The 57,671-nt window shown below is 58.1% G+C and carries 49 protein-coding genes and 2 pseudogenes (2 of these 51 only partly in view); 23 read left to right on the top strand and 28 right to left on the bottom strand.

Annotated elements, in window-relative coordinates; all coding sequences use genetic code 11:
- Positions 1-336: the 5' portion of a 23S rRNA pseudouridine(2457) synthase RluE gene (rluE, locus tag ABUK12_RS07680; RefSeq protein ID WP_410016579.1), read on the bottom strand. It extends 267 nt beyond the left edge of the window; the window shows 336 of its 603 coding nt (coding positions 1-336); its start codon is at positions 334-336; the stop codon falls past the left edge of the window.
- Positions 337-420: 84 nt separating this feature from the next.
- Positions 421-1,080 (bottom strand): MgtC/SapB family protein, encoded by a 660-nt coding sequence (locus ABUK12_RS07675; protein ID WP_410015726.1) that lies wholly within the window; start codon positions 1,078-1,080, stop codon positions 421-423.
- 581 nt (positions 1,081-1,661) lie between these two features.
- Between ABUK12_RS07675 and ABUK12_RS07670 the strand changes: the two genes are divergently transcribed.
- Positions 1,662-1,931 carry a DUF1471 domain-containing protein gene (locus tag ABUK12_RS07670; protein WP_410015725.1) on the top strand — a complete coding sequence of 90 codons (270 nt, stop codon included), beginning with the start codon at positions 1,662-1,664 and terminating at the stop codon, positions 1,929-1,931.
- Positions 1,932-2,065: 134 nt separating this feature from the next.
- On the opposite strand, the gene ABUK12_RS07665 is transcribed toward ABUK12_RS07670, so the two are convergent.
- The gene (locus ABUK12_RS07665) at positions 2,066-3,187 is read right to left on the bottom strand and encodes a mechanosensitive ion channel family protein (RefSeq protein ID WP_410015724.1); all 1,122 of its coding nucleotides are present in this window, start codon (positions 3,185-3,187) and stop codon (positions 2,066-2,068) included.
- A 109-nt stretch (positions 3,188-3,296) separates the two neighbouring features.
- Entirely contained in the window at positions 3,297-3,746 is a 450-nt protein-coding gene (locus ABUK12_RS07660; RefSeq protein WP_410015723.1) for a DUF4385 domain-containing protein, read from the bottom strand.
- A gap of 183 nt (positions 3,747-3,929) precedes the next feature.
- Here ABUK12_RS07660 and ABUK12_RS07655 point away from each other — a divergent pair, with 183 nt between their 5' ends.
- The 3 genes from ABUK12_RS07655 (at position 3,930) to ABUK12_RS07645 (ending at position 6,423) form a co-directional block, all read left to right on the top strand.
- Positions 3,930-4,721, top strand: a complete 792-nt coding sequence (locus ABUK12_RS07655) for an SDR family oxidoreductase (protein WP_410015722.1) — start codon at positions 3,930-3,932, stop codon at positions 4,719-4,721.
- Positions 4,722-4,860: 139 nt separating this feature from the next.
- Complete coding sequence (locus ABUK12_RS07650; protein ID WP_410015721.1) at positions 4,861-5,826, top strand: 2-hydroxyacid dehydrogenase; 966 nt, start codon at positions 4,861-4,863, stop codon at positions 5,824-5,826.
- 51 nt (positions 5,827-5,877) lie between these two features.
- A complete protein-coding gene (locus ABUK12_RS07645; protein ID WP_410015720.1) occupies positions 5,878-6,423 on the top strand; it encodes a GNAT family N-acetyltransferase in 546 nt (181 codons plus the stop codon).
- Between the two features lie 9 nt (positions 6,424-6,432).
- On the opposite strand, the gene ABUK12_RS07640 is transcribed toward ABUK12_RS07645, so the two are convergent.
- From ABUK12_RS07640 to ABUK12_RS07615, 6 genes are all read right to left on the bottom strand, one after another.
- Positions 6,433-7,734, bottom strand: coding sequence for an alpha/beta fold hydrolase (locus ABUK12_RS07640; RefSeq protein WP_410015719.1), 1,302 nt, complete (start codon positions 7,732-7,734; stop codon positions 6,433-6,435).
- Positions 7,735-7,792: 58 nt separating this feature from the next.
- Complete coding sequence (locus tag ABUK12_RS07635) at positions 7,793-9,073, bottom strand: FAD-dependent oxidoreductase (RefSeq protein ID WP_410015718.1); 1,281 nt, start codon at positions 9,071-9,073, stop codon at positions 7,793-7,795.
- A gap of 101 nt (positions 9,074-9,174) precedes the next feature.
- On the bottom strand, positions 9,175-10,158 hold the full coding sequence (locus tag ABUK12_RS07630; RefSeq protein WP_410015717.1) for a toxin glutamine deamidase domain-containing protein: 984 nt from the start codon (positions 10,156-10,158) through the stop codon (positions 9,175-9,177).
- Positions 10,159-10,388: 230 nt separating this feature from the next.
- Positions 10,389-11,726, bottom strand: a complete 1,338-nt coding sequence (argG, locus tag ABUK12_RS07625; RefSeq protein ID WP_410015716.1) for an argininosuccinate synthase — start codon at positions 11,724-11,726, stop codon at positions 10,389-10,391.
- Between the two features lie 689 nt (positions 11,727-12,415).
- Positions 12,416-14,197 (bottom strand): sensor histidine kinase, encoded by a 1,782-nt coding sequence (locus ABUK12_RS07620; protein WP_410015715.1) that lies wholly within the window; start codon positions 14,195-14,197, stop codon positions 12,416-12,418.
- Positions 14,197-14,847 (bottom strand): response regulator, encoded by a 651-nt coding sequence (locus tag ABUK12_RS07615; protein WP_410015714.1) that lies wholly within the window; start codon positions 14,845-14,847, stop codon positions 14,197-14,199. Before ABUK12_RS07615 ends, ABUK12_RS07620 begins: the two co-directional genes overlap by 1 nt.
- Before the next feature lie 669 nt (positions 14,848-15,516).
- Between ABUK12_RS07615 and ABUK12_RS07610 the strand changes: the two genes are divergently transcribed.
- The 8 genes and pseudogenes from ABUK12_RS07610 to ABUK12_RS07575 all read left to right on the top strand — a co-directional run bounded on the left by ABUK12_RS07610 (position 15,517) and on the right by ABUK12_RS07575 (position 21,196).
- Entirely contained in the window at positions 15,517-16,065 is a 549-nt protein-coding gene (locus ABUK12_RS07610; protein ID WP_410015713.1) for a PTS glucitol/sorbitol transporter subunit IIC, read from the top strand.
- A gap of 15 nt (positions 16,066-16,080) precedes the next feature.
- A complete protein-coding gene (locus ABUK12_RS07605) occupies positions 16,081-17,106 on the top strand; it encodes a PTS glucitol/sorbitol transporter subunit IIB (RefSeq protein ID WP_410015712.1) in 1,026 nt (341 codons plus the stop codon).
- 23 nt (positions 17,107-17,129) lie between these two features.
- Entirely contained in the window at positions 17,130-17,492 is a 363-nt protein-coding gene (gene srlB / locus ABUK12_RS07600; protein WP_410015711.1) for a PTS glucitol/sorbitol transporter subunit IIA, read from the top strand.
- A gap of 25 nt (positions 17,493-17,517) precedes the next feature.
- Positions 17,518-18,297 (top strand): sorbitol-6-phosphate dehydrogenase, encoded by a 780-nt coding sequence (gene srlD / locus ABUK12_RS07595; protein WP_410015710.1) that lies wholly within the window; start codon positions 17,518-17,520, stop codon positions 18,295-18,297.
- A gap of 60 nt (positions 18,298-18,357) precedes the next feature.
- The gene (gutM, locus tag ABUK12_RS07590) at positions 18,358-18,717 is read left to right on the top strand and encodes a transcriptional regulator GutM (protein ID WP_410015709.1); all 360 of its coding nucleotides are present in this window, start codon (positions 18,358-18,360) and stop codon (positions 18,715-18,717) included.
- A gap of 99 nt (positions 18,718-18,816) precedes the next feature.
- Positions 18,817-19,590 carry a glucitol operon DNA-binding transcriptional repressor SrlR gene (gene srlR, locus ABUK12_RS07585; protein WP_410015708.1) on the top strand — a complete coding sequence of 258 codons (774 nt, stop codon included), beginning with the start codon at positions 18,817-18,819 and terminating at the stop codon, positions 19,588-19,590.
- Positions 19,583-20,549: pseudogene (gene gutQ, locus ABUK12_RS07580) on the top strand (arabinose-5-phosphate isomerase GutQ). Before srlR ends, gutQ begins: the two are co-directional and overlap by 8 nt.
- A gap of 224 nt (positions 20,550-20,773) precedes the next feature.
- On the top strand, positions 20,774-21,196 hold the full coding sequence (locus ABUK12_RS07575; protein WP_410015707.1) for a DoxX family protein: 423 nt from the start codon (positions 20,774-20,776) through the stop codon (positions 21,194-21,196).
- Between the two features lie 43 nt (positions 21,197-21,239).
- Here ABUK12_RS07575 and ABUK12_RS07570 read toward each other — a convergent pair whose 3' ends face one another.
- The 8 genes from ABUK12_RS07570 to ABUK12_RS07535 all read right to left on the bottom strand — a co-directional run bounded on the left by ABUK12_RS07570 (position 21,240) and on the right by ABUK12_RS07535 (position 30,652).
- The gene (locus tag ABUK12_RS07570) at positions 21,240-22,529 is read right to left on the bottom strand and encodes an arsenic transporter (protein WP_410015706.1); all 1,290 of its coding nucleotides are present in this window, start codon (positions 22,527-22,529) and stop codon (positions 21,240-21,242) included.
- 134 nt (positions 22,530-22,663) lie between these two features.
- The gene (locus ABUK12_RS07565; protein ID WP_410015705.1) at positions 22,664-23,890 is read right to left on the bottom strand and encodes an MFS transporter; all 1,227 of its coding nucleotides are present in this window, start codon (positions 23,888-23,890) and stop codon (positions 22,664-22,666) included.
- Between the two features lie 59 nt (positions 23,891-23,949).
- Positions 23,950-24,927: an ABC transporter ATP-binding protein gene (locus tag ABUK12_RS07560; protein ID WP_410015704.1), complete on the bottom strand. Its 978-nt coding sequence runs from the start codon at positions 24,925-24,927 to the stop codon at positions 23,950-23,952.
- Entirely contained in the window at positions 24,924-25,961 is a 1,038-nt protein-coding gene (locus tag ABUK12_RS07555) for an ABC transporter ATP-binding protein (RefSeq protein WP_410015703.1), read from the bottom strand. The genes ABUK12_RS07560 and ABUK12_RS07555 overlap by 4 nt, the downstream gene beginning before the upstream one ends.
- Positions 25,962-25,965: 4 nt before the next feature.
- A complete protein-coding gene (locus ABUK12_RS07550) occupies positions 25,966-26,820 on the bottom strand; it encodes an ABC transporter permease (RefSeq protein WP_410015702.1) in 855 nt (284 codons plus the stop codon).
- Between the two features lie 66 nt (positions 26,821-26,886).
- Positions 26,887-27,834, bottom strand: a complete 948-nt coding sequence (locus ABUK12_RS07545; protein WP_410015701.1) for an ABC transporter permease — start codon at positions 27,832-27,834, stop codon at positions 26,887-26,889.
- Positions 27,835-27,899: 65 nt separating this feature from the next.
- Positions 27,900-29,465, bottom strand: coding sequence for an ABC transporter substrate-binding protein (locus ABUK12_RS07540; RefSeq protein WP_410015700.1), 1,566 nt, complete (start codon positions 29,463-29,465; stop codon positions 27,900-27,902).
- Positions 29,462-30,652 carry a M20 family metallopeptidase gene (locus ABUK12_RS07535; protein WP_410015699.1) on the bottom strand — a complete coding sequence of 397 codons (1,191 nt, stop codon included), beginning with the start codon at positions 30,650-30,652 and terminating at the stop codon, positions 29,462-29,464. The genes ABUK12_RS07540 and ABUK12_RS07535 overlap by 4 nt, the downstream gene beginning before the upstream one ends.
- A 528-nt stretch (positions 30,653-31,180) precedes the next feature.
- Between ABUK12_RS07535 and ABUK12_RS07530 the strand changes: the two genes are divergently transcribed.
- Genes ABUK12_RS07530 through ABUK12_RS07520 form a run of 3 tightly spaced genes read left to right on the top strand, consistent with a single transcriptional unit; the run spans position 31,181 to position 33,707 of the window.
- Positions 31,181-32,149 carry a glycine betaine ABC transporter substrate-binding protein gene (locus tag ABUK12_RS07530; protein WP_410016578.1) on the top strand — a complete coding sequence of 323 codons (969 nt, stop codon included), beginning with the start codon at positions 31,181-31,183 and terminating at the stop codon, positions 32,147-32,149.
- 8 nt (positions 32,150-32,157) lie between these two features.
- Positions 32,158-32,931, top strand: a complete 774-nt coding sequence (locus ABUK12_RS07525) for an ABC transporter permease (RefSeq protein ID WP_410015698.1) — start codon at positions 32,158-32,160, stop codon at positions 32,929-32,931.
- Entirely contained in the window at positions 32,928-33,707 is a 780-nt protein-coding gene (locus tag ABUK12_RS07520; protein ID WP_410015697.1) for an ABC transporter ATP-binding protein, read from the top strand. Before ABUK12_RS07525 ends, ABUK12_RS07520 begins: the two co-directional genes overlap by 4 nt.
- An 86-nt stretch (positions 33,708-33,793) precedes the next feature.
- Here the strand turns inward: ABUK12_RS07520 and ABUK12_RS07515 are convergent, their stop codons facing one another.
- From ABUK12_RS07515 to ABUK12_RS07490, 6 genes are all read right to left on the bottom strand, one after another.
- Positions 33,794-34,483, bottom strand: coding sequence for an amino acid ABC transporter permease (locus ABUK12_RS07515; protein WP_410015696.1), 690 nt, complete (start codon positions 34,481-34,483; stop codon positions 33,794-33,796).
- Positions 34,473-35,282, bottom strand: a complete 810-nt coding sequence (locus tag ABUK12_RS07510; protein WP_410015695.1) for an amino acid ABC transporter permease — start codon at positions 35,280-35,282, stop codon at positions 34,473-34,475. The genes ABUK12_RS07515 and ABUK12_RS07510 overlap by 11 nt, the downstream gene beginning before the upstream one ends.
- Complete coding sequence (locus tag ABUK12_RS07505) at positions 35,282-36,112, bottom strand: amino acid ABC transporter ATP-binding protein (protein WP_410015694.1); 831 nt, start codon at positions 36,110-36,112, stop codon at positions 35,282-35,284. Before ABUK12_RS07505 ends, ABUK12_RS07510 begins: the two co-directional genes overlap by 1 nt.
- A 13-nt stretch (positions 36,113-36,125) precedes the next feature.
- Complete coding sequence (locus ABUK12_RS07500) at positions 36,126-36,956, bottom strand: ABC transporter substrate-binding protein (RefSeq protein WP_410015693.1); 831 nt, start codon at positions 36,954-36,956, stop codon at positions 36,126-36,128.
- Positions 36,957-37,384: 428 nt separating this feature from the next.
- Complete coding sequence (opgB, locus tag ABUK12_RS07495) at positions 37,385-39,262, bottom strand: phosphatidylglycerol--membrane-oligosaccharide glycerophosphotransferase (protein WP_410015692.1); 1,878 nt, start codon at positions 39,260-39,262, stop codon at positions 37,385-37,387.
- Positions 39,263-39,639: 377 nt separating this feature from the next.
- A complete protein-coding gene (locus tag ABUK12_RS07490) occupies positions 39,640-40,077 on the bottom strand; it encodes a nuclear transport factor 2 family protein (protein WP_410015691.1) in 438 nt (145 codons plus the stop codon).
- Positions 40,078-40,603: 526 nt separating this feature from the next.
- Here ABUK12_RS07490 and ABUK12_RS07485 point away from each other — a divergent pair.
- Both ABUK12_RS07485 and ABUK12_RS07480 read left to right on the top strand, forming a co-directional pair.
- Positions 40,604-40,849: pseudogene (locus ABUK12_RS07485) on the top strand (helix-turn-helix transcriptional regulator); the annotation flags it as partial.
- Between the two features lie 300 nt (positions 40,850-41,149).
- Positions 41,150-43,294, top strand: coding sequence for a TonB-dependent siderophore receptor (locus tag ABUK12_RS07480; protein WP_410015690.1), 2,145 nt, complete (start codon positions 41,150-41,152; stop codon positions 43,292-43,294).
- 115 nt (positions 43,295-43,409) lie between these two features.
- Here ABUK12_RS07480 and ABUK12_RS07475 read toward each other — a convergent pair whose 3' ends face one another.
- Both ABUK12_RS07475 and ABUK12_RS07470 read right to left on the bottom strand, forming a co-directional pair.
- Positions 43,410-44,744 carry an MFS transporter gene (locus tag ABUK12_RS07475; protein ID WP_410015689.1) on the bottom strand — a complete coding sequence of 445 codons (1,335 nt, stop codon included), beginning with the start codon at positions 44,742-44,744 and terminating at the stop codon, positions 43,410-43,412.
- Positions 44,745-45,451: 707 nt separating this feature from the next.
- Entirely contained in the window at positions 45,452-46,858 is a 1,407-nt protein-coding gene (locus ABUK12_RS07470) for an NAD-dependent succinate-semialdehyde dehydrogenase (protein WP_410015688.1), read from the bottom strand.
- A gap of 277 nt (positions 46,859-47,135) precedes the next feature.
- Here ABUK12_RS07470 and ABUK12_RS07465 point away from each other — a divergent pair, with 277 nt between their 5' ends.
- From ABUK12_RS07465 to ABUK12_RS07440, 6 genes are all read left to right on the top strand, one after another.
- Positions 47,136-47,411: a metal/formaldehyde-sensitive transcriptional repressor gene (locus tag ABUK12_RS07465; RefSeq protein ID WP_410015687.1), complete on the top strand. Its 276-nt coding sequence runs from the start codon at positions 47,136-47,138 to the stop codon at positions 47,409-47,411.
- 55 nt (positions 47,412-47,466) lie between these two features.
- Positions 47,467-48,576: an S-(hydroxymethyl)glutathione dehydrogenase/class III alcohol dehydrogenase gene (locus tag ABUK12_RS07460; protein ID WP_410015686.1), complete on the top strand. Its 1,110-nt coding sequence runs from the start codon at positions 47,467-47,469 to the stop codon at positions 48,574-48,576.
- A gap of 1,935 nt (positions 48,577-50,511) precedes the next feature.
- Complete coding sequence (gene scpA, locus ABUK12_RS07455) at positions 50,512-52,656, top strand: methylmalonyl-CoA mutase (RefSeq protein ID WP_410015685.1); 2,145 nt, start codon at positions 50,512-50,514, stop codon at positions 52,654-52,656.
- Complete coding sequence (meaB, locus tag ABUK12_RS07450; RefSeq protein ID WP_410016577.1) at positions 52,649-53,644, top strand: methylmalonyl Co-A mutase-associated GTPase MeaB; 996 nt, start codon at positions 52,649-52,651, stop codon at positions 53,642-53,644. The genes scpA and meaB overlap by 8 nt, the downstream gene beginning before the upstream one ends.
- 12 nt (positions 53,645-53,656) lie before the next feature.
- Positions 53,657-54,442 (top strand): methylmalonyl-CoA decarboxylase, encoded by a 786-nt coding sequence (gene scpB / locus ABUK12_RS07445; protein WP_410015684.1) that lies wholly within the window; start codon positions 53,657-53,659, stop codon positions 54,440-54,442.
- A 34-nt stretch (positions 54,443-54,476) separates the two neighbouring features.
- Positions 54,477-55,955 (top strand): succinate CoA transferase, encoded by a 1,479-nt coding sequence (locus ABUK12_RS07440; RefSeq protein WP_410015683.1) that lies wholly within the window; start codon positions 54,477-54,479, stop codon positions 55,953-55,955.
- Here ABUK12_RS07440 and srsR read toward each other — a convergent pair.
- Positions 55,947-56,867: a LysR family transcriptional regulator SrsR gene (srsR, locus tag ABUK12_RS07435; RefSeq protein WP_410015682.1), complete on the bottom strand. Its 921-nt coding sequence runs from the start codon at positions 56,865-56,867 to the stop codon at positions 55,947-55,949. The genes ABUK12_RS07440 and srsR overlap by 9 nt on opposite strands.
- 208 nt (positions 56,868-57,075) lie before the next feature.
- Positions 57,076-57,671, bottom strand: the 3' portion of a protein-coding gene (locus ABUK12_RS07430; RefSeq protein ID WP_410015681.1) for a sugar transporter. Its footprint extends 589 nt past the window's final position; 596 of the gene's 1,185 nt are visible here — the last part of the coding sequence; its start codon lies off the right edge, out of view — the gene reads right to left on this strand; it ends in the stop codon at positions 57,076-57,078.

The raw sequence follows: 57,671 nt of genomic DNA, 5'->3' as shown, positions 1-57,671 counted from the left end.
GACGCCGGTACGCAAAAGTTTTAACGCGGCGTCTTCCGGCTCGCCCTCCACCTGCACGTAATAAATCTTAGCCGTTTTTTCCGCCGGCTGCGTCAGCCGGGTCTTTAATTTGGCGTCGTTGGTCAGGATCATCAGTCCTTCGCTGTCGCGATCCAGGCGCCCGGCGGCGTAGATATCCGGTACCGGGATATAGTGTTTCAGCGTCAGGCGTCCGGCGTCGTCGGTAAACTGCGGCAGGACGTCGTAAGGTTTGTTGAATAAAATGACGCGCCTTGGCCCCCGCATCGGGGCGGGAGGACGGCGCGGACTGAATCGGGAAAGGCTATTATTTTTGATAAAAAGCTCGCCATAAGTGTGCGGTGGAGGGGATTGGCGGCATTATACTGCAAAACGGCCAGAATGCGGTTAGCTTTGGCGGGGCTAGCGAATGTCAATCTTATGCATCCCCTCAACGCCCAGCAACTGGCGATAGACTTCCACCGGTTTATAGCGGGTGCGCATCATGACTTCCAGCGTCATTTTGCAGTCTTTGGCGTCGTTCTCGTTACGTACTACCGACGACCGCACCACACGGATATGCAGTTTTCTCAAGGCCTGCATGGCGAGTTCAATGCTGGCGGGGGACAGCGACAGCATGATCATATAGCGCCGCCCGATAAGTCGGTTGCTTAATTGGCGAATGCCCTCGAGCACCAACAGCGTCATCAGGGTGCCGAAAATGCCGATGGCGTACATGCCGCTGCCGACAATCAGTCCGATGGCGGCGGTGACCCATAGCCCGGCCGCCGTGGTCAGGCCGCGGACGAACTGCTTATTGAGCATAATGGTGCCGGCGCCGAGAAATCCGATGCCGCTCACCACCTGGGCGGAGATCCGGCTAGGGTCGAGGGTGATATTATGGCTGTCCGCCAGAAGGTCGGCAAAACCGTATTTGGAGACAATCATAAACATCGCGCTGCCGATACATACCAAGATATGGGTACGCAACCCCGCCTCCTTGGCCCGAAGCTGGCGTTCCACCCCGATCAATGCGCCTAACCCGCCGGCCAGGGCGATACGCAGCAATAATTCGGTATCCATGTTATCTCCTTAAACATTGATATTGCACACCCGTCAATTTTATGCGGATACAGGCTAAGTATCGGATTTACCGGCGGGTTCATCAATAAAGGAATATGTTGAAATTTGTTACCAAACCGCTTGCGGCGGTCAGGGGCGTTCTCGGCGGGAAATGGGACACGGCCTTGTCATTAATATAATGCCGATTATAAATACCATTGTAATATTCAAACCATCTGTGAGCCAATGTATCTTATTAAGGTAAATATTTGTCAACGCTGTATAACGCTGACATGAACCCTTCTCGGTGAGAATGGGCATAGATTTAAAATATGATGATTTTCAATAGTAAAAAAAGGAGAGGCCCGCTTGGCTGTAAATTCAAGGGGAAAAGGAGACGTATAAACTTTGTTAATATATGGCCACCGTTAAATTAAGTTACATTCACCCGATATCAGTGGACGCCGTCCTCGCCTACTCTTATTTTTACCGCTATACCGTTCTGGTGTAACGCTGTTATTACCAAGCCTCGATGATCGCACCGCGCCGGCACCAGAAAACGGCGCGGGGGCCGATGATCCCGTCTCACTGAGGACCTGATTATGAAACTATTACCCTATCTATTTACCGCCATCGTCGCCGGTATCTCTTTTTCCAGTCAGGCTGCGCAGGAAATCAACCAGCAGCAGGCGGCCGGGCATCAAAGCATCGGCACGGTGTCAGTGTCCGGGCTGGCCGGTTCCACCGACGACGCGGTGCACGCGCTGCGGCAAAAGGCCAGGGAGGAAAATGCCCCTTACTACCGTATTATCGGCGTGGATAACCCGGGTGATTCCAGCACGTGGTCGGGCGATGCCGAATTGTATCGCTGAATATTTCGTGACGACGCGCCCCGCGCCTGCGCGGGGATACGCGCCGGTGATCCCGGCCGGTAGACCCGCGGCAGCGTGGCTGTCCCCGGCCGGCATTATCAACACGCTTCCTGTCTTTTATATCCCGGCGTGATTTACTGCGGCGCCGCCGTCTTTTCCTGCAATCCTGGCTCCAGTACCTTTATCTGCGGGAATTCCCTTTCGGTAAATAAAATATTTTGCGTGGGTATCGCCAGCTTGATATCCATTTTTGCCAGTTCCTCCATCAGGCGAATATTGATTTCCTGCTGGATATCCATGTATTTATTATAATCGGCGCTGGCGACGATATGCACCACTTCATAGGTCAGGCGGAAATTATCGAATGACAGGAAATGCGCGCGGTCAAAACGGGTTTCCTCAATCTCTTCGATAATGCGTTTAATCATCGGCCCCACCAGGCGCAGCTTATCCGGGGGCGTGGAATAGGCCAGGCCGAAGGTGAACACGATGCGGCGTGTCTGCATGCGCTTATAGTTATGGATGGTCTGCTGCAGCAGTATGGCGTTGGCGCAGACAATCTGTTCGCCGCTCAGGCTGCGGATACGGGTGGTTTTCAGCCCGATATGCTCGATGGTGCCGGCGATATCATTGAACACCACGAAGTCGCCGATAACAAAGGGCTTGTCAAAACCGATGGCCAGCGAGGCGAACACATCGCTCAGCACGGTCTGGATCGCCAGCGCAATGGCGATGCCGCCGACGCCGAGGCTTGCCACCAGCGCGGTGATATTGACGCCCACATTGCCGAGGATGGACAGCAGCATCAGCGCCCATATCAACAAACGAATCATTACCCCCAGGATCACCATGGTCACGGTATTGCGCACCGCGCCGGGCTGATTGACCACCTTTTGCGACCAGACATGGGCGGCGCTGTCCAGCCACAGGGCAATCTGGATGGCGAATACCAGGAACCAGCCGTGCGCCAGGGCGCTGTGCCATGTGCCGGGCAGCTCGATAAAACGCATGCTGATCAAAAACGCGGTGCACAGAATCAGCAACCGCTTGGTGTTGTCCAGCATCTCAACCGCAATTTGGTACAAGGCGCTGTGCCGCCCGGTGCTCCACTGCTTCACCCGGCGACCCACCAGTTGGATCGTGCGCGAGATAATCCAGTGGATGATCAGGGTGGCGGCGATAATAATGGCGATGTTCAGCCAAAAATCGCCGGAGGTGATAAGGCGGAAAAAATTCAGGTTCCTCAACATCTCCATTCGGTGTCTCCCAAGTTGACCATCAAAAATACAAACCCATTATAAAAATTATAGTGATGACAAAGTGGCACATCATCAGCGAGGCGGCAAATGGGGGCTGTGCACGCGGTCAGCCGTACAACCGCTGATGATGTTTTTTGCGTTGCTGGTAATCCTCATCCGCGCGCAGCAGATCCCAATAGTGTTTAAATACCGCGGCGGCATCGGCTTTTTGCCTGTCAACGATGTAAGGCAGCACGGTACCGTCGGCGGCGTATTTTTTGCCGCCCTGATGATTGGCGTAACGCCGGGCGCGGGTATAGCCCATCTGGATAAATTTGCGCGCCATATCCATGCCGACAAAATCATCCTGGCGGCGGTATTGCTCGAAAAGAGCATGGATTTTTTCCGCCGATGTTCTGGCGATAGCGGCGTTTTTAAAACGCCAGTGCGGCAGAATCTCGCTTTTATAAGGCTCGACCAGCAGTACGCCCTGCTCGCCGCGGCCTACCTGATACCGTTCGGGATGGCGGCGGAAATCCGTATTGGCAAAATCCTGTTGGTAATTAAAGGGGCACATAACGTAGTACGATTTCTGAGGTTTTTCTAAGGATAGCCAAAGGGTAAAAAAATGTCTCTCCAGCCGCCGCCCAGACGTCCCGCCGCGTTCCGGAAGATTCCGGCTGAAAGGCTATACTTTTGAAACCGACAATTGTCCTGAAACGATAAAGATATTCGCGTCGGTTTATCAGAGGAGAGCACCATGACTCAGTCTGCAAGCAACGTCGCCGTGGTCACGGCATCGGACTCGGGGATCGGCAAAGCCTGTGCCATCGCCTTGGCAAAACAGGGTTTTGATATCGGCATTACCTGGCATTCAGACCAGCGTGGGGCTGAGGATACCGCCGGTGAAGTGTTAAAACTTGGCCGCAAGGCCCAGGTATTGCAGCTGGATCTGACCCAGTTGCCCGCCGCGGCGGAGGTTATTGACCAGTTCAGCCGGTCTTTCGGCCGTCTTGATATGCTGGTAAATAATGCCGGGGCCAGCGCCGGTGCGCCGTTTCTGGATTTGTCCTACGAAGATTGGCGCTCGACGTTCTCCATTGTGCTGGACGGCGCTTTTCTTTGCGCGCAGCGCGCCGCAAGACACATGGTCAAACAAGGGCAGGGCGGGCGGATAGTCAATATCACGTCGGTTCATGAACATACCCCATTGCCCGCGGCCGTCGCCTATACGGCGGCAAAGCACGGGCTTGGCGGCCTGGCCAAATCCATGGCGCTGGAATTATCTCCCTACGGCATACTGGTCAACTCGGTGGCGCCCGGCATGATAGCCACGCCAATCAATGATATGCGCGAAGAGGATGCCTGGACCGCCAAAGAGCCCGGCATCCCTTTGGGACGCCCGGGCCATGTCGATGAAATAGCCTCGATGGTTGCCTGGCTGGGGTCCGAGGGCGCCGCCTATACCACCGGACAATCGTTTATTATCGATGGCGGCTTTATGCTGGTGAATCCCCAGTTCAAGGCGCAAAAAGCGCAGGCAGGGAAATAAGCGCCGGTACACCCTAAAGGTGCGTTCAGGAAACGGCATCGGCCTGAAGAAGTCAGGCGCTATTTAAGAGCATGGCTACTTTTATGCGTCATCTATCTCATGTATGGTTATAAATATGCTTCGTTTTCTCCTGTGACCTATGCCTATTTCGTTATTGCTGCATGTCGATATCCCCGCCGCGTTCCGTCCCGCCTTCGAGCGGGCCGGTTTCCGCCTGTGTCCCGCGTTGCGCGAGAACGAGCATAGTCCGATCCTGCCGGCTGAGGGCAGCATAGACCCCGCCAGGGTGGAGGCCGTGCTGACTATCGGCTCCATCGGCCTGAGTGCGGCGCATATCGCCGCGTTGCCTAACCTGCGGCTGATTTGCTGTCAGGGGGTGGGATTTGAAAAGATCGATCTGGACGCCGCGCGGGCGCGCGGCATTATGGTCACCAACGGCGCCGGCACCAACGACACCGCCGTCGCCGACCACGCGGTGGCGCTGCTGGCGGCGATAGTGCGCAATATCCCCGACCTTGATCGCGCGGTCCATCGCGGGGAATGGCAGCAGGCGCGGCGAACCCGGCCGCAGTTGACCGGGCGGCGCGTGGGGATCTTGGGTCTGGGCAATATCGGCCTTAAAATCGCCCAACGCTGCGCCATGGGGTTTGATATGGACGTGGCCTACCATAGCCGCACACCGCGCGCCGACAGCGATTACCGCTATTGCGACAGTCTGGACGCGCTGGCGCGCTGGGCGGATTTCCTGGTGGTATGCACGCCGGGAGGCGCGGCGACCCGGCATTTGATCAATGCCCAGGCGCTTACGGCGCTGGGTGCGGACGGTTTTTTGGTCAATGTGTCCCGCGGCAGCGTGGTGGATACCGGGGCGCTGATCGCGTGCCTGCGCCGCCGCGCCATCGCCGGCGCCGCGCTGGATGTGCTGGAGGGTGAGCCGGAGGTGCCCGCCGCGCTGCTGGCATTGGACAATATTATCCTGACGCCCCATGTGGCCGCGCGCTCGCCGGAGGCGCTGGACGCCATGTTTGAACGGGCGTTGGAGAATTTAACCCGCTTTTTCGCCGGCCGGCCGGTGTTGACGCCGGTGCCGGGCATGGCGATATAATCTTTCAGGCTCAAGACGCTCAACGTCTTTTTGTCATAATAAGGAACCGGCATGCTGGATTACCGTGAACTTATCAGTCCTCCCTCGCTCATGCTCGCGTTACAACAGGAAAGCGACGCGCAGGCCCTTTTTGACCTGGTGCATGCCGAGCGTCAACGGCTGGGCCGCCATTTGTCCTGGCCGCCGCTGATTAATAACGTCGGCGATACCCTGGCCAATATCCGCCATAACCGCGCCGATTTCGCCGCCGGCCGTTCGGCTGTGTATGTGGTGCGCTGGGACGGGGATATCGCCGGCATCCTCTCCTTTAACACTATTAATGATAAACAGGCGGAAATCGGGTATTGGCTGGCCGCGCGCTTTGAAGGCAGGGGCGTGATGTCGCGGGCCGTTAAGGCATTGATGTCCTGGTATGGCGAAACGGGCAAGCTGGACACTTTTATCATCCGCTGCGGGGTGGCAAACCGCCCCAGCAACCGGCTGGCCCAGCGGCTGGGGTTTGAATTCGATTATTGCCAGGTGCGGGCGGAAAAAATCGGCGATCGCTATGTCGATCATAATGTCTATTGCCTGCAGTATCGACCAGGCCAGGACTAGCGGTCCGCTTTAGCGGATGGCCCCGCCGCGCAGGCGGATATCCTCCATGAGCCGGGTTAGCACCGACGCCGACTGGCGCAGGCCGTCGTGCTGGTATTCATTGGTCACCCAGGCCTGCAGGTTGCCGACCCTGGCGGCGGTATCCAGCGATAGCCCGGCATCGACAAACATATCGTCGTGATAGATAGCCGCGGCCACCGGCACCTCGTTGGCCGCCAGCCGCAGCGGGTCGTAAAGGGGCGGATAGCCGCCGCGTTCGGCCAGTATCCCGGCCACCTCGCGGAAGGGGCGCAGCGATCGGATCTCTTCGAACATCCAGGGATACATCATTTCACCGGTGAACAGCAGCGGGCGGCGCTGCGGGGAAAATTCGGGAAACGACGCCCGGATGCGCTCCGCGCTCCAGCGGCTGGCCTGTTCGCCTTGGCCGTAGATAATTTCCTGCAGCACGGCGTAGAGCGGGTTACCGTCATAGGAGGTCAGCGCCATGACCGCGGCGAGGAAATGGTCGGATAAGCGCGTTTCCTCCACGTCGCTGAAGGCCTCCTCCACCAGCCAATGAATATTTTCAAACCCCGGCGCCAGGCCGAAATCGTTGCCCAGGGTTTGCAGGCGGCGCACGCTCAGGCGATCGCCGTCCGGCAGGTGGATATCCTGCGCCGCGATAGCGTCCGCCAGCCGGGCGATGCGCGCACCATCATCCGGGTAGCGCCGGTAGTACTTCTCATTTTTTGCGGCGACCCGGGGATAGGTGCGGCGATAGACTTCATCCGCATCGGCGTCCAGCCCGGCCAGGCCGCCGGTAATATAGCAGGCCGCCAGGCCTTGCGGCGCCATGGAGAGGTAGCTTAAGGCGATAAAACCGCCATAGCTTTGTCCGAGGATTTCCCAGCGGCCGCCGCCGAATACGTGGTCGCGCAGGTATTCGTAGTCGCGCACGATACTGTCGGCGCGAAACAGCCAGAGATAATCCGCGGCGGCGCCGGCATGCGCAAACGCGGCCAGGGTGGCGGTTTCCACCCGCGTGCTGCGGCCGGTGCCGCGCTGGTCGACCAGGATCACGCGGTGGGTTTTCAGCGCCTGCGCAAGCCATACCGGCCCGCCGGCGGACGGGCGCGGCCCTTTGCCGCCGGGGCCGCCCTGGATATAGGCCAGCCTGGGTAAATCAGCGTCGCGCTGCATCGGATCAACCACTTCACGGGCGAACACCTTGATGGTGCGGCCGTCGTCGGGATGCGCCCAGTCCAGCGGCACCGTGACCAGGCGATCGCGGATCAGCATGCCGGGAATAATGAATTCGGACAAAATCAATGTCGTCTCCTTGTGGAATAAATGACCGGATAACGGCCGGGCGGGTGCCTGCCGGTGTCTACCGGGGGGATCCGGGCGTCGCCGACGGCAAGGGCCGGGGGAGCTCGCGGCGAAAACCCAGGCCGATAATGCGCCCGGCGATCGCCGGCACCCAGGGCTGACGCCGCATCCAGCCGCCGATGGCGGATGGTTTGCGCGCGGGATCCCGCGGCCGGCTGTTTTTGCCGGTGAGCATAATCTGCAGCGATTGTAACGCCCAGGTGGGAAAACGCCTGCGCCGCTGCACCTTATTTAACTGACGCAGGGTGACCCGGCCCCGCGACAGCGGAAAGCTGAGAAGGTTGGCCGTCGCCACGGCATCCTGGATGGCCAGATTGACGCCGACGCCGCCGATGGGCGACATGGCATGGGCGGCATCGCCGATGCACAAGACCCCCGGCGCGGCCCAGCGCTGCAGACGATCGATGCGTATCACCAGCAGTTTAAGCTGCGACCAGTCGGCGACGGCGCCGGCCAGGCGGTCATAACCGAACGGCGCGACCTCCGCCACCCGCCGCAGCAGGGCCGCCAGTCCTTCCCCGCGCAGGGTGTCAAAACTGCCTTTGGCGATGCTATAGCCGCACTGCCAGTAGTCGCCGCGATCGAGCATGATAAAATTATTTTTCGGGCCGCCGTGGCCGCTGGCCTGTTGCGTGTCGTCGGCCTGCTTGGGCAGTCGCAGCCATATCACGTCGCGCGGCGCGCCGAATTCACGTACCGGCAGGCCGGCGGCGGCGCGCACCATGGATTGCCGTCCGTCGCCGCCCACCACCAGGGCGGCATGGATACGCAGCGTGATACCGTCCGGCCCGGTCGCCAGCACGCCGCGCACTTGCCCGCCGGCATTAAGCAGTTCCCGCGCCGTGGTGGCGCGCAGCAGCGTAAAGCACGGCAGAGTCTCGGCGCGCTGCGCCAGGAAATTAAGAAATTCCCACTGCGGCATAAACGCCATAAATTTACACGGGGTCGGCAGGCGGGAAAAGTCCGCCAGGGTCACGGTCTCGCCGTGGAATTCGCCGCGCAGTTTCTCCACCCGCTGGTGCGGCAGCGCCAGGAAGTCCGTCAGCAGACCGAGATGATGCAATATCTCAAGCGTCGAAGGATGAATGGTGTCGCCGCGGAAATCGCGCAGGAAATCAACATGTTTTTCCAGCACCGTGACGGCGACGCCGGCCCTGGCCAGCAGGTAGCCCAGCATCAGGCCGGCCGGCCCGCCGCCGACGATACAGCAGCCGGTATGGATATCCGGCCGGGGCGTGTCGCCGGTGGACAGGTCGGGACGGGAAGGATTCACAGCCATAATAGGTGCCGCGGCAATAAAATGATGATAATTGATAATACGTATCAATTATCATCTTGCAAGTGAATCAGCGCCAGAACGGGCCGGCGCCAGGATGCGGCTTACCGTTTTGCGGATAGGGGGAAGCCGATATCGGCCAGGGTAATAGCGCCCTCGTCGGCCGACATCGGGCCGATAAACCGCAGCAGCTTCTGATATTTGGTGCCCTGATCAAGGGTGCCATCGAGGAGGATGTGAATTTTTTTCTGCGCGTCAATCAGATGGAGGGTATCGCCGGCTTTGACAATATTGACGGCGTGCCCGTCCACCGAGCTGAACAGCTTGTACCAGGACGGTCTCCTCAAGGCCACTACCGCATTAATATCGCCGCAATTCTTGAGTTTATCGGCTAACTGCGCGACCGAGTCGTATCGCGTCATGGCGACGTCCTGGCAGGTTTCAAACGTATTGAGGCTACCGCCGCGCATATCGGGTATGGCACCGTGTAATGTGCCCGTTTTAAACGTGTCGGCCACCGCGGTGGCGCATGACACGCAATTGGTTTGACCCACGCCATGAAACCCCAGCCAGGAGGCGACGGTGGCCAGCGGCCTTAACCAAAACGGCGGTCTGCCGCGATGGTTAACCTCCGTGAGCAGCGTATCTTGGATATAGGTTTCGAGACGGATGTTATAAATGGCATTTTTCCCCGAAGATTGTCGAAACTCTGGCGGTTGAAGGCCACCCGGCAGCTCGGTATTGCGGCAGAGTGCTTTAACGGGAGACGTGTCGCCCGCGCCTGGCGCCGGAACGTCAAAAATGCAAAATTCATCCTCTTCGTTGCTCGTGTCAGGGCCGGGGAGGGGCGCCGCTTCATTCAGCCCTTGCTGCACGATGGCCTTTGACCAAACCGCGGCGTGCTTCGACCCCGGATTATCCACAGAATGTGATGTGCTATCGAGAATTTCTTTATTAAGTGAAGTGGTGCCGCCGTTATTGATAGCGGTGATTTTGTTGGTTAAGGAAGTCCCATTATTACCATTGATGGAAGAAAGGGCATTATCCGTTGGCAGGTAATTTGTAGCGTTCTCGTTTTCAATAAGCATGGTAACTATTTCTGCAAAGTAATAAACCATGCCTTTAATACGCTAAAAATAACGCGGAGTAAAATAAATCGGGTTTTATGGAAATTGAATTTACTGTAGCTATATTGTTAGGGTAAATAAATTAAATACAAAATGAACGATATTTGACGTGGATTATTAACGGTGGCAGGCGGTGCGGCTGATAACCCACGCTGATAATACAGCGCCGGTTATCAGAAAATATCATACTATTATTTGCCGGTCTTATCCTGCAGCTGCGGCAGGCCGCTGTTGTCGCTGGCGGACAGCAGGCCGGTGCTCATATAGTTGATCAGCTTTTCGCGGGTATCGGCGATATCCAGGTTGCGCATGGTCAACTGGCCGATACGGTCTTCCGGCGAGAAGACGGAATCGCCTTTTTCCATGGTCAGGCGCTCCGGCATATAAGTCAGGTTATCCGATACGGTATTAAGAATGGAATAATCGTTGCCGCGGCGCAGTTCCAGCGTGACTTCGCCGGTGATCTCGCTGGCGATCCAGCGCTGCGACGAGTCGCGCAGCATCAGCGCCTGGGAATCGAACCAGCGGCCCTGGTAAAGCAGGCGGCCGAGCTGGCGTCCGTTGGCGTGATATTGCGCGATGGTATCCTCATTATGGATGCCGGTCACCAGGCGTTCGTAGGCGATATGCAGCAGCGCCATGCCGGGGGCCTCATAGATGCCGCGGCTCTTGGCTTCGATAATGCGGTTTTCAATTTGGTCGCTCATGCCCAGACCGTGGCGGCCGCCCACCCGATTGGCCTCCAGCATCAGCTCAACCTGATCGCTGAAGACGACGCCGTTAATCGCCACCGGCAGGCCGCGCTCAAAGCGCAGCGTCACTTCTTCCGCCGTGACCCGCACGCTTTCGTCCCAGAATTTGACGCCCATGATCGGATTGACGATTTTTACGCTGGAATTAAGAAACTCCAGTTCCTTGGCTTCATGGGTGGCGCCAAGGATGTTGGAATCGGTGGAGTAGGCTTTTTCCGCCGACATTTTATAATCGAACCCGGCCTGGGCCATAAATTCCGACATTTCATGGCGCCCGCCCAGCTCATCGATAAAGTCGGTGTCCAGCCAGGGTTTATAGATTTTCAGCTCGGCATTGGTCAGTAAACCATAACGATAGAAGCGCTCGATATCGTTGCCTTTGTAGGTGCTGCCGTCGCCCCAGATATTGACCCCGTCTTCCTTCATGGCGGCCACCAGCATGGTGCCGGTGACGGCGCGGCCCAGCGGCGTGGTGTTAAAGTAGGTGACGCCGGCGGTGCTGTTATGAAAGGCGCCGCACTGCAGCGCGGCGATGCCCTCCGCCACCAGTTGCCGGCGGCAATCGATAAGGCGGGCCTTTTCCGCGCCGTAGGCCAGCGCCTTGCGCGGGATGGCGTCGTAATCGTCCTCGTCCGGCTGGCCCAGATTGGCGGTGTAGGCATAAGGGACCGCCCCTTTCTGGCGCATCCACAGCAGCGCGGCGCTGGTATCCAGGCCCCCGGAGAAGGCGATACCTACGCGTTGGTTGACCGGAAGGTGCCTGAGAATCGTTTCCATTAATTAAGCCCTATAAGAAAAGTACAGCAAAATGTGCCATCGCCCGTCATCGCGTCACCCCTGGGATCCTCAATGCGAGCCAATCCTTTTTGCCATCAGATGATACCTTCATCTTAAGGAAACTGAAGCGTAAACGCTACCCTGCAATGCATTGCCCGCGCGCCGGCGGCGATGCGCCGGTTTTTATCCCGACGGCCCGCTGCCGGTAGGGGGCGCTTGGCAATAGAACCTTGGGGGAGGAAGCCATGAAAGAATAAGGGGTGGGAAATAATAAAGAAAATATTCCACCCCGTGTCGCCACCGGGTGGAATAGCTTTTGCCTTTGTAAGGATAATCCTATTCTTAATGAAATAGGCGCAACCGTTTTCTGGCTTTGATTTCGGTATATCTGTTGGGTAATCTTGTTTTGCTTTTATTTTTTTGATGCATTAATAATGAAAATACCATTAAAACCATTAACAAGATTAAACCTATTACAGGTAAAATGATTTGCATTTTATCACCTAGTGCAATATTAACGTAATCTAACTATGCTGTGTATCTAATGATATAACCTGCAGTAAACGCAGCATGCCCACAACCTGCCGCGCAATGTGCGGCAACCAGCATCCTACTGATGCAAAGTGTACGTAATCAAGGGTGGGGGCGCATACCCTGTTTACGGTATTCTCCTGATTATAATAAAGACGCTAGCCCAAAAACGGCAGATATAACGCCACTTCGGTACCCCCCGCTCCACCCTGTACCGTCAGGCGCACGCCAAGCTTACTGGCGCGCGCATGCATGCCCGCCAGTCCGCGCGAACCCGGCCGGATAAGATCGGGCAGCATGCCGTGGCCGTCGTCGGCGACCCGCACCATGACCTCATCGCCTATCGGTTTGACCTCGATGCGGATCCGGGAAGGCTGCGCATGTTGCAGCGCGTTATTAATAGCTTCCTGCACAATTCGCAGTATGGATAGCGCCGACGCCGGCGTCAGGTAGTTTAGGGCGGGAATGGGCGCCACATCCCATTCCAGGGCAATGCCCAGCGCCCTCAGGCGCGGCTGCAGCCGAAAGCGCAGGTTGCCCAACAGCGGCAGCAGATCATGCTCGGCCAGGTCCAGCGAGTCGATAATCAAACGCAGGTCCTGTAACGACTCCTCGATATGGCGGGCCAGTTCCTCCGGGTCGGTGTCGCGGCGGCGCGCCAGGCGCAGCGCGGTTATCAGCTGCGCTCCCATACCGTCGTGCATGTCCTGCAGGATGCGCGCGCGTTCGGCGATAATTGCCGCGCGCTTTTCGATCTGGCTGCCTTCACGATCGATGATAAACCGCTCGGCAAAAAAATAGATCATGACAAAACAAAACGGCAGCGCGCCGACAAAACTCCAGCGAAAACTGTCCCAAGGCAACCATTCCATAATAATCAAATAAGACTGGGCGACGCTGAGCGTCCATATCAGCGCGGTCAGCGACAGGGCGATAAGCTTTACCGAACGGGTTGACCAGCCCCGCGCCAGCAGCAGGGCGATGGGCACCAGGCGCAGCAGTACGTGGGGCCAGGTTATCAGCCAGGCGCGATCCGTCGCCTTGCCCAGCAGCATCAGCGCCATGACGCTGATAACCGTCAGCAGGGTGAGGCCATGCAGCAATGGGGGGAACCAGCGCAGCCGCGCGCCGCAGAGGCGATAACCCGCCACGCACAGCGCCCAATACATAATGGTGGTGATTATCACCCGCAACCCTTCCTGGGCCCCGAGGGGAATAGCCAGGTCGGCGAGATAGGCGAGCAGCGTGGCCAGCGAGGCCAGCAGGGCGAATTGGATGATGAACACGCGCTTTTGCCGCCAGGTGTAGGCCACCAGGAAACACAGGGAACCGGCAATCAGCACCAGAAGTACATAGGGGACGATGACCTGCAAAAGATACCGCTCAAACCACAGGTCACGCAGCGCCTGCGCGGGCCCCAGGCGGATGGCGGAAAGCCCGCTGCGCAGCGCGCTGTCCCCTTCCAGCCTGACGGCCAGCTGATTGTCGCCGCTGCGGAACAACCCGGCCGGCAGCACGATATATAATGGCGATTCCTTCATGGGTTCAACGTGGCGGCCAGCGGCATCGTTGAAACGCACGCCCGGGTTAAGCAGCGAACCGTTAAGCCAGACTTCCCCGGCCACGGAGAGATGCGGCAGGTATAAGGCCAGCGGCTGCGCCGGCGGCGCGTCAAGATGGAAATCCAGCCGATACCAGACAATGCCGCTAAACGCCGGGATGCGCTGACGCCAGTTATCCGGTAATGCTACCGTCTCGCCATGCCGTGCGGGCGGCGTGGCATCGCGGCTGTAGATAAACTCCGCGCGATCCAACAGCCGCGTTGCCAGCGCCGCGTCGGCGCCGCCGGCCGGGGAAGAAGACGCACCCGCAGGCGGGGTCAGGCTTAGCAGCAGCGCCAGCCCGGCCCACAGCCCGCGCCGCCGAAGAAACGGGCGCATTAGATCAGGCCCTGGTTCCGCGCCTGGATAATGGCCTCCACGCGATTATGAACGGCCAGTTTGCTATAGATATTCTTGATATGGGTGGCGACCGTATGCGTCGAGATATTCAGCATGCGTGCGGATTCCGCCACGGTAAAACCCTGGGAAATATGCCGCAGGATATCGATTTCCCGCGTCGTCAGGCCATCCGGGCGCACCGCGGCGCTGGATTTTTCCGCCGGTTCGAACCGTTTAAGCAAATGGCGGGCGATCTGCGGCGATAGCGGGGCGCCGCCGGCGTGCACCAGCTCCACCGCCCGGGCGAATTCATCAATGGCGGTATCTTTGAGCAGATATCCGCGCGCGCCGGCCTCGATGGCGCGGATAACATGGGCCTCGTCGCCGAAGATGGTGGCGACCAGTACCGCGGTGCGCGCCGCCTGCTGCTGCAGCGACTTGATCAATTCAATACCGTCGCCGTCATGCAGGCCCAGATCGATGATGGCGACATCGGGAACGGTATGCCGTAGCAACGCCCACGCCTCGCCCAGGGTGGCGACGCTTCCCGCCAGGGTCAGGCGGGGATGGCTTAACACCATGGACTCGAACTCCATGCGCATGGGTTCGTCGTCTTCAACCAGTAAAACCTTAATGCTGGAAGTATTCATGATTACGCCAAGGGGTAGCAATTAAATTAATAAGCCCAAAGAGGATGGGGAATGGTCTGCTCCTGGAGTGACCCTCCTGACACCAGGCCGGTTTATTTATTTTTTGTGATGAAATCGGCGGATTCAGTTTTACATGGAATGGCGGTATTGTGAAGAACCCGGTAACGGCGGGTTAACATTCTTATCGCTATCTTTACTTCATCAGGACGGCGGCAACGCGTAGTTGAGGCGCATGGCGAGGGGCATCCGGTTGGCGATGATTTTTGTGCGAAATAATCTGCTGATGCTGATGTTGAACTAAAGAGAATATAGGGTTTTATCACCGGCGCAGGAGCAACATAAAAGCCGTCGCTTTCAGATTAACCTCAAGTGAAAATGTCCGGATGGCGCCGGTATCGGTTTTGGCGCTTAACGCGCGCTGTCTTGTTCCTTCTTCAGCCCGTTCCGCCGGTCCCAACGGGGCCGTGATCCCCGCAATGTCATTGTCAGTATTTCATTAAGATTACAAAAACGATCAATAATATTTCATTTCAAAAGAAATAACTTTCAAAACGTGACGTATATCTAACAAACCATAACCTAAGTCGCCTATCTTAAGCAGCGCAGTACATCGACGCCCGTATTGCCAAAGGTGCTTTTCCTTGTTCGTACCCCGAAATGGAGAAAATTATGATTGACGTGATCGCCCACGGCGCCGAGTGGTTTATCGGCCTGTTTCAAAAAGGCGGTTCGGTGTTTGTCGGCATGGTTACCGGCATCCTCCCGCTGCTTATCAGTTTATTGGTCATTATGAATGCCCTGATCGTTTTTGTGGGCCAGAGCAGGATTGAACGACTGGCCCAGCGCTGCGCGGGTAATCCGCTGTCGCGGTATCTGCTGCTGCCGGTTATCGGCACCTTTGTCTTTTGCAATCCCATGACCTTAAGCCTCGGCCGCTTTATGCCGGAAAAATACAAACCCAGCTATTACGCCGCCGCCTCTTACAGCTGCCACTCCATGAACGGCCTGTTTCCCCATATCAACCCCGGCGAATTGTTTGTCTATCTCGGCATCGCCAATGGGCTGACCACGCTGAACCTGCCGCTGGGGCCGCTGGCGGTCAGCTACCTGCTGGTCGGCATGTTCACCAACTTTTTCCGCGGGTGGATAACCGATCTGACCACGTCGATTTTTGAACGCAAAATGCATATCCAACTTGATCAGCATGTCCGCTTGTAATCCCAGGAGAAGGCGATGAATACATTTATCCGTATTGAAAAAGGCGAAAGCGGCTGGGGCGGGCCCTTGCTGATTGAGGTCGTGCCGGGCAAAAAAGTGGTGTACATCACGGCGGGCACGCGTCCGGCGATTGTCGATCGCCTGAGCCGGCTCACCGGCTGGCCGGCGGTGGACGGATTCAAGGAAGGGGAACCGCCGGCGGATGAGATAGGCGTGGTGGTGATTGACTGCGGCGGCACCCTGCGCTGCGGCATTTACCCCAAGCGGCGCATTCCCACGGTCAATATCCATGCCACCGGCCGCTCCGGTCCGCTGGCGCAATTTATCCTGGAGGACATTTATGTCTCCGGCGTGCGTGAGCAGAATATCCAACCGCTGGCGGATGATGATACCCAGGCGGCCAACGCGTCGCCGCAGCCGCAGGCCGCCAACGAGCGCGTCAGGGATACCGGCACGGCGGCCAAGGGCGCCGGCCGTGATTACGACACCAGCAAAAAAATTACCGAGCAAAGCGACGGGCTGCTGGCGAAAGTCGGTATGGGCATGGGATCGGTGGTGGCGGTATTTTTCCAGGCCGGGCGCGAAACCATTGATACCGTGCTGAAAACCATACTGCCCTTTATGGCCTTTGTCTCCGCGCTTATCGGCATCATTATCGCCTCGGGACTGGGTGATTTTATCGCCCACGGCCTGACGCCGCTGGCCAATAGCCCCATCGGCCTGGTGACGCTGGCGTTGATTTGCTCCTTTCCCCTGCTATCGCCGTTTCTCGGCCCGGGGGCGGTGATAGCGCAGGTTATCGGCGTCCTGGTCGGCGTACAGATAGGCCAGGGCCATATTCCCCCCCATCTGGCGCTGCCGGCATTGTTTGCCATCAACGCCCAGGCGGCCTGCGATTTTATCCCGGTCGGCCTGTCGCTGGCCGAAGCCAAGCAGGATACGGTCCGGGTGGGGGTGCCGTCGGTACTGGTCGGTCGTTTCCTGACCGGCGCGCCGACCGTTCTGCTGGCCTGGGCGGTATCCGGTTTTATTTACCAATGAAGTCTTTTGATGAGGGCGTTTGTATGCAGACGATTTACCAGACCACCTTTACCCGCGTCGGCGAAAACGCGCGCGAGTCGCTGGCCGACAATATGCTGATTACCTTCCGCGAGGGCGCGCCGGAAGATATCGAGGCCTACTGTTTTATCCACCGCCACGGCGATATGCAGGGCGAGCTGCGGGCCGGCGAGACGCTGACCCTGGCGAACGAGGCGTTCCCCATCACCGCGGTGGGCGACGTGGCGACCAGTAACCTGCGCGAACTGGGCCATATCACCATCCGTTTTGACGGCGCCGGGCAGGCGGAATATCCCGGCACCGTCCATGTCGCGGGACCGACCCCGGCCGATATCCCCGTCGGCAGCGTATTAGCCATTTTGTCTTGATTTATTATTCTGTAGGAGCACGTGTATGAAGCAGGTTGCGGTAGTCATTGGTGGTGGTCAAACCCTCGGCGCCTTTTTATGCGCAGGGTTGGCGCAGGCCGGTTACCGGGTGGCGGTGGCCGATTTAAATGCGCAGCATGCCTGGCAGGTGGCGGCGGATATCAACGCTCGCCTGGGGGAGGGAACGGCATTTGGTTTTGGCGCGGACGCGACGAATGAAGAGAGCGTGACGCGTCTGGCGCAGCAGGTCGACCAGCAGTTCGGCCAGGTCAACCTGCTGGTGTACAGCGCGGGCCTGGCCAAGGCGGCGCCCATCACCCAGTTTGCACTGGTGGATTTTGATCTGTCGCTGCAGGTGAACCTGGTGGGCTATTTCCTGTGCGCGCGCGAATTTACCAAACTCATGATCCGTGACGGCATCGCCGGGCGGATTATCCAGATAAACTCCAAGTCGGGTAAAGTGGGCAGTAAGCATAATTCGGGCTACAGCGCCGCCAAGTTCGGCGGCGTGGGACTGACTCAATCGTTGGCGCTGGATCTGGCGGAGTACGGCATCACCGTTCACTCGCTGATGCTGGGCAACTTGCTTAAATCGCCGATGTTCCAGTCGCTGTTGCCGCAATATGCGAAAAAGCTTGGCCTGCGCGCGGATCAGGTCGAACAGTATTATATCGACAAGGTGCCGTTGAAACGCGGCTGCGAGTATCAGGATGTGCTGAATATGCTGCTGTTTTATGCCAGTGACAAAGCCTCTTACTGCACCGGGCAATCCATTAATATTACCGGCGGGCAGGTGATGTTCTGACCCGCACCCACCCCGCCGGAAGCCTCCGGCGGGGCAATTATTCCTGGAGGAGATGCCCGGATGAGTGCAACGGCGCTGCTGGTGTCAATCGCGATCGTGGCCTGGATAGGCCAGATTATCCTGGGCGGATGGCAAATCCGCAGTTTCAACCGCGCTTTCGACGCCTTGTGCCTGCGGGGACACGTGGGCGTGGGCCGTTCCGCCGGCCGCTTTAAGGCCAGGGTGGTACTGGCGCTGGCTTTTGACGGCGAGCAGCGGGTATGCGATGGTTTTATCCTGCGCGGCATCACGGTATTTGCCCGGCCACGGCGGCTGACGGCGTTAATCGGCCTGTCAAAAGCACAGCTCATTCCGTATGTCATATTTCCGCGCGATCCGGCATTGCAAACCGCGCTGTCTTTAGCGATTGAACCGAAATGAGGATATTTTCATTTTAAAAGCTGGTATCTTTCATTTGGAATGGTATTCAAGGTATAATCTCCGTCAGTGGCTATTTCGCCAATCGATTCGGAAATTGTTATGAAACCAAAGCAACGCCATGCGGCAATTCTGGAATACCTGCAAACGCACGGTAAAACGGCCGTGGAGGATCTTGCCAGTCGTTTTGCCACCACGGGTACCACTATACGCAAGGATTTAACCCTGCTGGAAGAAGAGGGGGCGGTTATCCGCACCTATGGCGGGGTAGTATTAAGCCGGGAGGAGGGCGATCAGCCCATCGACCGCAAGACCCATATCAATACCGCCAAGAAAAAGCAAATCGCCCGCCGGGCCGCCGGCCTGATTAACGACGGCGATTCCCTGATCTTCGATGCCGGCAGTACCGTGCTGCAAATGGTGCCCTATCTGGCGCAGTTTAATAATATCACCGTGATGACCAATAGCCTGACGATTGTCAATGAACTGGTAGAATTGGATAACGATCAGACCATCCTGATGCCGGGGGGGACTTATCGTAAAAACTCGGCATCGTTTCACGGCAGCCTGGCCGAAGCGGCGTTTTCCCATTTCAGTTTCGATAAATTGTTTATCGGCGCGGACGGGGTGGACCTGAACGCGGGCGTGACCACCTTCAACGAAGTCCACACGGTTAGCCAGGCCATGTGCCGCGCGGCGCAGCAGCTCATCCTGCTGGTGGATTCCTCTAAATTCGGTCGTAAAAGCCCCAACGTGGTCTGCGAACTGGACGCCGTCCATCTGCTGATCACCGATCGCGATATTAACCCGGTGTACCTGGCCGCGCTGCGGGAGAGGGGCATTGAAGTGATGCTGGTGGGAGAAGACGATGAGTGACCGGTTGCTGGCGTACGCGCGGGAAACCCTCGATATCGAGATCGCCGAAGCGCGGCGCCTGCGCGACCGCCTGGACGACAGCGTAACGCGCGCCTGCCGGCTGTTGCTCGGCTGCCGGGGAAAGGTGGTGATTTCCGGCATGGGCAAATCGGGGCATATCGGTAAAAAGATCGCCGCGTCGCTGGCCAGTACCGGCACGCCGGCGTTTTTTGTCCACCCCGCCGAGGCGCTGCACGGCGATTTGGGCATGATAGGCAGCCAGGACGTGGTGGTGTTTATCTCCTATTCCGGCCGCGCCCAGGAACTGAGGCTGATTTTGCCGCTGCTGGCCGAAAGCGGTATCCCGGTGGTGGCGCATTACCGGCAACCTTGATTCACCGCTGGCGCAGGCCGCCGCCTGCGTGCTGGATATCAGCGTTGAGCGGGAGGCCTGCCCGATGGGGCTGGCGCCCACGTCAAGCGCGGTGAACACGCTGATGATCGGCGACGCGCTGGCGATGGCGCTGATGCGTTACCGCGGATTCGATGCCGAGCAATTCGCCCGATCGCATCCCGGCGGCAGCCTGGGGGCCAGTCTGTTGAACCGGGTGCATCATGTCATGCGCCGCGACGACCGTTTGCCCAGGATCAAGCAGCAGGACAGCGTGCTGGACGCCATGCTGGAACTGAGCCGAACCGGTCTTGGCCTGGTGGCGGTATGCGATAGCGAAAATCGGGTAGCGGGCGTATTTACCGACGGCGATCTGCGCCGCTGGCTGGTGAAAGGACATGGACTGGACGAGTGCGTCGGGCATGCCATGACCCAGCCGGGCTATCGGTTGCCGCAGGAATGGCGGGCCGGGGCGGCGCTGGCGGCGTTGCACCAGCACCATATCACCGCCGCGCCGGTCGTGGATACCGAGGGACGCCTGGTCGGCGCGCTTAATCTGCACGATTTGCATCAGGCGGGGATCGGCTGACCGGGCGCGGCTATAATCCATCGCGGTATTATTACCCACGGCAGGTTGAACTATTTTCCTCATGCTTTTATTTATCAACCGCGACAATATTGCTGTCGGCGTCATCAGATTAAATAACATGATACTTTTTTGACTATCTCTATCAGTTTATTTGATTAGATGCCGGAGAGGATATCGGTTAACGTAGCCCTACATTGTGACGAATATTATTGAAGATAACCCTTATGCTTACTGCTATTAATAACGGATTTGCACGTTTCGTGGATGGCCCCAACGCGGGTAAGCTTCTGTTACGCCTGACCTTCGGCATATTACTGTTATTTCATGGTTACGCCAAAACCCAGCATGGCGTCGGCTGGATCGCCGATTTATTGCAAAGCCACGGGTTGCCCGGTTTTATCGCCTATGGCGCCTTTATCGGCGAAATTATTGCCCCCATCATGATTATTGTCGGGTTTATGACCCGGCCGGCGGCGTTTATTATCGCTTTTAATCTGCTGGTGGCTACCCTGCTGGTTGGCATGGGGCATTTTTATAAACTCACGAATGTCGGCGCCTGGGCATTGGAAACGGAAGCGCTCTACTTTTTCGGCGGCCTGGTGATTATGCTGATAGGGCCGGGTAAATATGCTGTAATGAAAAACTGATCTTCCGGCGCGGCCGGCGAATAGCCGCTGGCCGCGCCTGGCATTAAAAGGGTAACGACAGGCGCAGGGCCAATGCCGCCAGCGTCACCAGCAGTACCGGCAGCGTCATTACCACTCCCACGCGAAAATAATAACCCCAGGAAATGCTCAGATTCTTTTTTGCCAGCACATGCAGCCACAGCAAGGTGGCCAGGCTGCCGATGGGGGTGATTTTAGGCCCGAGATCGCAGCCGATGACATTGGCGTAAATCATCGCCTGTTTAACCACGCCGGTGGCGGTGCTGCCTTCCACCGACAGCGCGCCGACCAGTACGCTGGGCAGGTTATTCATCACGGAAGATAAGAACGCGGTCAGGAATCCCGTGCCGAGCGTCGCCACCCACAGGCCCTGGCTGGCGAACCGGCTTAACAGGGCGGACAGCGCATGGGTCAGACCGGCGTTGCGCAGGCCATACACCACCAGGTACATCCCCAGGGAAAAAATAACGATTTGCCAGGGCGCGCCGCGCAGCACCCGGCCGGTATTGATGGCGCGGCCCTTTTTCGCCACCACAAACAGGATCAGCGCGCCGGCGGCGGAGATCAGGCTGACCGGAACGCCCAGCGGTTCCAGGCCGAAAAAGCCCCCCAACAGCAGGATCAGCACCACCCATCCGGTACGGAAGGTGGCCGGGTCGCGAATGGCATCCTTCGGCGCAGGCAGGCGCGCGACGTCATAGTTTGCCGGTATTTCACGCCGGAAAAACAGGTGCAGCGTAATAAGGGTGGCGGCCACGGCGGCAATATTGACCGGCACCATGACCGAGGCATAGGCATTAAAACCCAGTTTGAAATAATCGGCCGAGACGATATTCACCAGGTTCGATACCACCAGCGGCAGGCTGGCGGTATCGGCGATAAAACCCGCCGCCATGACAAACGCCAGGGTGGTGCTGCGCTTGAACCCCAGCGCCAGCAGCATGGACATCACGATTGGCGTGAGGATAAGCGCTGCGCCGTCATTGGCGAACAAGGCGGATACGGCGGCGCCCAGCAGAATGGTATAGCTGAACAGCAGCCGGCCACGGCCGTTTCCCCAGCGGCCGACATGGAGCGCCGCCCAGGAAAAAAAACCGCACTCATCGAGCAACAGACTGATAATGATAATAGCGATAAAGGTGGCGGTGGCATTCCATACTATCCGCCACACCACGGCGATATCAGCCACCTCTACCACGCCGCTCGCGAGCGCCAGCCCGGCGCCGAGCATGGCGCTCCAGCCGATGCCTAGTCCCTTGGGCTGCCAGATAACCAATACGATCGTGAAGATAAAAATTGTTACAGCCGCAGCCATGGCGCCCCGCTTAATCCGCTAAATAAACAGCGGCGGACAGAACATGGGTTGCCGTAAGGCCGCTGAACTATCGGTAGAATATAACCGCTGGAGGGCGAAAATCCTTTTTTTTTTAATCCATCATCCGCAAAATTTTATTTGCTGATGACCCTTAACGGCAGTAGCAGCGGCAGCACGCCGATAAGCAACAGCGCCACGATATTCAGCGCGGGAACGATACCAATACGATCGCCGAGCGCGCCGTAGACGATAGGCATCAGGGCGCCGCAGCCAAGGGAGATGGTATAAAAAATGGAAAAAGCGCGGGTTTGCTGGCCGGGTTTGGCGAGTTCCGCCACGGTGCCGTACAGGATGGAAGACGTGCCGTTTAGCGCGATGCCTAACGGAATCAGCAACAGATAACTGGCGGTTAACGGGGTAAATAACAGAGCAATAATAAGCGCGGCGGTGAATATTTCACTGACGGCCACGGTGCGTAATACCCCAAGCCTGGGCGCCAGTGCGCCGCAGACTAATTTGCCGCAGGCGCCGCCGATAAAAATGGTGGTCAGCGCAAAGCCGACGCCGGCGGGCGTCGCGCCCTTGGCGGCCAGTAAAAAAGGCAGGAACGTCAGGGTGCCGGCGCGCGTGGCATTATCCAGACTGCCGATAACGCATAAGGAGATAAAGGCTAACCGGCGTCTGGCCTCGGGGACGCGGGGCAGCGGCTGATAGGCGGCGCCTTCCCGTCCCGGCGACGGCGCAACGCCGGCTTGTCCGGCAACGCGTTGGGGCAACAAAAAGCGCAGGCCGACGGCCACCAGGATGCCCGCAACCGCGATGACCCGTACCGACCAGCCCCAGGCGATGAGTAACAATAAACCAGAAATGGCGCTGGGAATCAGGCACTTGCCGACATCGCCGAAAAAGTTATAGGTGCTTAGCGCCAGCCGGGTCTGCCGGACGGTAAAATACTGTGAAATATAGCTTGATGCCAACGGGTGCTGCACGCTGGCGCCCATGCCGCCCACGATAATCAACGCCATCAGCGGCAGGATGCCGCCGGAGAAACCATATAAAAATAACGCCGCGGACAACAGCAGCGTGCCGGCGATTAACAGCCTGCGCTCGCCAAACGCTTTGCCCAGTTCACCCGCTGGAATCTGCCAGACGGCCAGCGAGCCGGAAAACAGCGTCTTGAGCAGCCCGATTTGCATCATCGACAGGCCGAACTGCTGCTGCCACACGGCAAACAGCAGGTAGTGCATGTCGGTCGCGCCATCATGATATAAATGCGCCAGGCTGGCCGCGCCCAGCACTTTGCGGCCGGCGCGGGCGACCGGTAAAGCCTGTTCAGGGTGGTTATCTTTCACAATGGCCATGACAATCCAGATTGGTTAGAAAACATGCCCGCCCGCCCCGGCGTTGCGGCGCGCGCCGATCAGCCGGCAAGATGGCAGGCAACATGATGCCTGTCGCCGACGCGGCGATCAATCGGCAACTGTGTAAAGCAGCGTGGCATCGCGTGCGGGCATTTGCCGCTGAAGACGCAGCCCCGGCCCGTATGCGGCCCCGTATCGGCGCGGAGGGCGGGCGTGGCGGCGACGGTTTTCAAACGCGGATGCGACGGCGGTATCGAGGCCAGCAGATAGCGGGTATAGGGATGCCGGGGGTCGGCAAACAGCGCATCCGCCGGCGCTTCCTCCACCAGGCGTCCCCGGTACATGACGCCGATGCGATCGGCGATATGGTGCACAACGCTGAGATCGTGGGCGATAAATAAGTAGGCAAGACCATTTTCCCGCTGCAGTTCCAGCAGCAGGTTCAGGATCTGCGATTGAATCGAAACATCCAGCGCCGAGACCGGCTCGTCGCAGACGATAAGCCGGGGATTGAGGATCAGCGCCTTGGCGATGCCCACGCGCTGGCGCTGTCCGCCGGAAAATTCGTGCGGATAGCGTTTGGCGTCCGCCGGGCTGAAACCCACCCTGGCGAGCAGTTGCCCGACGCGGGCCTCGCGTTCGGCGCTATTACCGATACCGTGGATAATTAACGGCTCCGCCACGCTGTAACCGATGGTACGCTTGGGATCCAGGGAGGACAGCGGATCCTGGAATATCATCTGTATATCTTTGCGCAGGGCGCGCAGGGGCGCCGCCGACAGGCTGAAAATATCGCGGCCGGCAAAATCGGCGCGCCCCGCGCTGGCGTCGGTGAGCCGCAGCAGCGTCCTGCCGGTCGTGCTTTTGCCGCTGCCGGATTCACCCACCAAGGCGTAGGTTTCCCGCTCATCAACATGAAAACTAACGTCATCCACCGCGGTGATCCAGCGAGTGCGCAGGCCCTGGCGGACTTTGAATTTTTTCGTCAGATGACTAACGCGCAACAGCGGCGGCGGGTAAACGGCAGTTGGGTTCATAATACTGTTTCCCGGTCGAGTTCTTCGGCTTTCCAGCAGCGCACGGCATGACGCGAAGCCTCCGGGCCGGCGGTCGCGCCGCCATCCCTTATCGCCGCCAGCGGCGGATGACGCCGGCATATGGCGCCGGCAAACGGGCAGCGGGGGGCGAAGCCGCAGCCGGCCGGGCTGTCGGTAAGCGGGGGCACGCTGCCCTTGATTTCCGTCAGCCGGGATTGACGCGCGCCGCGCAGCGACGGGATTGCCGCCATCAAACCCCGGGTATAGGGGTGCCGGGGCCGGTCGAATAAGGTCATGACGTCGGCTTCCTCCACCACTTCACCCAGATACATGACGATTACCCGCTGGCACATTTGCGCGACGACCGACAAATCATGGGTAATCAAAATGATGCCCATGCCGTTGGCGGCCTTAAGCGACTCCAGCAACTGCAGGATTTGCGCCTGAATCGTCACATCCAGGGCGGTGGTCGGCTCATCGGCGATAAGCAGCGCCGGATGGCAGGCCACGGCCATGGCAATCATCACCCGCTGGCGCATGCCGCCGGAAATTTCATGGGGATAAGCGGCGCAACAACGCGCCGGATCCGGGATGCCCACCTGTTCCAGCAGCGCCATCACCCGCGCGGCCCGCTGCCGGCGGGACAGGTCGGCGTGCAGTTGGAGGCTCTCGCCGATCTGGCGGCCGACGGTAAAGAGCGGGTTTAAACTCGACAGCGGATCCTGGAAAACCATCGACAGGGTATTGCCCTGGATGGCGCGCCGCTCGCGCTGCGATAGCGCCAGCAAATCGCGGCCGTTAAAGCGTACGCTGCCCTGCGCCTCGGTGATGCGGGGGTCCAGCAGCCCCATAACGGCTTCGGCGGTGACGCTTTTACCACAGCCGGATTCGCCGATAATGCCCAGGGTTTCATGCGCCTTCACGGCGAAAGAAATACCGCGCACCGGCCTGACGACGCCCTGTTCAGTGGCTATTTTGACCACCAGGTCATTCACCGCCAGCAGCGGGGCGCCGGGTATCATACTGTCTGCCATAACGCTAAGGCCTGTCTCTTAACATGCCCAGCACGCGTCGCGGCAAGGGGCGGATGGTGGGATCCAGCAGGTCGCGCAGGCCGTCGCCGAGGATATTAAGGGCTAAGATCAGGATAACGATCGAGATGCCGGGAAAAAAGGTCATCCACCAGGAGGTAAAGATCACTTTTTTACCCTCCAGCAGCAGATTGCCCAGGCTGGGCATCGGCGCCGGCACACCGGAGCCGAGAAAACTTAACGCCGCCTCGGTAAGAATGGCCACGGAAAAAATAAAGGTGATCTGCACGATAAAGGGCGACATCACATTCGGCAGGATATGGCGCCAGATCATGCGCCCGTCGGTGGCGCCCTGGGCCCTCAGGCCCTCGATATAATTCTTTTCCTTAATCACCAGCGCCGCCGAGCGCACCACCCGCGCGATGGAGGGGATATATACCAGCGACAGCGCCAATACCACATTCAGGGTGTTCGGCCCCAGGATGCCGACGATGGCAATGGCCAGCAACAGGGAAGGGAAGGCAAACAGGCCGTCGCAAACGCGCATGGCGATCAGATCCACCGGCCGGTACCAGGCGGACAGCAGGCCGGTTATCAAGCCGAATACCCCGGCGGCCGCGGCGACCGACATGCCCACCAGCAGGGAGATGCGAATGGCGTAGGCCACGCGCGTCAACACATCGCGGCCAAAGTTATCGGTGCCGAACCAATGCTGCGCGGTCGGGCTTTTTAACCGGCTGAGCGGATCGAGGGCATAAAGATCGTAGGGGCTGAAATACCCCGCGGCCAGCGACAGCACGACCAGCAGCAGCAGTATCACGCCGCCGGCCAGCATCATTTTATGACGCGACAATACCGTCATGGCGCGGCCCTCCTGGTTGCCATGGCGCGGGCGCCATGCGGTGCGAAAAAGCGGGATGGCGGCGCATCATGCCTTCACCTTAAGGCGCGGATCGATCCACCCAAACGACAGATCGACCAGCAGGTTAATCACTACGTAGCTGGTGGTAATCAGCAGCACCGACCCCTGGATCACGGTAAAATCCCGCCGCTCGATGGAATCGATAATCAATGACCCGACGCCGGGAATGCCGAACACGCTTTCAATCACGATGGCGCCGGTGATAAGCGATCCAAAGGATTCGCCGCAGATATTCAGTACCGGGATCCAGGCGTTTTTAAACGCATGGCGCAGCAATACCCCCCGTTCGGGAACGCCTTTGGCCCGCGCGGTCTTGATGTAGTTCTCATGAAGCACGTCCAGCATGACCGCGCGGGTCATGCGCGCCAGCAGGGCGGCGATGCGGATGGCCAGCGCCAGCGCCGGCAGGAACAGGTAATGCAGGTTTTGCCACAGGCTGAGTTGGCCGGATTTATAGCCGATCACCGGAAACCAGCGCAGATGGACGGCAAAAAAGAAAATCAGGAACAGGCCGAGTAAAAAGCCCGGAATCGACAGCCCGAAGGTCGCCAGCGCCATAATCAGGCGATCGGTAAAGCGCCCGCGCCGGTAAGCCGCCGCGATGCCGCCCAGGATACCAAGCAGCATGGCCATGCCCTGCGCCAGCAACGCCAGCGATAGCGTGGGTTTAAGATGCTGCATGAACAGCGTGATCACGCTTTCCCGCATAAACAGGGAGTACCCCAGATCGCCTTGCAGGATGCGGGAAAACCATAGCCAGAACTGTTCAACCAGCGGCCGGTTAAGGCCGAGCCTGGCGCGCATCGCCAGCACGTCTTCCGGCCGGGCGTCATTGCCGAGGACCACCAGCACCGGATCGCCCGGCGCAAGATGCACCAGGCAGAACACCACCACCGCCACCACCAGCAATACCGGGATCAGCGCCAACAGCCGGTGTAACGCATACCATACCATTTGTTTATCCTTGCCCGCCGTAACCGGGCCGGCAGCGGGCCGCTAAAAAACCGACCGGGCAAAGGTTATTTATCCGGGACCTGCACATTCCATAAAATCGGGCCGATCAGGTCCGCGTAGCCCTTGACGCCGTCCTTGACGGCAATGGGTTCAGGCTGGGTATGGCCCAGCACAATCACCGGCAGGTATTGCCAGGTCAGGACGTGCAGTTGGTCCACCAGCGGTTTGGCATCCTGTAGCGAGGGCGCCTGCTTAATGCGATCCAGAACGCTGTCGATGTCCGGGCTGTTGGACCAGCCGGGGAAATTGGCCCGCGAGTCGAGGAAGGGATATTGATGCAGTACCTGGCGCATGGAGAATTCCAGGGCGCAGAGATCGAAATTTTTCGGGTCCTGGCGGCGCTGCAATACCGTCGGCCAGTCATAGACATCCAGCCGGGATTTAACGCCGATTTGTTTCAGCACCTGTTGGGCCACGATCGCCAGGTTGTAGAGTTCGGCATATTCCTTGGTGGCGATAATCACCACCTCCTGCCCCTGGTAGCCGGATTCCTTGACCAGCCTGCGGGCCTCGTCGAGCTTATTGACGTTATAGTAAGGTTTGCCGGCCCCGCTATACCAATCCACCTGCTGCGGAAATCCCAGGGAGGAATCGGCGCTGAAAAAACGCGGGTCGCTATAGCCGGCCAGCAGGACGCTGTTGACATCCAATGCGGTATTAAACGCCTGGCGCAGCTTGACGTCGGCGAAGGGTCCGGTTTTCTTATTGAACAAATAGGTGATAAGCGAACCGCCGGATTCCGGGGCAAATAACTGAATGCCCGGCGCCTGTTTAAGCTGGTCGATATTGTCCTTGGGCAGGTTAAACACCAGATCGTACTCGCCGGTCAGCGCGCCGGCCAGCCGGGTGGATTCATCGGTAACATACCGGAAAAAAATATCTTTCACATAGGCGTTTTTTTTGCCCGCCAGGCCGCTGGCCGGTTCAATGCGGGAAACATAACCGTCAAAGCGGGCGAGATGCAGAAATTCGCCCTGTTTGAACTCCGCCAGCTGGTAGGGACCGGTGCCAATCAGCTCGGTCACCGGGCTTTTCGTCTCGTTGGCCTTATCTATGATGCTTTTTGGCATGATGGCGGCAATATTCTTCACATCGGCCAGAATATTCAGTGTGATAAGCGACGGCGTTTTCAGGGTCAATTGCACCGTCAACGGGTCGATTTTCGTAAAGGCGGCGCCGGGCAGGTTGGCTTTACCCTGGGTGGACAACGCCAGCCAGCGGTTCATGGAGGCGACAACGTCGTCCGCGGTCAGCGGCTGGCCGTTCTGGAACACGATATGGTCGCGCAGGGTAAAGGTATACACCAGCCGATCGTCGCTGAGCTGGTAATGATCGACCAGTTCCGGCACCGGCTCGAACTTATCGTTAATCACGAACAGCTCTTCGAAAATATGGCGGTCGACATCCGAGGTGGCGTTATTGGTGGTCAGATAAGGATCCAGGGTGCCGGGCCGGTTGCCGTAGGCGATATTCAGGGCGCCGCCGCCGGTGGCCGGGGCGGTGTACCCGGGCAGGGCCGCGCACAGTAAAAACAGGGCGGCATGGAACCGCATGGTATTGATTAAGCTCATGCTTGCTCCTGCTTGATACGTTCGAGCAGATGCGCGTCGGTCAGCAGCCGGTAGCCGGTTTTAGCCAGCACCCGGGCGCCGGTCACCAGCGCCTGGTAGCCGCGTGGGGAATTGGCGGCTTCGCGAAACGCCACCGTATGGCCTATCAGGTCATCGGGACCTATCTTGATATAGGGATGCGCGGTAGGCACGGCATGGCTGATATCGCCGGCGTCGGTGGACCCCAGACCTTCTTTGGGCGTGAGATCCACCTGTTCGCCATGGGCGGACAGGACATCCAGCAGCAGGGTATTCAAGGTGTGGTTAATGCGAAAATCGCGCGGACCCACCTGGTGTTCTATCTCCACGCGCGTGCCGGTGGCCAGCGCCGCCCCCTCGGCAATGGCGCGGATGCGCGGCTCCAGGGCTATCACTTCCTCGCGGGTATTGGCGCGGATGTAATAATGCGCCGCGGCGAATTCCGGGATCACATTCGGGGCCTGGCCGCCATCGGTAATAATGCCGTGTACCCGAACGCTCGCCGGCAGCTGCTGGCGCAGTACGCTGATGCCGTTATAGAGCAGCACCACCGCGTCCAGGGCGTTGATGCCCAGATGCGGGGAACTGCCCGCATGGGAAGGCTTGCCGTAAAAATTAAAATAAAGATGATTATTGGCAAGCGACGGGCCCGACAGGCGCGTGCGGCCGGCGGGATGGATCATCAGCGCCGCGTCCACTCCCCGCAGGAAGCCATGTTCGACAAAACGGGCTTTGACATTGCCGTTTCGCCCGCCCGGTCCCTTTAGCCCGCCTTCCTCCGCCGGGGTGCCCAATACCACGATTTTGCCGCCGGTTTCCGGCAAGGTTTCCGCGAGCGCAATGGCGGCGGCGATGCTGGTCACGCCGATAATATTGTGTCCGCAGGCATGGCCGATGCCGATCAGGGCGTCGTATTCCGCCAGATAGGCCACCGTCGGCCCGGGTTTGCCGCTATCCCTGACGGCGTGAAATGCGGTTTCATGCCCGGCCACGTTGGATGTCACCGTAAATCCCGCCGCGGTCAGCAGGCCGGTAAGGATCTTATTGGCGTAATATTCATTATTGCCGGTTTCCGGATGCGCATGTATATCCTGGCTGACGGCAATATACGTTTCCCGCTGCCGATCTATGGCATCGTCAATCCGTTTGATCAGGGTATCGGTGGTCATGGGTAACCTCATAATGAGATAAATAGTATTAGGACATGCGCAAAACCATACACTATTTCGCAATTGAGCTTAAAATGAAAATAGCGCATAACCTTAGTGAATTTCTGGACGAAGGTTGCCGTGCGGTTATTTTTTAGAAATAAGCGGAATATTACCAAAGCGCCCAATTCGTGGGGTCCTATTATTTGGTTATAATCAAGTCAAAAATATAAAAAGTATAAATTTCAGTCTATTGAAAAGAGATTGATGAAATAATATTCTCTTTTTCTACAGCGTTGACGGAAGAGAAGAAGAATTATTTTTCACGACTGCCTAATTTATGGCCATATCGACGGCGTTGAGCGTATTGGCCGGCATATAGTCAGTTATTCACTTTGAATATTCATATCTTAGCTAAATAAGGCAGAGCCTTTGCCTTTATACTGTGCCCCGTGCTACTGGCCTAACAATAAAATGATTCGCTTTCATTTCACAGGATATTTTATGCATAAAATAATAACGGCGGCGTTTGGCGCGGCCAGCTGGTTAATGTCATTATCCCCGGCCTTTGCCGCTGCGGCGGTGCCGCAGGAAGTGCGGATTGCCTACAGCGGCGGTTCGCAAGTGCTGATGTTGGCGAAGGCGGACGGCAGTCTGGAAAAAGCGCTGGGCACCAAGGTGAAGTGGGTGCAGTTCGCCTCGGGCGCCGATGCGCTGAATTATTTCGCCAGCGATGCCATCGATATCGCCAATTTTGGTTCCAGCCCGGCCACCGCCGGCATCGTGCGCAAGCTGCCGGTGGAAATCGTCGGCATTTCCGGCGTCATTGCCACCTATGAGCGCCTGATCGGCAAACGGGGCATCAATAGCCTGCAGGATATCGAGGGCAAACGTGTGGGCTACCCGCCCAACTCCACGTCCCAGTACGCGCTGGAAGCGGCGATAGCAGTGCACAAACTCGATCGCGGCAAGATCACCCTGATCCCGCTGCGCCCGGCGGAACTGGTGGCGGCCTGGAAACGCGGCGATATCGACGCCGGTTATGTCTGGGCGCCTTTTGCCCAGGAGCTGGAAGCGTCCGGCGGCCATCAGGTGTTCGCCACCAGGGATCTGCAAAAGGACGGTTATCTGATTTATAACAACTATGTGGTACGCAAAGCCTTTGCCCGGCAATATCCTCAGATCGTGGCCAACTTCCTGAAGGTACATCAGCAAAAGGTGGATGAATTCCGCCGCGACCCCGATGCCGCCGCCGCCATTGTCGCCCGGGAAGTAGGCGCGCCCGTCACCACCGCCACCAATACCCTGTCCGGCCTGGAATATCCCTCCATCGCCGAGCAGGGCACCGCCGCCTGGCTGGGCGACGGCACCAATACCGACGCCAGCGGCATCGGGCAGGCGGTGAATAAGACCGCCCATTTCCTGGAGAGCACCGGCGAGGTACGTCAACGGGATATCCCGGCCACCTGGAACGGGGCGATTAATTCCAGCTATATTCGCCAGGCCGCGGGTAAATAAATACCGTTATGAAAGTTGTTCATCATCTTGCCATCAGCGTCGTCTCGGTGGCGCTGTTTTTCCTGCTCTGGCAAATCGCCGGGGAACGGCGATGGGTCGACCCGCTATTGCTGCCGCCTTTGTCGGATCTGGCTGAAACCACGGTTGAGCTGTTGCGCGACGGCTACCGCCAGGTGCCGCTTTGGGAGCATATCGCGGTGAGCCTGGCGCGGGCGCTGAGCGCTTTTGCCGTCGCCATCGTGTGCGGCATCCCGCTGGGGCTGTTGATGGGGTTGTCGGCGCCCATCGCCGCCGCGCTCAACCCGTTTGTGCAGTTTTTGCGGCCCTTGCCGAAAATCGCCCTTATTCCGCTGGCGGTGGTCTGGCTGGGTATTGGCGAGTCGTCGAAATTTTTCCTTATTTTTATCGCCACTTTTCTGAGCGTGGTGGTGGGCGCCGCCGCCGCGGTGGAGCGCATCGGCGATGCCCGCATCCGCGTAGCGCAGACGCTGGGCGCCTCGCGCCGGCAGATTTTCTGGCGGGTGGTCTTGCCGGATACCTTGCCCGAGCTGTTTACCAGCGTGCGGCTGTCCATCGGCGTCGGCTGGACGTCGCTGATTGCCGCCGAACTGGTGGCGGCTACGTCGGGATTGGGATGGATGGTGATCAACGCCAGCGCCTATCTGCGCACCGATATCGTGATGATAGGCATCCTGCTGCTCGGCGCCATCGGTTATATGCTGGATCTGGCGATCGTGGGAGTACAGAAATGGCTGGTGCCCTGGGCGGGGAAGGACGCATGACGGCACATATCGCTGTTGAGCATATTACGCAGGTTTTTACCGGCAGGCAGGCGCCTCTGACGGTGCTGGACGATGTCTCGCTGTCACTGGCCGCCGGGGAGTTCGTGGTATTGCTCGGCCCCTCCGGCTGCGGCAAATCCACCATCCTGAATATGATTGCCGGCTTTACGCCGGTACGGCAAGGGCGGATCTTGTGCGCGGGTCGGCCGGTCAAGGGGCCGCATCCCAGCCGGGGCATGGTGTTCCAGCAGCCCAATTTATTTCCCTGGCTGTCGGTGCTGGCTAACGTCACCTTCGGCGCGCGCATGGCGGGCCGGAAAAAGGCGGCGGCCGATGCCGACGCCAATGCCTGGCTTCAGCGGGTGGGACTGGCGGGCTTTGAGCAGCATGCGCCCTGGCAGCTGTCCGGCGGCATGAAGCAGCGGGTGGCGCTGGCGCGGGCCTGGCTGCCCGACCCCGAAATATTACTGATGGATGAACCCTTCGGCGCGCTGGACGCGCAAACCCGGATGATGATGCAGGAACTGCTGCGCGCCGCCTGGAAGCAAACCGGCACGACGATTTTATTTGTCACCCACGATGTGGAAGAGGCGCTGTTTCTCGCCGACCGTATCCTGGTAATGTCGGCGCGGCCGGGGAAAATCGTTGAGGAAGTGCGGGTGCCGTTCGGCCCGCAGCGGGATATCGAGACCCTGGCGCAGGCCCCCGGCTACAGCGACATTAAACAACGGGTGCTTCACCGGGTGCGGACCGAGGCCCGGCGCCATATGCTGTAATGGTGCCCGGCGCGGGAGCGAATCCGGCGATTGCGCCCGCGCCGGGTAAGGCTGGCGCAGCATCCGCCCACGCGCCGGGCGGGGCGCTACCGGGACAGCGGCTTCGGCGCGCCCAGTCGGGTGGCCAGCAGGGACAGGCCATAACACAGCAGGTAATAAATGACGCCGATAAAGACAAAAATCTCGGTGGGATAGATCTGTTCGCGGTTATTGACCTGGCCCGCCACGGTGGTCAGCTCCGGCACGTTAACGATAAACGCCAGCGAGGTGTCCTTGATCAGGGAGACCATCAGCCCGATATAAGACGGCAGCAGATTGGGCATGGCCTGCGGCAATAAAACCCGGCGCAGGATTTGCCACTCGCCCAGTCCCGAGGCAAGGCCCGCTTCCACCTGTCCCGCAGGCAGGGCGTTCAGGCCGGCGAGCGTGGTATGCATCACCGCCGCCGAGGTAAACCAGGCCAGGGCCAGAATCACCGTCAGCGGACCGGGTATCGAGCCGCCGAACAGGATGGGCAGCAGGAAAAACAGCCAGAAGATAACAAAAATCAGCGGTATGCCGCGAATGATTTCAGCCCAGATAAACAGCGCCCGGCGCGTCCAGCCCGGATAGCGCCAGGCCAGGCACGCCAGCGTGACGCCGAGCGCCAGCGCCAGCGCGCCGGCGCACAGCGCCATCATCAGCGTCAGCAGCACGCCGCCCGGCTGGCCGTCGGCCAGGCGTCCCCATAGCAGGTAGGTCAGGTTAGCGAGGATCACGTCGATATTAAAGGTCATGGCGAGCTCCGCTTATCGGATTGCCGGCCGGCGGCGCATCGAGGCCGGCCGCGGGCAACAGCGGTTGCCTGCCGTCGCGGCGCTTTGGGCCCATATATATCAGCAGGGATCCCATCGCCACGCCCAAGAGCAGATAAAGCCCGGTGCCCACCGCAAACGCCTCAAGCGCGTGGGCGTTAAAACTCTCCACCCGGCCTATCTGATAGGTCAATTCGGCGAAGCTGATGCCGCTGGCCAGCGACGAAAGCTTCATCAGGTTCAGGTATTGTCCGACCAGGGGCTGCCAGGCATTGAGCAGTCCCTGCGGCAACAGCACATGGCGCAGGATTTGCCACTGGCTGAACCCTTGCGATAGCGCGGCCTCCGTTTGTCCCGGCGGCACGGAGTTCAACCCCGCCTGGATTTCCTCCAGCAAAAACGCCGCGCAGAACAGCGACAATCCCCAGGCGGCGCAAAGGAATTCCGGCGCCAGCCACAGGACGTTGCCCGGCAGAATCGACCAGGGGTGCATATCGCCGATGTACAGGCGCACGCCTTGCGGCAGCGCGCCCCAGGCGGCAAAATACCAGAACAATAATTGCACCAGCAGCGGCGTGTTGCGAAACACCGAGACAAACGCCGCCGCCAGGGCGCGGCCAATCGGCCCCGGCGCCAGGCGCAGCGCCAGCATCAATAGGGTTATCAGCGTCGCCGCCAGGCAACCGAACAAGGTGACGTACAAGGTGGCGGCAAAGCCGGACAGGATCCATTGCCAGGGCTGGCCGGTCAGCACGCCGGCCCAATCCAGGTGCCAGGCCATCAGCTCTCCTCCAGGCGCGCATGCAGCGGATTAAGCACCTTCTGCAAAAAACGCTGCGCGCGCGGATGCACCGGCGCGCTGAAAAAGGTCTCCGGGTCGGCCTGCTCCAGGATGACGCCGCCGTCCATAAACACCACCCGATCGGCTATTTTGCGGGCGAAGCTCATTTCATGGGTGACCACCACCATGGTGATGCCGCTATGGGCCAGTTCCTGCATTACCTGCAGCACTTCGCCGATCATTTCCGGGTCCAGCGCCGAGGTCGGCTCATCAAAAAGAATCAGCGTCGGGTCTGTGACCAGGGCGCGGGCAATCGCTACCCGCTGCTGCTGGCCGCCGGACAGCTGGGACGGCAGAAAAGACGCCTTATCGCCCAATCCCACCCGCTCCAGCAGACTCTGCGCTTTGTCATGCGCTTTCGCCCGCGTCCAGCCGTGCACGGTGATCAGCGCCAGGCTGACATTATCCAGGGCGTTAAGATGGCCGTAGAGATTAAACTGCTGGAACACAAAACCGATATGGGTGCGAAGTTCACGCAGCGCGCGGCCTTTCAACGCCGAGGTGGGATGACCGTCGATCAGGATTTCACCTCCGCTTACGGTTTCCAGCTGATTGATCAGGCGTATCAGGGTGGATTTCCCCGACCCCGAGGGGCCGCAAATCGCCACCACCTCGCCGCGTCCGACGCTGAAATCCACCTGGCGGATCACGTAGTGGGGGCCGAAAAATTTATCAACCTGGCGGAACTCGACGGCGGGGATGGCATGTGGGGCAGGGGTATCCGCCACCGGGGCGGCGGATGGTTGCAGATTGTCGTACTGGGATTGCATTGATTCAGCCTGATTATTTCGCTGTTATGGTAAACAGACGCGGTTGAGGCGATTTGGTCTGGGGTCCGAACCAATTATTATAGATGGAGGTAGCCTGGCCGTTTTTTTCCAGTTTCAGCAGCTCGTTATTAACGAAGGTGAGCAACGCGGTCTCGTCTTTTTTCACCCCGACGCCTATCTCTTCTTTACTCAGCAGCTCCGGCAGCACTTTATATTTGGCTTTATCCGGCGCGCCGTCGAGCAGGCCGGCGAGGATGGTGCTGTCCTGGGTGATGGCCTGCACGTTGCCGTTGCGCAGCGCCGTCAGCGCCAGCGGAATATCATCATAGGACAAGACGCGCGCATTCGGGAAACGATGATGCAATTCCTGCTCGCCGGTGGTGCCCTTTACCGCGCCGATACGCGCGTTGGCGTAACCGTCCAGTTTATCCGGCGAGTTTACCGGCACCAGGAACTGCTGCCCGGTGACAAAATAGGGAATGGAAAAATCAATGACCTTGGCCCGCTCCGGCGTGATGGTAATGTCGGCCACGATAATATCGGCTTTATCCGACTGCAGCAGAGGAATGCGGTTGGCCGGATTGGTGGGCACCAGCTCCAGCTTCACGCCCAGCGCGTCTGCCAGCGCCTTGGCAAAGTCCACGTCGTAACCGACGATATTATGGGTTTTGGCATCGACGGAACCAAACGGCGGGTTGGAATCGAAGGTGGCGACACGAATAACGCCGGCCTGCTTGATATTGGCCAACTGGTCGGCATGGGCGGCAACGGAGACGATACTGCCTAACGCTAACACAGTCAGCAGCGATAACGCTGAAGGCCGGCTATTAATGAATAAGGCCATTTGCTTTTCCTTGATATAATTTTAATATAATTTAACCACTTCATGGGGTTATTCCATGGCGCTGGTTTTCTGCTGAGGAATATTACATAGGCAACGATAATTAACCACGTATAAAAAAGCATATGTTTATCACCACTAAGCATAAGAATAACTTATGACCTATCGGGCCAGTGGCCGGCGGGCATTTATGCCAGTGAACACGGGGCGTGGGCGCGGCACCGCGCGCGATTTAAATAAGAATAATAATTATTACTCAAGACAATAAGAAATGAATTGAAGCCGGTGGCGCGGGATATTTTATCAAACCGCAGCATGAGGATGTTTAATAAATAACCATCGCTGCGGCATTTTATCGCCGGGACAGGGGCGGCAGGCTAAACCGGCGGGCGCTATCACCGGCGCTGCAACCCCCGTCCGGTGCCAGGGGGTTAATTTGTCGCGGGAGCGGATAAGTTCAGTCTGCCGACGGTCTGCTCAAACTGCGCCTCATCGCCCTGCGGCAGTTTTTTGAACGACACCTTGCCGCGATACACGTCGGAGTCGATTTTAACGATGTTCGGCTGGGTGCTCAGGTTGCCGACGGCGACACAATAATTGGTTACCTGGCTCAGCGATGGATCCCAAATATCGGCCATTTTATTACAGTCATCAATCCATAAAAATTTATCCCGGGCATTCAATTTCGCCAATTGCTGTTTTAACGGTGCGGATAAATACACGTCGAACATCGGCTCAATATTATTTTTATCAATTTTTAAAATCAACGGTATTTTAAATTGAACGCCGGAAAAGCCGATGGTTTTGGCATTTACATCAATTTTATATTTTTTTATCTTGGTCGGGAAATCCCACTGCCGGATAACATCCGGTATCCATGCGGTTATCTTATCATCGAGATTTAAAAAATAGGTTGATAACGATGTGGAGGATAAACTGCTCCGGCCCAGGCCGATATAGTTATCGCCCCCCAGCACATCCAATACAGTCGCGCCGTTATCCAGCGTGCTGCGCTTAACATTACTGACCTGGGGCTGCTCCTTGTCGCCGCGCAGGATAAAGAACAGATCCTTTCTGTCGTGCTGATTTAAAATATCATAGGCGGTATTGTTCATGGCCAGGTGATCGGAAGACACCACGATCACCGTGTTTTTGAAATAGCCCGATGCGCGGATTTTTTTGATAAGCCCCGCGATATGCTCCTGGCTGCAGGCCACGGCGCTTAGGGAGCTGTTTTCCATATTGTCATACGCATAGGAGCGATTGATGCAGGATCGCGAAATATATCCGTCCGGATGATGGGTGTCGACGGTCAGCGCAAATAAGGCAAACCGCTGTTTTTGTTGCGACAGCGCAATAAATTTATCATAGACCAGATCCAGCAGGGTATCGTCATACCAGCCCCACTCGTTGCGGTAGTCGGGATCCTTGACCAGTCCCTTAAGCTCCTGGAAACCATAGATATGCTCAAAACCATGGGACTTCAGGAACAGGCCTTTACCGGCAAACGCCATATCGGCCCCCTGGTAAAAATAGGTATCGTAACCGGAAGCCTGCAGTATATCGCCCAGGCAAATATCATGGGGGTAAAAGGTCGATAACGAACTTGAGGCATTGCCGTCAAAGGGGGCGAATAACGGAATGCCGCACTGCGACGCCACCATTCCGGCAATGGTGTAGCCGGTGCCGGGCAATTGGGTGGTATTGCTGAAATCTATAGCATCGTTTTTCTGACTGTTAAGCTCGGTGGTTAAACCGGCAAAGGCGTCCTGATCAAAATAGGTTCTTTCCAGGCTTTCGGCATAGATATAAATAAGGTTGGGGCTGTCTTTCGCCAGTGTTTTGGACGGGGTTCTGTAATAGGTATTAAAGTCCGTATCGCCGCTTGCCAACTGGGATTTAACCAGGCCGGCAATTTCACCGCTGGCCGGCGTGGCAATCACGGCGACCACGGCCAAAACGAGAGCCAGCAGGCCGTAAGCCGTGCGGCCGCCGCCGGCTTTTCTGAATAGCAACAGCCATGACATCAGGCTGAACACCAGCAGGGAAGCCAGGATGAAACCGGCAAAGGGCAGGATGTACTTGCCTAATCCGGCGCCGGTTAAACTGCTGGTCAGGGTATACAGCACCGAATCATTGATGCCGGCGCCGGTAAAGTAATTACTGGCGACCCTGACTAAATTAAGCAGAATATAAATACCTAAAACAAACAGCACTAATGAAAACAAATATTTATTTTTTTTGGCTTTCGTTGAATAAATAATAACCGCCGCTATAAATAATACTATCGACAGGGTTTCCGCTGACATTGTTCTCCCTCCATCGGGCAGTAAGGGAAATACCTCCGGCTATAGCAGCAGCGTTTCAAGGCGGTCTTCCGGTAAGGGATGGGTGATAGTTATCTGTATAGCAATTAATCCGCTACGGCGCGAGATTTCATTACCGTTTTGTGACAAGCCGCGCCGGCGGATGGTGCGGGTAAAAAGAATTGAACGGCGAAATACAAGAAATTATTTTTTTAATCAATTGATTTAAAACAGTAAAACTTCACCGCTCGGCTAAAAAGCAGGAGATGAATTCTTTTTGCGTTGACAAAAAGTTACATTTTTTTTACAGCGGAAAGCCCGGTGGGCGCGGGGAAAACGACGCAGCGGCCCTCATATCCGAGAGCCGCGCTGGCAGGGGTTTATTTAGGCAATGAATAGGCCTGGCGCGCCAGGAGCTTCCAGGCGCCCGCCGCATTTTTCTGCCATACCTGCATGACGCCGATTTTCACTTCGCCCGGCTTGCCGCCGTCCGCGGTTTTCGCCTGCAGGATATGCCTGACGATGGCCACGTCGCCGTCGACCTGCACGGTTTGGTCTTTGAGATCCAGCGTCAGGAATTTGGATTGACCGGTGACGATGGCATCGACAAATTCGGCGTTGTTCTGGATTTTACCGCTGGAGTGGCCATAGCTCAGCGTCGGCGCGCCCACTTTCTCCAGATCGGCTTTCTTGGCGCTGACCATGGCCTGGCGCATGGTTTCCACCGCCTTGGTTACCGCCGTGGCATCGGCGCTTTGGGCGAAACAGCTGCTGCTCAACAGCAATGAAAAAAGGGCCGCGCCTGCAATTTTATACATGGTTATTCCTTACCAGTGACATCGTTAAAGAGGGGCAATGCTAACCAATTTCATGAGGTTACCGTTGTGACTGATCTCATGTATTTCAAAAAAAATAGTTTTTATTTATTTTTAATAAAACATTGTTTTGAAATTATCTCAAGCAATTGTCCGCGGAACATTGTGCGCGGGATGGCGGCAAGCGTTTCAATGTGATTAAGCTCACAATTTTTGGCATTAATAAATTATTACTACCACGGCAATCTGTGCCACCGGGTGTAAACCCCTGATTGACATTGCGTGACGGTCATAGCAATCAGAAAAGATCAAAAAACTCGGAAATTATTAAAAGCACGGGATTTTTGCGGGCAGGGGAAATTTACTGAGTGGAATGATGGCGTTACACATAGCACAAAATCAGGCCGGTAATTACCGGCCCTAACCCTGATGTGTGTTCTATTCTTATAAAGTGTTTAGTTATTCTAAACAACTCTGATGTTAAGTGATGCTAAACAGATTATCAAGCTAACTTTACTCATATTTGAAGATGATTCCAAAACGCCTGAAAGAAGCCCGGCACAGGGCCCAGCTGACACAGGAAAAGCTGGCGGTCATGGCTGGCATCGATGAGTCCACCGCCCGTTCCAGAATTAGTCAGTATGAAAATGGGATATATCGTCCCAATTTTGAAACCTGCTGTGCGTTTGCCCGCATCCTGAACGTACCCGAATGCTATTTCTACACGCTGGACGATGAGTTTGCCGCCGCGCTGCTGGCGCTTTATGTCTCGCACGCGGCATCGGCCAATATGCGTCTGGCGTCGAATGAAGGAGAAGAAGAAAAAGAAGAAAAAGACGCTGCCGACTGGCAAAAACGGGGTTAAGCCTACCGCCGCCAGGCCATCTTAGACTAACCCTTTCCATTGCCGTATCGAGGCGTAGTAACGTCTCGCAGCCGCCATCCCGCCCCGCGTAAGCCTTGCCGTTCCGGCCAATTCCTTAAATGTGTTAAATTATTTCTTGAATCAATAAATAAGAAAGATAATAATTCTCATTTAGTTTCAATTTCATTCACCTGTCAATGGAAAGATATAATGAGAAGGGTCTTGCGCTTAACACGTTCCACTCTGCTGTGTTCACTCGCTTTCGCGGCGCCGTTATTCACCTATGCCGAGGATACCCTGGTGGTTACCGCGGCCCAGACGGCCGACAGCGCCGATGCGCCGACCCGGGGCTACACCGCCAACACCAGCCGCGGGGCGACCAAAACCGATCAGCCGCTGATTACCACCGGCCAGTCGGTGTCGGTGGTGACGCGCCGGCAAATGGACGATCAGGCCGCCCTGACGGTGAACAGCGCGTTGAATTATACGCCGGGGGTATTTACCAACTTCGCCGGCGGCGCGACCCGCTACGAGACCGTTTCCCTGCGCGGATTCCACGGCGGCGATACCAATAATACCTTCCTGGACGGCCTGCGGTTGATGAGCGACGGCGGCAGCTATAACAACCTGCAAATCGATCCCTGGTTCCTGGAGCGCGTCGATGTGATTCGCGGTCCGTCGTCGGCGCTTTACGGCCAGACCATTCCCGGCGGCCTGGTGATGATGACGTCCAGACGCCCCCGTTTTGCCAGCGAAGGGCATATCAAGCTGATGGCCGGCAATAACGCCACCACCGGCGCGGCGTTCGACTATACCGGCGCCGTCAGCGATCAATGGGCGTTCCGCCTGACGGGCATCACGCGCCATAGCGATACCCAGTACGATCACCAGCGCGAGGAACGCTATGCCATCGCGCCGTCGCTGTTATGGCAGCCGGACGGCAATACGTCGCTGCTGTTAAAAGCCTATCTGCAAAAAGACCCGTCGGGCGGTTATCACAGCGCGGTGCCGGCGGACGGCAGCCTGTACGCCAGCAGCGGCGCCAAGCTGGACCGCGGGTTCTTTGACGGCGAAAGCAGCCTGAATACCTTTAAGCGCCGCCAGCAAATCTACGGCTATGAATTCGACCATAGCATCGACGACGTCTGGTCAATCCGCTCCAACGGCAGTTATACCCATGCCAACGTCGACCAGCAGCAGGTTTACCAGATTGGCTGGAACAGCGATCGAACATTGCTTAACCGCTATTATTCCGGCGAATCGTCCTCGCTTGCCGCTTACGCCATGGATAACCAGCTGGTGGCCGATTTCAGCACCGGCGACCTACAGCATAAAGTGGTGCTGGGCGGTGAATACCATGAATATACCAATGACCTGTGGGACGACAGCGCCTACGCCACCCCGCTCAATGCGCTCACCGGCGTCAGCGGCGGCCCGGGGCTGTTCACCGACTACGGCCTGACCGTGCCGGGCGTCACGCGCGTCGATGCCAAACGCCGCTACTCACAAAGCGGGGTCTATCTGCAAGATGAGATGACGCTGGATAAATGGCACCTGGATCTGTCCGGGCGATACGATCGCATCGTGGCCAAAAATACCACGTTCAATACCGACACCACCTACTGGCGCCAGGACGATCATATCAGCGGCCGCGGGTCGCTGCTGTATGCCTTTGACAGCGGCATTTCGCCTTATGTCAGCTTTAGCCAGGCCGTCACGCCGCAGGCCTTGTCCGGCGCCGACGGCAACCTGTTGAAACCGACCACCAGCGAGCAGTACGAAGCCGGGATAAAATACCAGACCCCCGGTGCTTCGTCGCTGTATACCCTGGCGGTTTACGACCTGACGCAAAAAGATGTGGCCAACCGTATCGTGCAGGGCAGCTATTATGTCCCGGCGGGCAAGGTACATTCCCAGGGGATTGAACTGGAGGCCCGCACGCAGCTCACCGAGCGTCTGGCCGGCATAGCCGGCTATACCTATAACCGGGTACGCTTCAGGGACGCCGTGGACGGCAACGACGGCAACACGCCTTATGTCACGCCGGATCAGATGGCGTCGCTCTGGGCGCAGTACCAGGCGGATTACGGCATCAACCTGGGCGGCGGGGTGCGTTATATCGGCCGGCAGTGGGCAGATAATGAAAACACGCGGCGCGTGCCGTCGGTGACCCTGCTGGATGTTTCGCTACGCGCCGATCTTGCCGCCTGGAACCCGCAGTGGAAGGGGGCCTATGTGCAGCTTAACGCCAATAACCTCACCGATCGGAAATACGTGGCGGCCTGTTATGGCACCGGCTATTGCTATTGGGGCGCGGAGCGCTCGCTGGTGGCCACCGTGGGCTACGATTTCTGATCAACAGGCAAAAGGCACGGGCCGGGGAAAGGATGTCCAGGCGCGTCAAGGGGGAGGGGAGAGGGAAAATAGGCGGATGAGGGGGGGCGGGTTTCCCGCCCGCCCCTATACAGGATTACGCCGGAACGTTTTTCAGCACCAGCCGCTGGATTTTACCCACCACCAGCAAATAGCACAGCATCGACATAATGGCCGAGCAGCCGACAAAAATCAGCGCGCTGTTAAACGAGTGCAGATTCTTGACCAGAAAACCAATCAGCAACGGGGTGACGATGGAGGCGACATTGCCGAACACGTTGAAGATGGCGCCGCACAGGCCGATCACCTCTTTCGGCGCGGTATCCGCAATCACCGGCCAGCCCAGCGCGCCGAAGCCTTTACCGAAGAATGCCAGCGCCATCAGCGCCACCACCAGCACCGTATTATCGGTGTAGTTGCAAAGGATCATGCTGGATGCGAGCAGCATGCCGAACACGATCGGCGCCTTGCGGGCAAAGGTAAGCGAACAGCCGCGCTTAAGCAGGAAATCCGACACCACGCCGCCCGAAATACCGCCGACAAAACCGCATAACGCCGGAATGGAGGCGATGATGCCTACCTTAAGGATGCTCATCCCTTTTTCCTGCACCAGATAGATGGGGAACCAGGTCAGGAAGAACCAGGTAATGGTGTTGAGGAAATACTGGCCGAAAAAGATGCCCAGCATCATACGGCTGGTGAGCAGTTGCTTAACGTAGTTCCATTTCGGTCCGTTATCCTTCGCCTTTTTGCTGTCCATATTGACCACGCCGCCGCCCTGCTCGATATAATCCAGCTCGGCGCGCGACGCGTAGGGGGATTCAAACGGGTTATGGACAAATTTTATCCACAGAAACGTCAGGATAAAACCGATGACGCCCATGACGGTAAAGACGTGTTTCCAGCTCCACGCATAGACCAGCCAGCCCAGGAAAGGCGAAAAAATCGCCAGGGAAAAATACTGCGCGGCGTTGAAAATCGACGACGCCGTGGCGCGCTCCTTGGCCGGGAACCACGCGGCGACAATACGGGCATTGGCCGGGAAAGCCGGGGCTTCGGCGAAGCCCAGCAGGAACTGCAGCATAAACAGCGAAAAGACCGCCATCGGCACCGACAGTACCCCGACGAATCCTTGCAGCAGGGTGAACAATGACCAGAAAAACAAACTGTAGCTATAGACTTTAATCGACCCGAACCGGTCAAGCAGCCAGCCGCCGGGGATTTGCATCAACAGATAGGCGATGCCGAACGATGAAAAAATCATGCCCAGGTTGACCACATCCAGCCCCAAATCGTGGGACACCGCTGTGCCGGCTATCGACAGGGTAACCCGGTCGGCATAGTTAACCGCCGTAATAATAAATATAAATAACAGCACCACATAACGTACGTGGGTCCTGCCTTTTTGGTCCAAAGTGGACTCGATTGCCATACGATGTCTCCGCGTTAACGCTGCGCGCCTAAGGCATTTATTCCCGGCGAATTGTCGCCGCCGCCATAGGCCTCATAATTAAAATACTGTCTGTCGGTAGGGGACTGGGTATACGTTGAATGGGTATCGGCGCGATACGTAAAAAAGAAGAGGTATCAATCGCCATCCGTAATTTGAGCAGGCAGTATAAAAATGGCGCCAGGGTAAGTCATTATGCAAATGACCAATATTAGAGCCGGGATTAGGACTATTTTTGTGGGAACATGGAGTCTGTGCGGTGGATCATAAATATGGGTTTTAGATAATTTTTAATTTTAATATTGCGATGGTGATCACAATTTATAGGTATTTCGCCGCATAATAAATTAAAAAATTATGGAGAGAGATGTTTTTGCCCAACTGCGGCATCCCTTTTTCGGCCGGGTTAGTATTCCACGATTAGTTGATAAATTAAACTAAATTTGTAATGGCGTGGATATTCTCCGTGCGGCAAAGCACGGCATTATTCATATTCATAATAATGAAATGCCGTTTTAATTTAAAAACACCGGTAATTATCACGCTGATATCGGCAATAAGCGCAGGCGCGGTCAACGGTCGGCGCACGGTGAATCCGCGGGGGGAATGAACCGGGCAGCCTGTTTCCCCCGGCGCGTTAGCCGCAGGAAACAGGCGTGATTTACGGGCCATGCCGGCCCCGGGTAGGATCAATAAGGCGCGTCGGGCGTGGTGATGCGGATCAGCTTTTCATTGACGAATTCATGAATCCCCGCCGGGGATTGTTCGCGGCCATAGCCGGAGTTTTTGGTGCCGCCAAACGGCAGCTCCGGGGCAATACCTGTGGTATGGTTGATATAGACCATACCGGAATCGATTTGCCGCGCCACCGCCACGGCCCTGGCGGTATCGGTGCCGAAGACGGTGCCCCCCAGGCCGAAGATGGAGTCGTTGGCCAGCGCAATCGCCTGCGCCTCGTCCTTGACGGCATACACGCACAGCACCGGTCCGAAGATTTCCTCGGCGTAGGCCGCCATGCCGGGTTTGATGCCGGTGAGGATGGTCGGTTCCATATACGCGCCCGGCCGGTCCACGCGGTGGCCGCCGTAGATCAGTTTGGCGCCTTCCCTCACTGCGGTTGCCACCTGCTCAACGATCTCCCCGGCCGCTTTTTCACTGCTGAGCGGGGCGAGCTGCGTGGACGGATCCAGCGGGTCGCCGATCCTGATCTTTTCATAAATGGCCCGCGCCTTGGCGATAAATGCCTCGGCGACGTCTTCCAGCACGATAATACGCTTGGGCGACACACAGACCTGGCCGGCGTTCCATAAACGTCCCATGGCGGCGGTTTTTACCGCCAGATCAAGATCGGCATCCGCCAGCACCACAAAGGCGTCGCTGCCGCCCAGCTCCAGGGTCGATTTCTTAACATGTTTGCCGGCCTCGGCGGCAAAGCTTGATCCCGCCGCCTCGCTGCCGGTCAGAGACACGCCCTTGATGCGCTTATCGCCTATTAATTGCGATACCTTGGCGCCGGGCACGAACAGATTAGTGTAAACGCCCACGGGCGCGCCGGCATCGATAAAGATACGCTCCATCATGGCCGCGCACTGCGGTACGTTGGAGGCGTGTTTCAACACCATGGTATTCCCGGCCATGATATTCGGCGCCGCCGAACGGGTGATCTGGTAGAAAGGGAAATTCCAGGGCTGCACGCTCAGCAGCACGCCGAGGGGGTCATAGCTGAGAAACGCGCTGCCAATCCCGGTTTCCAGGGGCTTGTCGGCCAGGAACCGTTCGCCGTGATCGGCATAATAATCAAATATATCGGCGCACAGTTGCACTTCGCCCACGCCTTCGGCGTGCAGTTTGCCCATTTCAATGGTACACAGCTTGCCCAGCTCATCCTGGCGATCGCGCAAAATGGCGGCCACGTTATGCAGCAGTTTGGCCCGCTCGGCGAACGGGGTTTTTTTCCATTGCTGGAAGGCGGCGTCGGCGGCGGCCAGGATCTGTTCGATCTGCTGGTCGGACATAACGTCGAATTGCTTTTCGATTTTATTGGTGGCGGGATTAACCGTTTTGATCGACGACGGTGCGGCTGTCTGTACGCTCATGATAATGCTGTCCTTATGAAACGACCGGTGATGTGAAGGATCTAACGCGATATCCTGTGCATGCAGTATAGTCCCCCACGGAATTATTTCTCAAGGTATTACCCTATCGAAGCCATCGGCCGATTGACGCCCGGACGCGTGTTTTCATCTCCGATCGTTGTCCGGATCGGGCGGGGGCAACGAGCGCTTATGTTGCGCGCCGCGCGCGAATGGCTTGATCTTTTTTTCTTTATCTATACTATACCCCCCTATACTATATTTTCATACGGGTCGGGAAATGCCTCGTTCAGCTGAAGATAAAAAACGCGTCCTGCTGCGGGTCCGGCGCATCAAAGGGCAGGTGGAGGCGCTGGAGCGCGGCCTGGAAACGGGCGTCGACTGCGGCGCGCTGCTGCAGCAGATCGCCGCCATCCGCGGCGCTTCCCACGGCCTGATGTCTGAAATTATGGAAATTCATATCCGCGACGAACTGGGCGAGGAAGACCTGACGCCGGCGCAGAAGGCGGCCCGGCTTAACGATGTCGCCAGCCTGGTGCGTTCCTATTTGAAGTAATGACGCCGTCGACGGTAAGATGTTGACCGGTGCTGTTTATGATTGGAGAAACCTTATGAAATCTCGTGCAGCCGTTGCCTTCGGGCCGGGCCAGCCTCTCAAAATCGTTGAGATTGACGTTGCGCCGCCGCAAAAGGGCGAGGTGCTGGTGAGGATTACCCACACCGGCGTCTGCCACACCGACGCTTTCACCCTGTCGGGAGACGACCCCGAAGGGCTGTTTCCCGCCGTGCTGGGCCATGAGGGCGGCGGCATTGTAATGGAAGTGGGCGAAGGCGTAACCAGCGTAAAGCGCGGCGATCATGTCATTCCCCTGTATACCGCCGAATGCGGCGTCTGCAAATTCTGCACCTCCGGCAAAACCAACCTGTGCCAGGCGGTACGCGTTACGCAGGGTAAGGGCCTGATGCCGGACGGCACCACCCGTTTTTCCTATAACGGTCAGCCCCTTTATCACTATATGGGCACCAGTACCTTCAGCGAATATACCGTGGTGGCCGAGATTTCCCTGGCGGTGATCAATCCCAAGGCGCCGCTGGAAAAAGTCTGCCTGCTCGGCTGCGGCGTCACCACCGGCATCGGCGCGGTGCATAACACTGCCAAGGTCAAGGCCGGCGACACCGTCGCCATTTTCGGCCTGGGCGGCATAGGCCTTGCAGCGATCCAGGGCGCGGTGCAGGCCAAGGCCGGGCGGATTATCGCCGTCGACACCAATCCGGGTAAATTTGATCTGGCCCGCTCGATGGGCGCCACCGATTGCATCAATCCCAAGGATCATGCGCGGCCGATCCAGGAGGTGATTGTCGAACTCACCGACGGCGGCGTGGATTTCAGTTTTGAATGCATCGGCAACGTCGATGTTATGCGCGCGGCGCTCGAGTGTTGTCACAAGGGCTGGGGCGAAAGCATCATTATCGGCGTAGCCGGCGCCGGTAAGGAGATCCGCACCCGTCCGTTCCAACTGGTTACCGGCCGGGTATGGCGCGGGTCCGCCTTCGGCGGCGTCAAGGGGCGCACGCAGTTGCCGGGCATGGTGGAGCAGGCCATGGCCGGTGAAATCAATCTCGATCCCTTTATCACCCATACCCTGCCGCTGGAGCGGATTAACGACGCGTTCGATTTAATGCATGAAGGTAAATCCATTCGCACCGTAATCCACTTCTGACGCCGTCCCACGCGCCGTCGCTGGATGTAACGCCGGCGGCTCGGGGGAGGCTTATAGCCCCCGCGGCGAGGGTTCGTTTGCCGTGCGTTAGCGGGAGGCAAGGCTTATGCCGCCTCGGCGAAGGTTCGTTTGCCGTGCGTTAGCGGGAGGCAAGGCTTATGCCGCCTCGGCGAGGGTCCGTTTGCCGTGCGTTAGCGGGAGGCAAGGCTTATGCCGCCTCGGCGAGGGTTCGTTTGCCGTGCGTTAGCGGGAGGCAAGGCTTATGCCGCCTCGGCGAGGGTTCGTTTGCCGTGCGTTAGCGGAAGGCAAGGCTTATGCCGCCTCGGCGAGGGTTCGTTTGCCGTGCGTTAGCGGGAGGCAAGGCTTATGCCGCCTCGGCGAAGGTTCGTTTACCGTGCGTTAGCGGGAGGCAAGGCTTATGCCGCCTCGGCGAGGGTTCGTTTGCCGTGCGTTAGCGGGAGGCAAGGCTTATGCTGCCTCGGCGAAGGTTTCGCTTGCCGTGCGTTCGGTGGTTATATGGCGTGTCCGGTGCCGGCAAGCGACAAAGAGGCCGTACCGCGACGGCCTCCTTGACCTCCGCGCGTCCGGCAGGTCGTGCGCCGCTGCGCGGTTCCCGGCATCACCCATCCCGGCTTTGGGACCGTCCGGGATGCGCTCCCGGCGCAGCCCGGACTTTCGCCGCTCCCGGCGGCTCATCCCGCCATGATGGGCGCTGCCGGCGCACTCTATGCCGGCACCACGTCAACACCATCGTCTGTGAGTAAAACAGCGTTTTTAGGTTTCTTGCGGCATGCACTTACCGGGAAAAATATCAGCACCCATTTGGGATATGAGCTAAGAGATAAAAGCTAAAAGCTAAAAGCTAAAAGCTAAAAGCTAAAAGCTGACGCTTACTGCTAAAACTCAAAACTCAATATGCAAAACAGAATAATGAATGTCTTACTGCCTGACTGCATTTTGCTGTGCCGACGGCATTCCATCGCCATTGCATCCCTAATGGTCAATCCTATGCCGACGCCAGTCCCTATCCTAAGCAGCAGCGCCGCAGTCACTTCATAAAACGCTTGGCCAACAGCGACATGTGGACCGGCATAAAGCGCGCTGACGGCGCCAGTGCCCCCGGCATGAGCCGCCGGGAGCGGCGAAAGGCCCGGTTGCGCCGGGAGCGCTAACCGGGCCGGTGCATAACGGGGGAACTGGCGGCGGAAGGCATCGCGCAGCGACGCGCGACCTGCCGGGCGCGCGGAGGTCAAGGAGGCCGTCGCGGTACGGCCTCTTTGTCGCTTGCCGGCGCCCGGCACTGCATATAACCACCGAAAGCACGGCAAGCGAAACCCCGGCCGTGGCAACATAAACCTCCCAGCTACGGCGATAAAAATCCCCCGGCCGTGGCAACATAAACCTCCCGGCTACGGCGCCATAAGCCCCCCGCCACGGCAACATAAACCTCCCGGCTACGGCGCCATCAGCCTCCCCGCCGTGGCAACATAAGCCCCCCGGCCACGGCGACATTCACCCCAGCGGGCATCCCCTATTGCCAGACCGCACCAGCCCCATGGCGCGCTTGCAATCAAAAAATAAGCCCCGCAACCCCCGCCCGCAACGCAGACGCGTTAAAGAGTGAGCGAACCCGCCAAATCCCGCTATTTCCCATACGGCAAATAATGATTGCTCAGCATGCATTTTTTGAGGCTGTAAAACTCGCCCGGCGGTGCTATTTATAATCCCAGGTATTTCATCGAAAGTTATGCGGGCCATTATGACGAATTAACGCAGGGCGTTTTAATCGCATTGGTTTTAAACCACGAAGATAGCAACGCCTTATTGTATTTAACCTCACAAGGCTGGATGGGGATTATCCGCCAAGGCGGACTATTGCCCGGCACTGGCAGACCGATGAAATAAACATAATTCTATTCCATCCGGAGAAATATAATGTCGCAAACAGAGGCATGGGAAAAACTTGCCAATAAAGAATTGGGACGGCTGGGCAAAAGCGTCGACGATTTAACTACCCTCACCGCGGAAGAAATCAGCATCAAGCCGCTTTACACCGCCGACGACCTGTCCGACCTGGAGGTCACCGGTTCGCTGCCGGGCATGGCGCCCTTTGTGCGCGGTCCCCGCGCAACGATGTACGCCGCCCAGCCCTGGACCATTCGCCAGTATGCCGGGTTTTCCACCGCCACTGAATCCAACGCCTTTTACCGCCGCAACCTGGCGGCCGGCCAAAAGGGGCTCTCCGTCGCCTTCGATTTGCCTACCCATCGCGGTTACGACTCGGATAATGAACGCGTGGCCGGCGACGTCGGCAAAGCCGGCGTGGCTATCGACAGCGTCGAAGACATGAAAATACTGTTCGACCAAATCCCGCTGGATAAAATGTCGGTGTCCATGACCATGAACGGCGCGGTGATCCCCATCATGGCGTTTTATATCGTGGCCGCCGAAGAGCAGGGCGTGCCGCCGGCAGCGCTGACCGGTACCATCCAAAATGATATTTTAAAAGAATACCTTTGCCGCAATACCTATATTTATCCGCCCAAACCCTCGATGCGCATTATTTCCGATATTATTGCCTACTGTTCCGGCAATATGCCCAAATTCAACACCATCAGCATCAGCGGCTACCATATGGGCGAAGCCGGGGCCAACTGCGTACAGCAGGTGGCGTTTACCATCGCCGACGGCATTGAATATATCCAGGCGGCGCTGGCCGCCGGCCTGGATATAGATGACTTCGCGCCGCGCCTGTCGTTTTTCTTCGGCATCGGCATGGACCTGTTTATGAATGTCGCCATGCTGCGCGCCGCCCGTTATTTATGGAGCGAGGCGGTAAGCGGTTTTGGTTCCACCAACCCCAAATCCCAGGCGCTGCGCACCCATTGCCAAACCTCGGGCTGGAGCCTGACGGAACAAGACCCCTACAATAATGTCATCCGCACCACCGTCGAAGCGCTGGCGGCGGTACTGGGCGGCACGCAGTCGCTGCATACCAACGCCTTTGACGAGGCGCTGGGGCTGCCCACCGATTTCTCCGCCCGCATCGCCCGCAACACCCAAATTATCCTGCAGGAAGAATCGGCGGTGTGCCGTACCGTCGATCCCCTTGCCGGTTCGTATTATGTGGAAAATCTCACCGACCAGGTCGTCAAGGCGGCGCGGGAAATTATCCGCCAGATAGGCGAGGTGGGCGGCATGGCCAAAGCCATTGAGGCCGGCCTGCCCAAGCGCATGATTGAAGAAGCCTCCGCCCGCCAGCAGTCGCTTATCGACCAGGGCAAACGGGTGATTGTCGGGGTGAACAAATACAAGCTGGCGCAGGAAGACGCCACCTCGGTGCTGGAAATCGATAACGTCAAGGTGCGCCAGGAACAGGTCGAACGCCTGCGGCAAATCCGCGCCGCCCGCGACGGCGGCGCCGTTGCCGACGCGCTCGGCATGATCAGCCGGGCGGCGCGCGACGGGGGCAACCTGTTGGAAGCGGCGATCCACGCCGCGCGGAGCCGCGCCACGCTCGGCGAAATTTCAACCGCCATCGAGGACGCCTTCGGCCGCTACCTGGTGCAGACCAACTGCGTGACCGGCGTTATCGCCAACAGTTACCACCAGAGCGCGGAAGGCGCGGCGGAATTTGATCAGATCAAGGCCGCCACCGACCGCTTCCTGGCCGAACAGGGGCGCCGCCCGCGCATTCTGGTGGCTAAAATGGGCCAGGACGGCCACGACCGCGGGGCCAAGGTGATTGCCAGCGCCTACTCCGACCTCGGGTTTGACGTCGATCTCAGTCCGATGTTTTCCACGCCGGAGGAAATCGCCAAGCTGGCGGTGGAAAATGACGTGCACGTGATCGGCGCCTCTTCGCTTGCCGCCGGCCATAAGACGCTAATTCCGGCGCTGGTGGCTGCGCTGGCCGGCTACGGCCGTCAGGATATCAAGGTGGTGGCGGGCGGGGTGATACCGCCGCAGGATTATGATTTCCTCTACCGCCGGGGCGTGGCCGCCATCTACGGGCCGGGCACGCCGATGCTGGCCAGCGTGCGCGATGTGCTGGATAAAATCGGGCTTTGCCATGCTTAGCGCCGGCCAGTTGGATCAGACTGTCGGGCAATTGCTGGCGGGCGATCGGGTGGCCCTGGCGCAGGGGATGACGCTTATCGAAAGCGTCCACCCCGCGCATCAGGCGCTGGCCACGCAACTGCTCGACCGCATCATGCCCCATACCGGCCGGGCGAAACGGCTGGGTATTACCGGCGTGCCGGGCGCCGGCAAAAGCACGTTTCTCGAGGCCCTGGGCGGTTACGTGCTGACGCTGGGCCTGAAAGTGGCGGTTATCGCCATCGACCCCAGCAGCCCGCTCAGCGGCGGCAGCATCCTCGGCGATAAAACCCGCATGTCGCTGCTTTCACGCGCGCAGCGGGCGTTTATCCGCCCGGTGCCCACCGGCGGCTACCTGGGGGGGACCAGCCGCCGTACCCGCGAACTGATGCTGCTGTGCGAGGCGGCGGGCTATGACCTGGTGATCGTGGAAACCGTGGGGGTCGGGCAAAGCGAAGTGGATATCGCCCAACTGGTGGACTGTTTTCTCTCGCTGCAGCTGGCCGGCGCCGGCGATGAACTGCAGGGCATCAAAAAAGGCATTATGGAAATGGCCGATATTATCGTTATCAACAAAGATGACGGCGATAACCGCGCCCGGGTGGCGCTCACGGCGCACATGTACCGGGCCTCGCTCGCCATCATGCGGCGCAAATATCCGGCCTGGACGCCGCCGGTGCTGACCTGCAGCGCCCTGGAAGCGCGGGGCATCGCCGAGCTCTGGCGCGCCGTCGGCGATTTTTATGATCGGATGGCGGTGGATAACGGACTGATGGCGCTGCGCAAACGCCAGCAGCTGGATGCCATGCGCAGGCAGATCGAGGAAAACACCCTGGCGGCCCTGTTCGCCCGCGGCGATATCCAGGACCGGTACCGGCAGGCGCTGGAGCAGGTGGAAAACCACCGTATATCGCCGCGCGCCGGCGTGGACAACGTCACCCACTTTATTGTCGAAAAATTAAACCATTAAGGGAAATGAATTATGGCGTACGAATTTGTCAAAGTGCTGATCGAAAACCGGGTGGGTATTATTGAGTTTAACTATGCCAAAAAGCTTAATGCGCTGAGCGCGGTGTTTATCCGCGATATCCTGCAGGCGCTGGAAGATCTGAATAATATCGATATCCGCTGCGTTATCCTGCGTGCGCCGAAAGGCTCCAAGGTTTTCTCCGCCGGCCATGATATCTATGAGTTGCCGAAAACCCGGCGCGACCCGCTGGCCTACGACGACCCGCTGCGCCAGATCACCCGCGCCATCCAGAAATTTCCCAAGCCGATTATCTCCATGGTGGAAGGCAGCGTCTGGGGCGGGGCGTTTGAACTGATCATGAGTTCCGATATCATTATTTCCAGCAACCTGTCCACCTTCTCCATGACCCCGGTCAACCTGGGGGTGCCCTACAACCTGGTGGGCATCCATAACCTGATCCGCGACGCCGGTTTTCATATCGTCAAGGAGCTTATCTTTACCGCCGCGCCGATCTCCGCCGAACGGGCGCTGAACGTCGGCATTCTTAACCATATCGTCGATCCATCCGAGCTGGAGTCCTTCACGATGCGCATGGCCTGCGTGATTGCTGAAAAGGCGCCGCTGGCGGTGGCGGTGATCAAGGAAGAACTCCGGGTGCTCGGCGAAGCCCATACCCTCAATTCCGATGAGTTCGAACGTATTCAGGGGCTGCGCAGGGTGGTGTACGACAGCCAGGATTACCAGGAAGGGATGGCGGCCTTTATGGAAAAACGCAAGGCGAATTTTATCGGCCACTAAGCCGCGCGGTGAACCGGCGCAAGGAGTGATCAGGATGAACCAGGATTTTACGGTAATGACGGCGGATGAAGCCGCGCAATTAATCTCCCATGGCGATATGGTGGCCTTTAGCGGCTTTACCCCGGCCGGCGCCCCCAAAGCCCTGCCCGCGGCCATGGCCCGGCGGGCGATAGCGCTGCACCTGCGGGAACAGCCTTATCGCATCAAACTGCTCACCGGGGCGTCCATCGGCGCGCTGGCGGACAACCAGCTCGCGGAAGCCGACGCCGTGGAGTGGCGCGCGCCGTACCAGACCGCGCCTGCGCTGCGCGATAAGATAAACCAGGGCGCGGTGAATTTTGTCGACCTGCATCTTAGCGAAGTGGCGCAAATGGTCAATTACGGCTTTTTCGGCCCGATTGATATCGCGGTTATCGAAGCCTCGGCGGTGACCAGGGAAGGTCGGGTGTACCTGACCAGCGGCATCGGTAACGCGCCGGTCTACCTGCAGCAGGCGCGGCGGGTCATTATTGAGCTTAACGACTATCATTCCCCGCGCATCCGCGAGATGAGCGATATCGTTTCCCTCGGCGCGCCGCCGTTGCGCACCATGGTGCCGATTTTCCATACCCTGGATCGGGTTGGGGAAAATTATGTGCAAATCGATCCGCAAAAAATCATCGCCGTGGTGCCCACCCATCTGGCGGACCAGATTACCGAGTTCGGCAACGAGAATCCGCTGTGCCTGCAAATCGCCCGCAACGTCGAGCAGTTTCTGCTGAAGGAACTGCACGCCAAACGCATTCCCGACGGGTTCCTGCCGTTGCAGAGCGGCGTCGGCAATATCAACAACGCGGTGCTGAAGGTGTTGGGCCGGAACCCGGATATTCCGCCGTTTATGATGTATTCAGAGGTGCTGCAGACCTCGGTCATCGAACTGCTCGAGCAGGAGCGGATTATCGGCGCCAGCGCCTCGAGCCTCACCGTGCCGCCCTCGGTGCTGGAGCGGATTTATCAGAATATGGACTTTTTCAGCGAGCGCATCGTGCTGCGGCCGCAGGAAATTTCCAATAATCCGGAAATCATCCGCCGTCTGGGGGTCATTGCCCTGAATGTCGGCCTGGAGTTCGACATCTACGGCCATGCCAATTCCACCCATGTGGCCGGCGTCAATTTAATGAACGGCATCGGCGGCAGCGGCGATTTCGAGCGCAATGCCTATCTATCCATCTTTATGGCGCCGTCCATTGCCAAGGGCGGCAAGATCTCTACCATCGTGCCGATGTGCTCCCATGTGGATCACAGCGAACACAGCGTGAAAGTGATTATCACCGAACACGGCGTGGCCGACCTGCGCGGGCTGTCGCCCATCCAGCGCGCCGAGGCCATTATCGGCAACTGCGCCCATCCGATGTACCGGGACTATCTGTATACCTACCTGGCGCGGGGTAAAAGCGGCCATATCCATCACGATCTGGCCCATGCCTTCGATTTGTACCAGAACCTGGAACAGTACGGCAGCATGCTAGTGTGAGGACGGCGGCTCATCGGCGGTGGTGCCGTTGCGGTCATGCTTGATGGCATCCACCAGCCGGCCGAGGGTTTTACAGTTGCGCAGCGAATAAAGATATTCCGGCATGTACATCGGCTTATTGGGCGCGTCAAAGTATTTCAGGCTGGCGGGATTGACAAACCGGTAGGCGAAATGGGGCACCACCGTCAGGAATTGCCCGCGGCTGACGGCGCTGATCTTGGCCAGGAAGCTGTAGGGACGATAGATAATGGTGGGGGTAATGCCGGCATAACGGAAGTGCGAGTCGATAAGCGACTCGAAATTGGCCCGGTGCTGGAACCGCATCTGCAGCCAGGGCAGGGTATGCAGCAGCACGCTGGCCTGCACATTGTCATGGATGCGCGATACCAGGAATCCCAGCCGCAGTGGTTCAAGCGGCGTTATCAGCATGCTGGACATTTCGGCGATGCGCGTCGAGGCCTGCTGCGGCGAGATAATCATGTCCACGTCATGGTCCAGCAGGCCGGAAACCAGATCGTTTTCATTAAAATCGAAGGGTTTGGTGGTGAAGCCGTCAAACTTGTCGCCCAGGCTGATAAGCTGATCGAAGATCATCGTCGGGTAAGCGGTGTCGATGCCGATAACGCAGTGTTTCTGATGGTGGCTGGCGGCCAGCATGATATCCGCGTCGATGCTTGCCAGACGCTGGTAGATGGGATAAAGCATCTGGTACAGCTCCTGCCCGGCCTTGTTCAGGCTGATGCTGTTATCGGTGCGCGAGAACAGCTCATAACCGACCATCTCCTCCAGCGCGGCGATGCTTTTACCGAAGGGCGAGGCGGTCATATGCAGTTTTTCGGCGGCTTTGGCGATATTGTTGGTCTGGGCCAACACGATAAAATTCACCAGCTTCTTGGAAACAAAAATACTCATAAGTGCTTTTCACGCCCTGCCGCCGATACGTCTGTCCCGCCGCCGCGCCGCCATGGCCGGAAAAAGCCCACGACAAAACGGCCGCCACGCCATGCCTGGTTTAGAAGTAACAAAATCCCGGCGTGCGAAACGAGAAAGCCATCACACATTGCCGTCCTTGACGATTTTTTGCTATCGGCCATGCCCGCGCCGCCGGCGAACCGAACGGTCAGGCCCGGCGCAGCTCCGCGGCGTAGCGGCGGAAGATAAACAGGCACCATGCCAGGGACACGATAGCCAGCAGGGCGCCGAGATAGCCGATATACGCCAGATCCGCGCGCAGGATAAACTGGTTGCCCAACAGCGCGCCGGCGCCGATGCCCAGATTGAAGATGCCCGAGAACAACGACATGGCCACATCGGTGGCGTCCGGGGCCAGCGCCAGTACCTTCACCTGCATGCTCAGGCCGATGGCCATAAACGCCATGCCCCAAATCACGCTCAGGCCGGCAAAACTGATTTTATACCCGGCGGCGGGCTGCAGAACCAGCAGGCAGACGACCACCAGCACGATAGACGTGACCAGCAGGGCGGTGGGATATTTATTGCTGCATACGCCGAACACCACGCTGCCGATAATGCCCGAACCGCCGAAAATCAACAGCAGTAAGGTGGTGTAATCATCGCCCAGCGCCGCCGCATGGCGGATAAACGGCTCGATATAGCTGTAGACGGTGTAATGCGAGGTGACGATCAGCACCGCCAGCAGGTAAAGCGACATCAGCGCCGGGCGTTTTAGCAGCATGGGCACGCTTTTCAGCGAAC

It is taken from the genome of Sodalis sp. C49 (assembly GCF_046352915.1).
Taxonomy (GTDB): Bacteria; Pseudomonadota; Gammaproteobacteria; order Enterobacterales; family Enterobacteriaceae; genus Acerihabitans.
Note: the sequence above shows the minus strand (reverse complement) of the source record. Positions and strands in the feature narration are given on the sequence as shown.

What these genes read in the sequence shown, in the direction of transcription:
- ABUK12_RS07675 (WP_410015726.1), bottom strand. Translation starts at nt 1,080, where the DNA reads ATGGATACCGAATTATTGCTGCGTATCGCCCTGGCCGGCGGGTTAGGC.
- ABUK12_RS07670 (WP_410015725.1), top strand. Translation starts at nt 1,662, where the DNA reads ATGAAACTATTACCCTATCTATTTACCGCCATCGTCGCCGGTATCTCT.
- ABUK12_RS07665 (WP_410015724.1), bottom strand. Translation starts at nt 3,187, where the DNA reads ATGGAGATGTTGAGGAACCTGAATTTTTTCCGCCTTATCACCTCCGGC.
- ABUK12_RS07660 (WP_410015723.1), bottom strand. Translation starts at nt 3,746, where the DNA reads ATGTGCCCCTTTAATTACCAACAGGATTTTGCCAATACGGATTTCCGC.
- ABUK12_RS07655 (WP_410015722.1), top strand. Translation starts at nt 3,930, where the DNA reads ATGACTCAGTCTGCAAGCAACGTCGCCGTGGTCACGGCATCGGACTCG.
- ABUK12_RS07650 (WP_410015721.1), top strand. Translation starts at nt 4,861, where the DNA reads ATGCCTATTTCGTTATTGCTGCATGTCGATATCCCCGCCGCGTTCCGT.
- ABUK12_RS07645 (WP_410015720.1), top strand. Translation starts at nt 5,878, where the DNA reads ATGCTGGATTACCGTGAACTTATCAGTCCTCCCTCGCTCATGCTCGCG.
- ABUK12_RS07635 (WP_410015718.1), bottom strand. Translation starts at nt 9,073, where the DNA reads ATGGCTGTGAATCCTTCCCGTCCCGACCTGTCCACCGGCGACACGCCC.
- ABUK12_RS07630 (WP_410015717.1), bottom strand. Translation starts at nt 10,158, where the DNA reads ATGCTTATTGAAAACGAGAACGCTACAAATTACCTGCCAACGGATAAT.
- argG (WP_410015716.1), bottom strand. Translation starts at nt 11,726, where the DNA reads ATGGAAACGATTCTCAGGCACCTTCCGGTCAACCAACGCGTAGGTATC.
- ABUK12_RS07620 (WP_410015715.1), bottom strand. Translation starts at nt 14,197, where the DNA reads ATGCGCCCGTTTCTTCGGCGGCGCGGGCTGTGGGCCGGGCTGGCGCTG.
- ABUK12_RS07615 (WP_410015714.1), bottom strand. Translation starts at nt 14,847, where the DNA reads ATGAATACTTCCAGCATTAAGGTTTTACTGGTTGAAGACGACGAACCC.
- ABUK12_RS07610 (WP_410015713.1), top strand. Translation starts at nt 15,517, where the DNA reads ATGATTGACGTGATCGCCCACGGCGCCGAGTGGTTTATCGGCCTGTTT.
- ABUK12_RS07605 (WP_410015712.1), top strand. Translation starts at nt 16,081, where the DNA reads ATGAATACATTTATCCGTATTGAAAAAGGCGAAAGCGGCTGGGGCGGG.
- srlB (WP_410015711.1), top strand. Translation starts at nt 17,130, where the DNA reads ATGCAGACGATTTACCAGACCACCTTTACCCGCGTCGGCGAAAACGCG.
- srlD (WP_410015710.1), top strand. Translation starts at nt 17,518, where the DNA reads ATGAAGCAGGTTGCGGTAGTCATTGGTGGTGGTCAAACCCTCGGCGCC.
- gutM (WP_410015709.1), top strand. Translation starts at nt 18,358, where the DNA reads ATGAGTGCAACGGCGCTGCTGGTGTCAATCGCGATCGTGGCCTGGATA.
- srlR (WP_410015708.1), top strand. Translation starts at nt 18,817, where the DNA reads ATGAAACCAAAGCAACGCCATGCGGCAATTCTGGAATACCTGCAAACG.
- ABUK12_RS07575 (WP_410015707.1), top strand. Translation starts at nt 20,774, where the DNA reads ATGCTTACTGCTATTAATAACGGATTTGCACGTTTCGTGGATGGCCCC.
- ABUK12_RS07570 (WP_410015706.1), bottom strand. Translation starts at nt 22,529, where the DNA reads ATGGCTGCGGCTGTAACAATTTTTATCTTCACGATCGTATTGGTTATC.
- ABUK12_RS07565 (WP_410015705.1), bottom strand. Translation starts at nt 23,890, where the DNA reads ATGGCCATTGTGAAAGATAACCACCCTGAACAGGCTTTACCGGTCGCC.
- ABUK12_RS07560 (WP_410015704.1), bottom strand. Translation starts at nt 24,927, where the DNA reads ATGAACCCAACTGCCGTTTACCCGCCGCCGCTGTTGCGCGTTAGTCAT.
- ABUK12_RS07555 (WP_410015703.1), bottom strand. Translation starts at nt 25,961, where the DNA reads ATGGCAGACAGTATGATACCCGGCGCCCCGCTGCTGGCGGTGAATGAC.
- ABUK12_RS07550 (WP_410015702.1), bottom strand. Translation starts at nt 26,820, where the DNA reads ATGACGGTATTGTCGCGTCATAAAATGATGCTGGCCGGCGGCGTGATA.
- ABUK12_RS07545 (WP_410015701.1), bottom strand. Translation starts at nt 27,834, where the DNA reads ATGGTATGGTATGCGTTACACCGGCTGTTGGCGCTGATCCCGGTATTG.
- ABUK12_RS07540 (WP_410015700.1), bottom strand. Translation starts at nt 29,465, where the DNA reads ATGAGCTTAATCAATACCATGCGGTTCCATGCCGCCCTGTTTTTACTG.
- ABUK12_RS07535 (WP_410015699.1), bottom strand. Translation starts at nt 30,652, where the DNA reads ATGACCACCGATACCCTGATCAAACGGATTGACGATGCCATAGATCGG.
- ABUK12_RS07530 (WP_410016578.1), top strand. Translation starts at nt 31,181, where the DNA reads ATGTCATTATCCCCGGCCTTTGCCGCTGCGGCGGTGCCGCAGGAAGTG.
- ABUK12_RS07525 (WP_410015698.1), top strand. Translation starts at nt 32,158, where the DNA reads ATGAAAGTTGTTCATCATCTTGCCATCAGCGTCGTCTCGGTGGCGCTG.
- ABUK12_RS07520 (WP_410015697.1), top strand. Translation starts at nt 32,928, where the DNA reads ATGACGGCACATATCGCTGTTGAGCATATTACGCAGGTTTTTACCGGC.
- ABUK12_RS07515 (WP_410015696.1), bottom strand. Translation starts at nt 34,483, where the DNA reads ATGACCTTTAATATCGACGTGATCCTCGCTAACCTGACCTACCTGCTA.
- ABUK12_RS07510 (WP_410015695.1), bottom strand. Translation starts at nt 35,282, where the DNA reads ATGGCCTGGCACCTGGATTGGGCCGGCGTGCTGACCGGCCAGCCCTGG.
- ABUK12_RS07505 (WP_410015694.1), bottom strand. Translation starts at nt 36,112, where the DNA reads ATGCAATCCCAGTACGACAATCTGCAACCATCCGCCGCCCCGGTGGCG.
- ABUK12_RS07500 (WP_410015693.1), bottom strand. Translation starts at nt 36,956, where the DNA reads ATGGCCTTATTCATTAATAGCCGGCCTTCAGCGTTATCGCTGCTGACT.
- opgB (WP_410015692.1), bottom strand. Translation starts at nt 39,262, where the DNA reads ATGTCAGCGGAAACCCTGTCGATAGTATTATTTATAGCGGCGGTTATT.
- ABUK12_RS07490 (WP_410015691.1), bottom strand. Translation starts at nt 40,077, where the DNA reads ATGTATAAAATTGCAGGCGCGGCCCTTTTTTCATTGCTGTTGAGCAGC.
- ABUK12_RS07480 (WP_410015690.1), top strand. Translation starts at nt 41,150, where the DNA reads ATGAGAAGGGTCTTGCGCTTAACACGTTCCACTCTGCTGTGTTCACTC.
- ABUK12_RS07475 (WP_410015689.1), bottom strand. Translation starts at nt 44,744, where the DNA reads ATGGCAATCGAGTCCACTTTGGACCAAAAAGGCAGGACCCACGTACGT.
- ABUK12_RS07470 (WP_410015688.1), bottom strand. Translation starts at nt 46,858, where the DNA reads ATGAGCGTACAGACAGCCGCACCGTCGTCGATCAAAACGGTTAATCCC.
- ABUK12_RS07465 (WP_410015687.1), top strand. Translation starts at nt 47,136, where the DNA reads ATGCCTCGTTCAGCTGAAGATAAAAAACGCGTCCTGCTGCGGGTCCGG.
- ABUK12_RS07460 (WP_410015686.1), top strand. Translation starts at nt 47,467, where the DNA reads ATGAAATCTCGTGCAGCCGTTGCCTTCGGGCCGGGCCAGCCTCTCAAA.
- scpA (WP_410015685.1), top strand. Translation starts at nt 50,512, where the DNA reads ATGTCGCAAACAGAGGCATGGGAAAAACTTGCCAATAAAGAATTGGGA.
- meaB (WP_410016577.1), top strand. Translation starts at nt 52,649, where the DNA reads ATGCTTAGCGCCGGCCAGTTGGATCAGACTGTCGGGCAATTGCTGGCG.
- scpB (WP_410015684.1), top strand. Translation starts at nt 53,657, where the DNA reads ATGGCGTACGAATTTGTCAAAGTGCTGATCGAAAACCGGGTGGGTATT.
- ABUK12_RS07440 (WP_410015683.1), top strand. Translation starts at nt 54,477, where the DNA reads ATGAACCAGGATTTTACGGTAATGACGGCGGATGAAGCCGCGCAATTA.
- srsR (WP_410015682.1), bottom strand. Translation starts at nt 56,867, where the DNA reads ATGAGTATTTTTGTTTCCAAGAAGCTGGTGAATTTTATCGTGTTGGCC.